Raw genomic sequence first — 53300 nt, forward strand, 5'->3', positions numbered from 1 at the left:
CTTTATTCGGCGCTGGCAGCCAGCAACGACGGCAAGAAGAAGATCATCACCGTCGAGGATCCGGTCGAGTTCCAGCTGCCGGCCGTCACCCAGATCCAGACCCATGCGGAAATCGGCCTCACCTTCGCCCGCGCGCTGCGCTCGATCCTGCGCCAGGACCCGGACGTGATCATGATCGGCGAAATCCGCGACCTGGAAACCGCCGAAATCGCCGTGCAGGCCGCGCTCACCGGCCACCTGGTGCTGTCCACGCTGCATACCAACGACGCGGTCAGTGCGTTCACGCGCCTGGTGGACATGGGCCTGGAACCCTTCCTCGTGGCCACGCCGCTCAAGGGCGTGCAGGCCCAGCGCCTGGTGCGCAAGCTGTGCACGCAGTGCGCCCGGCCCGCCGCCGCGCCCGTGCCCGAACTGGCGCAGCCGGCGCAGGCCTGGGCGCAGCGCCTGGCGCTCGACCCGCAGCCGCAGTGGCGCGAACCGGTCGGCTGCCCGCACTGCCAGGGCACCGGCTACCGCGGCCGCATCGGCATCTACGAATTCGTCGACGTGGACGAAACCCTGCAGAAGCTCATCTCCAGCGGCGCCGGCGTGCAGGACATGCGCGAACACGCCCGCGCGCGCGGCGCCCGCTTCCTGCGCGAGGACGGGCTGGTGAAGGCCTGGCAGGGCATCACCTCGGTGGACGAGGTCATGCGCGTGACCAGCACCTGATCCCATGCAGCGCTTCGACTACAAGGTATTGGCCGCCGACGGCAGCGTGCTGTCCGGGCAGCTGCGCGCCGGCAGCGAACGCGAGGCCGCGCGCCAGCTTGAACGCAAGGGCCTGGCCCCGCTGGAAATCGTCCGCCACGCCGGCACGCCGGGCGTGCAGCGGGCCGGCGGCCGCCTGCGCCGCGAGGAGCTGATCCTGGCCTTCCATCAGCTGGCGACGATGCTGCGCGCCGGCGTCACCCTCGGCGAGGCCGTCGAAGCGCAGGCCGGCGCCGGCGGGCACCCGCGCCTGGCCGCGGCCTTCGCCGGCATCGCCACCCAGCTGCGCCGCGGCGAAGCCTTCCACGATGCGCTGGCCGCCGCCGGCCTGCCGCTGCCCGACTACGTGCTGCAGCTGGCGCGCGCCGGCGAACTCACCGGCCGCGTCGGCGAAGCGCTGGCCGACGGCGTGCGCCAGATGGAATACGAACACGGCCTGGCCACAGAGATGCGCAACGCGCTGATCTATCCGGCCGTGCTGGTATTCGCGGGCGCCGCCGCGGTGGTGCTGATGTTCGCTTTCGTCGTGCCGCGTTTTTCGTCGCTGCTCGACAAGGCCGACCAGCTGCCGCTGCTGGCCTGGGCGGTGCTGTCGGGCGGCACCTTCGCCAATGAACACTGGCCCTGGCTGCTGGTGCTTGCGCTGGCCGCCGGTGCCGCGGCCTGGCGCCTGCAGTCGCAGCCGCGTTTGCGCGCGCGCGTCGTCGAGCGCGCGGCCAGCCTGCCGGTGCTCGGCCCCTGGCTGCAGGACGCCGAAACCGGGCGCTGGGCGAAGGTCATGGCCACGCTGCTGGGCAATCGCGTGCCGCTGGCGCAGGCGCTGGAGCTGGCGACCGACGGCACCTCGCTGCCCGATCGTCGCCGCCGCCTGGCCCAGGTCACCCGCGCCGTGCGCGGCGGCCAGTCGCTGGCCGACGCACTGGAAGACCAGGACGCGCTCAGCCCCACCGGCTACAACCTCGTGAGGGTGGGCGAACGCTCCGGCGAACTGCCGGCCATGCTGGCTTCATTGGCGCGGCTGTACGATGAGGCCGGTCGTACGCGCATGAAGCGCGTGCTCATCCTGGTCGAACCCATCGCGATCCTCGTCATCGGCGGCGTCATCGGCACCATCATCCTGGGCGTGATCCTGGCCATCACCAGCGCCAACGACCTCGCTTTCTGAATAAATAAAGAGTACGGATCCACCATGAAACAGCGCGCTTCCGGCTTCACCCTCCTCGAGATGATCGTCGTGCTCGTGATCATCGGCCTGATCATGGGCCTGGTCGGCCCGCGGCTGTTCAGCCAGGCGGACAAGGCCAAGGTGCAGACCGCGGAAACCCAGGTGCGCATGCTCAAGGGCGCGCTGGAAACCATGCGCCTGGACATCGGCCGTTTCCCGACCGAACAGGAAGGCCTGCAGGCCCTGGTGACCAAGCCGGCCGACGAGCGCGTCGCCCCGCGCTGGGAAGGCCCCTACCTCGACGACGGCGTGCCTGCCGATCCCTGGGGCAATCCCTACCGCTACGCGCCGGTGGCCAGCGACACCCAGCCGATCACGCTTTATTCCACCGGTGCCAACGGCGAAAACGGCGGCGAAGGCTACGACGCGGACGTGGGCTACCTGCCCAAGCCCTGACCATGCGCCGGCCCGCCCGGGGGTTCACGCTGCTCGAGTTGCTGGTCGTGCTGGTGCTGCTGGGCGCGCTGGCGGCGCTGGTGGCGCCGGCGACCGTGCGCGGCATCGACGCCTGGCGGCTGCGCGTGGCCGCGCAATCGCTGGAACAGCAGGTCGCTCGGCTGCCGCTGCAGGCGCGCGCGGCCGGCGTCACCCTCACCCTGGGTGGCGAACTGGCCTGGCCGGACGCGGTGCCCGCGATCGAACTCGAAGACGCCCGCGTGCAGTGGCTGGCGCCGCTGGTGGTGCGCAGCAATGGCTTTTGCGAAGCCGGCGCGCTGCGCCTGCTGCATGACGAAGCCCGGCGCGATTACGACGTGCTGTCGCCCGATTGCCGCCTGCGCCGTCGCGACGAGACCGAAGAAGCCGCGGACGGGGCGCCATGAGCCGGCGCGGCGCCGCGGGTTTCACCCTGCTCGAAGCCATCGTCGCGATGGTGGTGTTCGCGATGGGCGCGCTGGCGCTTTACCAGTGGCAGGCGACCAGCCTGTCGGCGCTGTCGCGGGTGGACGTGCAGGCGCGCCGGCTGGACGTGGCGCATGACGCGCTGGAGGCCCTGCGCAGCGTCAACCCGATGGCCGAGCCCGAGGGCGAACGCGCCCTGGGCGACTACACGCTGTACTGGCAGGCCAACCCGGTGGAGCCCCGTCGCACCGGGCTGAGCCAGGCCGGATACCCCAGCCTGTTCGACGTCGGCCTGTACACCGTCGATGCCTGGGTGGTCGCCGGCGGCACCGAGCTCACCCGCTTCCAGGTGCGCCAGGTCGGCTGGGAACAGGTGCGCATCGCGAGGGACGACGAGTGAATCGCCGGCGCGGTTTCACCCTGGTAGAGATGCTGGTCGTGCTGATGCTGGTCGGCCTGCTCGTGGCGCTGGTGTTCGACGCGCTGGCGGTGTTCCGGATGGCCAACGAACGCGTGGCGGACCGCTCCTTCACGGTGCGCCAGGCGACGCTGGTGCACCACTGGTTCAACGAAAGCGTGGCCGGGCTGCGGGTGGTGGTGCCGGCACCGGAGCCAGGACGGGCCGACGCGCCGGCCTTCGAAGGCACGGCCACCGGCTTTCGCGGCACCAGCCTGCTGCCGCTGCGCGGAGGCGCCGGCGTCGCGGCCGAGGTCGCCTGGCAGCTCGACGCCGGCGCCGGTGAACTCACCTATCGCCAGTCCGGCAGCCCGGACGTCACCTTTCCCGCGCCCGAAGGCATGTCGGGTTTCGTGTATTTCGACGGCGTTGATGAATGGCACGAACAGTGGCCGCCGCGGCTGGGCGTGGCAGCGACGCTGCCCGCCGAAATCGCCTGGGTGCGCGAAACCGCCGGTGGCCGCCGGCTGAGCCCGGTCGCGGTGATCGGTCCGCGCGACGCCATCTACCATCCCTTCGAGCCGGAGCGCGACTGATGCGCCGCGACAAGGGCTTCGTGCTGCTGCTGGTGCTGGCGACGCTGGTCGTGCTGTCGCTGCTGGCGGCCGCGATCGCCGCGAATGTCGAACGCGCGGTCGCCGACCAGGCGCGGGCCAACGCCGATTTCCAGGCCCGCCTCGAAACCGAGTCCACGCGTGCCACGCTGCTCTACCTCGCCACCAGCCGCCGCCACACCTTCGGTGGCCAGACCATCGACGACGCCGTCGTGCGTTCCGACGGATCCGTCGCCGACTGGCAGCCCGGCAGCGACGTGCCGTCCTACACGCCGCTGGGCAATGAAGTGCGCTTGGACGGCAGCGTCTACCAGGGGCTGGGCAACGCCCGGTTCGCGCTGCAGGACGAGCGCGGCAAGATCAGCATCAATTTTTCCGACCGGCGCATGCTCGAGCGCTGGCTCGAAGGCCGCGACGTGGAACCGCAGCAGCGGCAGGCGCTGCTGGCGACCCTGCTCGACTACCAGGACCCGGACGAGTTCACGCGCCTGGGCGGTGCCGAGGCGCCGGACTATCTTGAGGCAGGCTTGCCGCCGCCGCCCAACCGAACCCTGCTGACGCCGGTCGAACTGCGCCGGGTGATGGGCTGGGGGCCGGTGCTGGCGGGGGTTTCCGATGCCGAGCTGGTGGCGGCGTTCACGGTGTCGCGCACGGCGCTGGTGAACATCAACACGGCCGACGCCGGTGTGCTGGCATCGATGCCGGGCTGGAACGCCGACATCGCCGAACGCATCATCCAGTCGCGCGCTTCCGGACCCCTGCCCGACACCGTGACGCTGCGCCGGCTGGTCGCGGTGATGCCCGCGGATGCGGATTCGGTGATCCTCTACCCGGGCGACACCTTCACCCTGACGACGTGGTCCAGCCTCGGCGGCGCGGCCCTGCACGAGCAGTGGCAGCTGACCCCGATGGAAGAGGGTGGACGGCCTTGGCGTACACTCTACCGACTTTGGATGCCCCGACCCGAGCCTCTTGATGCAGACATGGCGAGACCGACTGGCGCGCCGGTTTTCGGCGACGCAGGTACTTCGGACCGTTGACCGGGCCGAGGTGCTCAGCGCTGGCGGCGCGGCCCAGGCCTGGGTCATCGCGCGCTCGCTGTGTGCCTATGCCCGCATCGATTGCGCCGCGGTGCCGCGCCGGGAACGGCCCTCGTTCCTGGCGCTGGCGATCCGCCGCTGGGCGCCGTTTCCCGATGCCGTGCACCACGTCAGCTGGTCGGGCGAACAGGCCATGGTCTGGGCCTGGCCGGCGTCGGCCCTGGTCGACCCGGCCGATGCCGAGGTGCGCCCGGACATCGTGCGCAGCACGCCCGAAAGCATCTATCTCGGCCAGCCCGCGCCCGCCGGCGCCGGCCTGCAGGCCTGCGTGGAAGGCTTCGAAGGCCGGGCCTGGCGCGAGGGCGTGCTGCATGCCTCGATGTGGTGGCCGGAACTGCCCGCCCTGCCGGAGTGGAACCGTTTCCTGCGCGGCGCCGGCCTGCCGGTCCAGGACGTCGTGCCGGCCCCGTACGCCGTGCCGCGCCAGGCCACGCCCTGGGTCAGCCATCGCGGCCCGGGCCTGGGCGAACTGGGCCGCCGCCACGGCCGGCGCCTGGCCGTGGCCGGCGTCGCCGCGGCGGCTTTCCTGGTCGCCTGGCAGCTGGGCGCGCTGCTGCCGCTGGCCTGGCGCGAATTCGCCCTGCAGCGTGAACTCGCCACGCTGGAACCCTCGCTCGGCCCGATCATCGCCGCCCGCGAGTCGGCCGAACAGGACCTGGCGCGCATCGAAAGCCTGCTGGCGCTGCGCCCCGCGCGCAGCCAGACCGACCTGATGGCCAATGTCGCCCAGGCCGCGCCGCCCGGCGCCCAGCGCATCACGCGCTGGCAGTACGACGCCGGCGACGGCCTGCAGGTGATGCTGGACCTGCAGCAGCCCGACCCGCAGGCCCTGGTCGCGGCCTACGAGGCCTCGCCCCTGCTCGAGTCGGTCACGGTCGAACCCGGCGACGGCCCCCAGCGCCTGCGGCTCCGGGCCCGCATCGCAGCGCCGGAGGCGATGCCGTGACGGAATCGACCGCGTCACGCCTGGCCGCGGAATGGCGCGGCAACCCGCGCCTGCGCCTGGGCGCCTGGCTGATCCTGGGCATCGTGCTCCTGTATGGCTACCTGGTGCTGGTGGACACGCGTGCCGCCTGGCGCGCCAGCCTGGCCCAGGAGGTCGAGCGCGTCGCCAAGGTGCGCTCGCTGGTCGGCCAGGAGATCTGGCTCGAGCGCGCCGAAACCGCAGCGGCCGCCCGCCGGGCCCTGGAGCAGGAAATCCCCGCCGCGCGCACCCCGGGCCTGGCCCAGGCAGCGGCGCAGGCGCGCCTGCGCGAACTCACGACGCCGCTGGGCACCGGCATCACGCTCGACGTCGCCGGCGCCAGCCCGATGCCCGGCCGCGACGGCTGGGTCCAGGTGCCGGCAACGGTGTCCGCGCCCACCGTGCCCCTGCAGCGCGCCCTGCAGTGGGTGCAGGCGGTCGAATCGCAGCCGCAGCTGATCGTGTTCGACAGCCTGATGCTGGACAACCGCGACCCCGCCCGCCTGTCGGCGACGCTGCGGGCCTTTTATCGAATCGAAGCGGAGCCCGACGCCGATGGCACTCCCTGACTGGCTCCGCCAATCGACCTGGCCGGCCGCGGGCGCGGCGCTGGCCGGGCTGGTCCTGGGTGCGCTGGTCGCCGACGGCGTGGCCGACAGCGGCGAGGGCGTGGCCGACGTCTGGACCGAACCCGGCGCCGGCCTGCTCGGCCGCGTGGACGAGGGCTCGGCGGCCACCGTGGCGGCCTCGCCGCTGTGGCGGGGCGCCGCGGCGGCCACGCCCGAAGCCCGGGCCGCGACGCAGTGGAAGCTGCTGGGCATCGTCGACGGCAACCCGCCGATGGCCCTGGTCTCCACCGCCGGTGCCAACAGCGTGGCCAGGCTCGGCCTGGGCGAGGCCCTGCCCGACGGCCGCCGCATCGCCGACTTCCAGGACGCCGCCGTCGTGGTCGCCGACGACAGCGGCTGCCGCACGACCTACAAGCTCTACCAGGGCGCTTCCGACCGTCCGGAGACATCATGCGATACTGCCGCGCCCGCTTCCGACCCAGCCGATTGACCATCATGCAGCGTTCCCTTCCCGCCACCTTCCTGCTTGTTTTCCTCGCCGGCTGCGCGACCCAGCCGCGCCTGCAGGTGCCGGGATCCCTGGACGTCGCCCAGGCCGGGACCGAGCGCACGGCCGAAGAGGTGGTGCTGTCGGGGAACGAGGCCGCGCCCGGCGGGCTTCGCCGCGTCGCGACCCCGGTGCTGCCGCCCGCGGGCAGCACCATGGCCGGCGGCAATGTGTCCGGCGCCTTGCCGCCGCTGGGCGGCGACGCCGTGTCGGCGAGCCTGGAAGGCCTGCCGCTGCCCTCGTTCATCAACGAGGTCTACGGCAACCTGCTGGGCCTGAACTTCCAGGTCGATCCCTCGCTGGCGCGCCGCAGCGACCTGGTGACGCTGCGCCTGCCGACGCCGCAGTCGCCGCGCGAACTCTATGAAGTGGCCGGCCAGGTGCTGCGCGCCTACGGCGTCGCGGTGCGCTGGGACGGCGCCGTGCTGCAGGTGCTGCCGGCCGACAATCCCAATGCGGTCGAGCCGCCGCTGATCCTCAGCGGTCGCGCGCTGCCGGACGTGCCGGTGTCGCACCGGCCGGTGTTCCAGCTGGTCGAGATGCGCTCGGTGCGCGGCAGCAGCGTGTCGCGCTGGCTGCGCACGGCCTTCCCGCAGCAGGAAGACCTGAAGGTCGAGGACGACATGCTGCGCAACGCCGTCGTGCTTTACGGCAAGCCGGCCGTCGTGCGCCAGGCCGTCGCGGCCATCCAGGTGCTCGACCAGCCCTTCATGCGCGGCCGCCAGAGCACGCGCCTGGAACCGTCCTTCGTCAGCGCGGACGAACTGGCCCGCCGCCTGGTCGACGTCCTGCTGGCCGAAGGTTACGCGGCGGCGACCCAGCTCGGCGAAGGCATCGGCACGCTGGTGCTGCCGGTGTCGAGCGCCAACATGGTGCTGGTGTTCACGCCCGACCCGGCCCTGCTCAACCACGTGGTGGCCTGGGCGCGCACGATCGACCAGCCCAATGCCAATTCCCAGGGCGACGGCCTGTACTACTACCAGGTGCGCAACACCGCGGCGACCGGCCTGTACAGCACGCTGCAGGGCATGCTGCGCGGCGGCGGCGCGGAAGCATCCGCAGACCCGACCGCGCCGGCCCCCGCGGCCGCGCCCGCGAGCGGTGTTGGCGCCGCGATGTCCTTCTCCGGCGGCCGCGTGGCCGTGGACGAACCGCGCAACGCCATCATCTTCCAGGGCGCTTCGTCCGACTGGATGCGCCTGTCCGGCCTGATCGAGAAGATGGACCGCGCGGCGCGCCAGGTGATGGTGGAAGTCACCATCGCCGAAGTCACGCTGGACGAGGGCGAGACCTTCGGCAGCGCCTGGTTCGCCAAGACCAATTCGGGACGGCCCAACGGCCGCCTGAACTTCGGCCAGCTGCCGGGCAACAGCACCGGCGGCGACGACGACACGGGCTCGCTTGCGTCCAGCGGCCTGACCTACCTGCTCGACATCGCCGGCGAAAACCGCCTCGCGCTCAATGCCTTCGCCGAGGACCAGCGCGTCAGCATCCTGTCGACGCCGCGCCTGCTGGTGATGAGCGGCGAGGAAGCCAGCATCGACGTCGGCACCGAGGTCCCGACGATCACCCTGCAGACCACGTCCGACCAGCAGACCGACGGCAACACCGCGCTGCTGCAGGGCATCCAGTACCGCAAGACCGGCATCCTGCTGACCATCAAGCCGACGGTCTATTCCGACGACCGGGTCGACCTGGAAGTCAGCCAGGAAGTCAGCGAGGCGCTGCCGGTCGGCGACGGCGCGGGCATTTCCTCCCCGTCGATCTTCAACCGCAAGGTCGAAACCAGCCTGAGCCTGCGCGACGGCAGCTCGGTGCTGCTGGGCGGCCTGATGTCGCAGCGCGACACCAACGGCGATTCGGGCGTGCCCTTCCTCAAGGACGTGCCGGTGCTGGGCTACCTGTTCAAGAACCAGACCCGTGCGCGCAACAAGACCGAGCTGGTGCTGATCATCCGCCCGTACATCGTCGAGGGCGACGAGAAAGCGCAGGCGGTGTCGGATGCCATCAGCGGCCTGCTGGAATACATCGACCTGCCGCCCGCCGATGCGACCGCGCTGCCCGTACTCGAGCCGCGCGACGACTGAACCTCGCGGGGCCACGAGGAAGCGAACCGGTGATGCGATCGTTCAAGCCCCTGTTCCTCGTCGTGCTCGGCCTGCTGGTCGCCTACGTGCTGCTGGTGCAGGTGCTGCGCTGGGTCGCCTTCGGTGACGAGGAACGCGCGGCGCTGGCGGTGATGGAAGTCGCGCCGGCCCCGCCGGCGGGCGAGTCCGGCTTCAAGTACCTGGCCTACCCCGACCAGGCGGTGCCCGAGGGCGAGCTGGACGCGGCGCTTGCGGCGGATATCGAGGCCTTCCAGCGCTGGCACGCCACCGCCGACGAGCGCTTCGCGGGCACGGGGGACGTCGCCGTGAAGCACCCCGTCTTGCCCAGTTCAACCCGCTACCCGACCCGCGCCGCCGTCGCGCCACACGATGCGGAATGTGGTTTGGGCGGCGATTGCATCGCAAAGCTGCGGGGCCACGAAGAAGAAGTGCGCGCCTGGCTCGACGCGGACGCGGAGCGCCTGGCCCTGGCCGAAAAAGCCCTGGCCGCCGAACATTTCCTCAACCCCTATCCGCTGGACGTCGCGACGCCGCTGGCGAACTTCCGCCTGCTGCGCCTGCCGCTCAACCACATCGCGCTGCAGGCCCTGGAGGGCGACGTCGCCGGTGCGCTGCCGCGTGCCTGCACGCTGCTGGCCGACAGCCGCCGGCACCTGCGCAACGACGCCATGCTGATCGAGAAGATCGTCACGGCGGCGCTGGCCGAAGGCGCGGGCAAGCTGGTTGCCGACCTGCGGGCACTCGATCCGGCCCTGCCGTTGCCCGGCGAGTGCACGGCCGCCCTGCGGCCAGTGCAGGTCGCCGATTACCAGGTCTGCGGCGCGCTGCGCACCGAGTACGCCATGGTGGCCGAACTCTCGCGCCAGACCCATGCCGCGATGGACGGCTGGCGCCTGCCGATGCGCTGGGTGCTTTACAGCGACAAGCTCCAGCGCGGGTGGATCGCCAGCCATTTCGCGCCGCTGTGCACCGCCGAGGGCCAGGCCGCGATCGCACGCGGCGAGATCCCCGCGCCGAAGGTGAAGGACTTCGACCGCGCTTCCGTGGACTTCTGGGCAGCCCCGATCAGCAACATCCTCGCCTCGGTGGCGTCACCTGCCTACGGCGACTACCAGCGGCGCCTGCTAAACCATGCCGACGCGCTGCGCGGGCACCTGGCGAGCATCGAGGCCACCCAGGCCGTGCCGGAGCCGCAGCCCGGGTCCTGAGCCCGGCGCCATACGCGACCAGCGCTGGCTCCACTATGCTGGCGGCCATGTCGCCCGCCTCGCCCCCGTCGCTGGACCAGCTGGCCACGCCCCTGGCTTGGCTGGGTGCGGGTGGCCACCTGCTTGGCTGCAACCCGGCCTTCGCCAGCTGGCTGGGCGTCAGCGCACGACGCCTGCACGGCCTGTCGCTGGCTGAACTCGATGCGGAAGGCGGCCGCCTCGCCGAACTGCTGCCGCGCTTGCCCGACACCGGCGGCGCGCTGCGCGTACGCCGCGCCCGCCTGGCCAGCCCGGGTGGCAGCGAACGTTTCGCCGACCTGTGGCTGGCGCGCGGCGAAGACGGCGGCCTGTGGCTTGAAGCCCATCCGGCCGACGAATTCCCCGGCGAAGATCCCGCCACAGCCCTGCCCGCCGCACTGTCGGCGGCACTCAAAGGCCTGGCCCACGAGATCCGCAATCCGCTGGCCGGCATGAAGGGCGCCGCGCAATTGCTGGCGCGCCGCGTCGATGGCGAAGAATCCACCGAGCTCGTGCAATTGATCAGCGCCGAGGTTGATCGCCTCGCCGCGCTTGTCGATCGCCTGATGAACCCGGCGCCGCCGCGCGAGTTCGAACCGACCAACATCCACGCCGTGCTCGAACGCGTGCGCCAGCTCGCCGAGGTCGAAGCCGGCTGGGCGGTGAAACTGGTGCGCGACTTCGACCCGTCCTTGCCCGAATTCCCCGGCGACGCCGACCGCCTGGTGCAGGCGCTGTGGAACCTGGTGCGCAACGCGCTCGAGTCCGGCGCGTCCAACGTCTGGCTGCGCACCCGCGCCGAACACCACGTGCTGATCGGCGACACCGGCCACCGCCTCGCGCTGCGCGTGGAAATCGCCGACGACGGCCGCGGCGTCCCCGACGACCTGGCCGAACGCATCTTCCTTCCGCTGGTCAGCGGCCGCGCCGAAGGCACCGGCCTGGGCCTGCCACTGGCGCAGCAGGTCGCGCGCGAACACGGCGGCTCGCTGGGTTACCGCTCGCGGCCGGGGCATACGGTGTTCACGCTGCTGCTGCCGGTGCCCGCGGTGGAGGCGGAAGTCGAGGACGAAGCCGGCTGAGTTCAGCCCTCGAAGCGGAACAGGTGGTGTTCCAGGTCGCGGACCCAGGTGACGTGCTGTTGGCGCACGACCAGCCACCAGGTCAGTGTCGGGCCAATGGGTTGGTTCGATGCAAACGCCCGCGGCGTGAGCAGGGCGACGCAGCCGCCGCGATCCGGGTCGCGGACCGATTCAAAGCGGATCGCACCGACATCGGCGGCGCGAGCGACCCGTGCGAGTGCCTGGGTGTCCCGGTAATCGTCGGGTGAAGTCCATCGGCGGGCGTCTTTCTGGAAGTAGCCTTCGCGCAGGTCGATCGCCGTGGTGTCGGCGGCGACCTGGAACGCGGTCTGCGCCATTGGCGCCAACTGCTCCAGGCGCGGCGAGTCGCGAAGGAAGCGCCAGCGCCAATAGCCGAGTTCGGCGCAGGCGGTTCTTAGGTGGTCGCCGCCGTAGAAGACCCCTGGTTCGCCCGGACCGCGGAAGCGCGAGCCGCCCGGCAGCGGCGGATAGCGGAAGGGCGTGGCAAGCAGGTAGTGCAGCGATGACGTGTCCGGCGGCAAGGGCGGCTTGCTCGATTCGAGCAGCAACTCAAGCACCTTTTGCTCTTGCGGCCCGTCCACGAGTTTCATCGTGGACGCGACATGCTGCGCTTCCACGACGCGCCAGGCCTGGCCGCGCCAGGGCCGGGCCTCAGACGCGAGCGCGATGGGCGTCCAGGTAGTCGGTGACATGCACGAGGCCGCGTGGGGAAAGAATCAGGTCACGTGGCCGGCCGTTGAGGCCCAGGTTTTCACCGTCCAGCCAGACACGGGCGGCTTCGGCGCTACCCACGATTGAGTCCAGCGAGCGGAAAAGGCGGACCAGCAGCAGGGCCAGTTCGCCCGCCTTTGCTTCCGGGTCGAGCCGGTACTGGCCCTGGTAAAGCCGGGTCACCGACGCCTGGCTCAGGCCGAGGATGCGACCCAGGGTGATTTTCGCCAGGCCGAGTTGGTCGGCGGCGCGCATGACGGCTTTGGCCAGTACTTCGGCTGGATCGGGGAGCCTGGAGTTGCTGACGGGCTGGCGCATGGCTGATCCTCCCTCAAGCAAGGTTACGCCTCCGAAATTGCACCTGCAATAGTCGGACGACTCGGTCTTGGATCCGTCTTTGCACTATGCTGGTGCAATCCTTCGACCCCCCTTTGCTGCCATGCCGACCCCCGCCCATCTCTGGGTCATCGACGACGACCGCACCGTGCGCTTCGTGCTGGTGCAGGCCCTGCGCGACGCCGGACACAAGGTATCGGCCTTCGAGGGCGCGCGCGAGGCCCTGGCGGCGCTAGCCGACGGCGAGCGGCCCGACCTGGTGTTCACCGACGTGCGCATGCCGGGGCTGGATGGCCTGTCCTTCCTCGACCAGCTCAAGGCGAAGCAGCCTGATCTGCCGGTGGTGGTGATGTCGGCCTACACCGACATCGCCAGCACCGCCGGCGCCTTCCGCGGCGGCGCCCACGAGTTCCTGTCCAAACCCTTCGACCTCGACGAGGCGGTGGCGCTGGTCGAACGCGCGCTGCCGGCGACGAATGCCGCGCCCATGGCCGAAGAACCCAGCGCCACCGGCGACGAACTGATCGGCGACACCCCCGCCATGCGCGAACTGTTCCGCGCCATCGGCCGGCTGGCGCAGGCGCCGCTGTCGGTGCTGATCACCGGCGAAACCGGCACCGGCAAGGAGCTGGTGGCGCGCGCGCTGCATCGCGAATCACCGCGCGCGCTTGGCCCCTACCTGGCGCTCAACACTGCGGCCATTCCGGCCGAACTGCTGGAAAGCGAGCTGTTCGGCCACGAGGCCGGCGCGTTCACCGGCGCCAGCAAGCGCCACGTCGGCCGCTTCGAACAGGCCCACGGCGGCACGCTGTTCCTCGATGAAATCGGCGACATGCCGGCCAACCTGCAGACGCGGCTGCTGCGCGTGCTCGCCGAAGGCGAGTTCTACCGCGTCGGCGGCCGCGAACTGATCAAGGTGGACGTGCGCGTCATCGCGGCCACCCACCAGGACCTGGAAGCGAAGGTGCGCGATGGCGGATTCCGGGCCGACCTGCTGCACCGCCTCGACGTCGTGCGCCTGCGCCTGCCGCCGCTGCGCGAGCGCAAGGCCGACGTGCCGGCGCTGGCCGCGCGTTTCCTGGCGCAAGCGGCCGAAGAGCTGGACGCGCCGGCGAAACGTTTCGATGCCGCGGCGCTGGAGCGCCTGCTCAAACACGACTGGCCCGGCAACGTGCGCGAACTGGAAAACCTGTGCTGGCGCCTGGCCGTGCTGGCGCCCGGCGACACCATCACGCCGCGCGATCTCGCCAAGGCGATGGCGCGCGACGAAGCCCCGGGGCCGCCGGCCTGGCAGCAGTCGCTGGCCTCTGAGGTGCGCATGCGCCTGGACCGCGGCGAATCCGGCCTGCACGCGCCGCTGCGCGAGGCCTTCGACCAGGTCCTGCTGGAAACCGCGCTCGAACACACCGGCGGCCACCGCCAGAACGCCGCCGAAGTGCTGGGCCTGGGCCGCAATACCGTCACACGCAAATTGGGCGCACGGCCGCGTCGCGGCGGTCGCCAGCGATCGTCTTGACCCGGTCTTAATCCGCCGCCCGTCACCCTTCCTGCCTTGTTCGTACGCAAAGGAGTCGCCATGAAAACGATGACCACCGTGCTTGCCGCCGCCCTGGCGCTTGCCCTGGCCGGCTGCGCCGCCGAACCGGAACCCGCGGCGCCGACGCCCGCACCGACCGCTGCGCAGGACACGCCGGCGGCCACCGACGACGCCTCCGCGGCGGCCGGCGGCATCGCCCTGGCCGCGCAGGCCCGCGTGGTCCTGGCCGAAGTCCAGGGCAGCGGCGTCACCGGCGAACTCACCTTCGACCCCGACGGCGACGCGCTGCGGCTGCACGGCGAAGTGCGCGGCCTCGCCCCCGGCAGCGTGCACGGCTTCCACGTGCATGAAACCGGCGACTGCAGCGCCCCGGACGCGACCAGCGCCGGCGGCCACTTCAATCCCGGCCAGATGCAGCACGGCGACCGCCAGTCCGAAGGCCCGCACCACGCCGGCGACATGCCGAACCTCACCGCCGGCGACGACGGCGTCGGTCGCGTGGACATCCGCCTGCAGGGCCTGCAGATCGACGGCGATGCCGATCGCGACGTGGTCGGCCGCGCGGTGATCGTGCACGCCCAGGCCGACGACTACGCCACCCAGCCCACCGGCAACGCCGGCGCCCGCATCGCCTGCGGCGTGGTCGAGCTGGTGCAGCCGGCGCCCGACTACCAGGGCCCGGCCTCGTGACCGACGGCGCCTGGCATATCCGCGCGGCGGGCGACGGCGACGTCGCCCGCCTGCGCGACTGGGCCGTCGCCATGGCCCTGGAAACCGAACACAAGGCGCTCGATCCCGGCACCGTCGAGGCCGGCATCCGCGCCGTTCTGGCGCAGCCGCGTCGCGGTGCCTATTTCGTGGCCGAAACCGGCGGCGAACCGGCCGGCACGCTGATGCTCACCTACGAGTGGAGCGACTGGCGCAACGGCGACTGGTGGTGGATCCAGAGCGTCTACGTGGATCCGGCCTTCCGCCGCCGCGGCTGCTACGCCGCGCTGTACAAACACGTGTACGAGCGTGCGAAGGCCACGCCGGACGTCTGCGGCCTGCGCCTGTACGTCGAGCGCGACAACCAGGTCGCGCAGAAAACCTACGAAGGCCTGGGCATGGCCGACGCCGGCTACCGGATGTACGAGGCGCCGACCCGCTGAGCCGGCGCTAGATTTTTTCCCGCCAGGCCTGGAACATCAGCACGCCCCACAGGTGCGTGTGCCATTTGCGTTCGCCGTCGAGGAAGGCTTTCCAGATGCGGCGGATTGGCGCCGGATCGAAGTGGCCTTCCTCGCGCAGCCGGGTTTCGTCGAGCTGGGCTTCGGCCCAGCCACGCAGGGGACCGTGCAGCCAGGCGCCCATCGGCGCGCCGAAGCCGGTCTTGGGGTGGTCGACCACGGTCTTGGGCAGGTAGCGCTGCAGCAGCTGCCGGGGCAGCCACTTGAGCTGGCCACGCCGCGAGCGCATCGCCATCGGCAGGGTCCAGGCGAAACTGGCCACGCGCCAGTCCAGGAACGGGGCCCGCACTTCCAGCGACGTGGCCATGCTGGCCCGGTCCACCTTGGCCAGGATGTCCTCGGGCAGGAAGCAGGCGATGTCCATCGCCATCAGCGCATCGGCGGCCGTGCCGACGCCGGGCATGGCCTCCGGATCGTCGTAGGCCGTCCTGAGCCGGCGGGCGCCGATCACCACCGCCTCGGGCGTGCGCCAGCGCGACGCGCGATGCCGGGCGAGTCCCTGAAGGTCGCCGGCGCGCAGCTCCGCCTTCAGCGCCGCCAGCCCGCCCAGCCGCGCCTCTTCGCCGGGCTCGGCGATGCGGTTGGCCAGCAGGGCCCGGGGCAGCCGCTGCAGCCAGGCGTCGTTGCGCAGCGTGCGGGCATAGCGCGAATAGCCGAAGAACAGCTCGTCGCCACCGTCGCCCGACAGCGCCACCGTCACGTGCTTGCGGGTCAGCGCGCACAGCAGTGCGGTCGGCACCTGCGAGGAGTCGGCGAAGGGTTCGTCGTAGATGTCCGGCAGCGCGGGCACCAGCGCCAGCGCCGCCTGGCCATCCACGTGCAGGGGCGTGTGGTCGGTGCCCAGGTGCGCCGCGACCCGCGCCGCCTGTTCGCTTTCATCGTGGCGCTTGCTGTCGAAGCCGATGGAAAAACTGCGCACCGGCTGCGCCGACTGCGCCTGCATCAGCGCCGTGACCAGCGAGGAATCGGTGCCGCCCGAGAGGAAGGCGCCCAGCTGCACGTCGGCTTCCATGCGCATCGCGGTGGCGTCGCGCAGCAGCACGTCCAGGGTGTCCAGGGCCTCCTGGTCGCCGCCGGCGAAGCCGTGCGAGATCGCCTCGCGCTGGGCAGCGAGCGCATCCCACCAGCGCCGTGGCGCCGCGTCCCCCTCCAGCGACGCCGGCCCGGCCCGCAGCGCTGCCGTGTCCAGGCAGACGAGGCTCCCCGCAGGCAGCTTGTGCACGCCGCGAAGGATCGACCAGGGCGCCGGGATGTAGTCCAGGCGCAGCAGCAGCGCCAGCGCATCCGGATCCACCTTCGCCTCCAGGGCCGGATGCGCGCGCAGTGCCCGCAGCTCGCTGCCGAACACCAGCGCGCCGTCGCCGGCGAAACCGTAATACAGCGGCTTCTTGCCCATGCGGTCGCGCGCCAGCCACAGGCGGCGCTGCTTGCGGTCCCAGGCCGCGATCGCGAGCATGCCGTTGCTTCGCTGCAGGGCCTGCTCGACGCCCCATTCGCTGATCGCCGCCAGCAGTACTTCGGTGTCGGAGTGGCCGCGGAAGCCGTGGCCGAGCGCGGCCAGCTCCTGGCGAAGTGCGCCGTGGTTGTAGATCTCGCCGTTGAACACCAGCGCCCAGCGGCCGTCGCGCGTGAGCATCGGCTGGTGGCCTTCGGGGCTCAGGTCGAGGATCGACAGCCGCCGGTGCGACAGCACCAGGCCCGCGGCCGGATCCGCCCAGGTGCCGGCGTCGTCGGGGCCGCGGTGGGCGATGGCTTCGCCCTGGCGCGCGCCGAGCGCATGCAGCGAGGCATCGTCGCGCGCGTCGGGGAACCAGGTGCCGGCGATGCCGCACATGGCTCAGCGATCCCCGCGCAGGTGATCGAAGGTGATAATGCAGGCCGATAGGCGAGGCGGCATGGCCGGAGGGGCGTTGATGGCGGAATACCTGTTGTTCGCGACCGAGCGCTACGCGCTGCCCATTCTGGGGCCGCTCGCGGAAACGCTGCAAGCCGCCGGGAACGGTGTACATACGCTGTTCATCCGGGGTGCCGCGGGCGCCGCGCTGCCGTCGCCGGCGCGGCCGGTCGGCGTGCGCGAAGCGGTGGCGCTGCGGCCGCGCGCGGTGTTCAGCGCCGCCAACGACGTGCCGGGTTTCATCGCCGGCGCGAAGGTGCAGCTCTTCCACGGATTCAACGTGCAGAAGCGAAGCGATGAGCGCGGGCACTTCCGGGTGCGCGGGCAGTTCGACCTCTATTGCACGCAGGGCCCGGCCACGACGGCGCCGTTCCAGACCCTGGCCGCGCAGGACGGGCATTTCGCCGTGGTCGAAACCGGCTGGCCCAAGCTCGACCCGCTGTTCCGCGCCTCCGACCCGCTTGCCGATGCGCTGCGCGCAGGGACCGGCGGCCGGCCGGTGGTGCTGTTCGCCTCCACCTTCACCGAGCGGCTAAGCGCGGCGCCGCGCCTGTTCGAAGCCATCGCGGCCGAGGTCGCCCGCGGCGACCGCTTCTGGCTGCTCACGCTGCATCCGAAATGCCCGGCGGAACTTTTCGACCGTTACCGGGGGCTGGCCGGCGCCAACGCGGCCTTCATCGAAACCGAACAGCTGGTCAGCGCCCAGCGCGCCGCCGACGTGCTGCTGGCCGACACCACGTCGGTGGTGTCGGAATTCGTGGTGCAGCGCAAGCCGGTGGTCACCTTCCGCAACCGCGCGCCGAAACCGCACATGATCGACTTCGACGATCCGGCCGCGCTGGGCGCGAACCTGGCACGGGCGTTCGCGCCCGACGACAGGCTGCGCGAGGCCATCGCCGCCTATGCCGACGCCATCCATCCCTGGCGCGATGGCCAGTCCAGCCAGCGGGTCGTCGCGGCCACCGAGGCGCTGCTGCGCGGCGAGTTGGGCACGCTCAGGCGCAAGCCGCTCGCCGGCGCATGGCGAAACCTGAAGCTGCGCCGCGAGCTGGGTTACTGGGGCCGCTGACGCGCGCGTCGCGGCGGCGGCTGCTTATTCCGTCAGCACCTGCCGCGGGTCGCGTCCGGCCGGGCAGTGGTCGTAGGTGACGGGAATGCCGTGCGCCTCGAGCAGGCCGGCGAACTGGCGCTGGCGCATCTGGAAACGCTCGAAGGCGCGGCCCAGACGCGTGGCGTCGGTGTCGGCCGGCGCGAAGCCGCCTTCGGCCCAGGCGTCCATGTCCAGCATCGCCATGCGCACGCCGCCCCTGGCGTAACGCGCCAGCGGTTCGGGCGGGGCGTCGAGCCACTGTTCGCACTCGGGGGCCAGCAGCGCCGCCTCCACCAGCGGCCACAGTGCGCCGACCCCGGCGTGGTCGAACTGCATCGCCATCATCGCGGCCAGGTCGTTGATGGTCAGCAGGCGCGCGTGCTCCACGGCGCCGCCGAAAGCCTTCTGCGCGAACAGCGCGGTGTCGGCCGAGGCCATGCCGGTGTCGAGCAGCACCTGTTCGAGCTGGTCGCCGACCGGCGCGACCTCGGTGACGGTTCCGCGCAGCACCAGCGGCAGCAGCTTCAGGGGGCCGCCGGCGAATTCCGGCGCCGGCGCCAGCCCCTGCGGCAGGCCTTCGCTGCCGGCGCCGAAGCCGATGATGCGGCCGCCGGCGGCCCCGGGCGCGCGGGCGGCGAGCCGACCCAGTTCGGCGTGCACGGGATAGCCGGGGCGCAGCAGTTCTGCGGGGTCGAACAGGCCGGCCACCATCGCCAGGTCGAGCGTCGCGGCGTCGGGCACCAGCCGGGCCAGGTCGCGGGCGACCAGGCCGGCGAGTTCACCGGCATCGTCCACGCCAAGCGCGAGCTGGCCGGGCTCGGCGCCGGGCGACAGTTCCAGCGCGAGGGCCGCCAGGACGCTCAATTCGGGCTTTGACATACGGGGGCGTGCGGTGTCGGGGTATGATCGCCATCATACCTTCCGACACATGGACGGCCGGTCCCGCGCCCGCCGCAGGCATGGATTTCCAAGACTACAAATCCTTCTGGAACGACAAGGCCAGCACGCCGCGCGGCGCGCTGGTGGCGGTGGACGGCAGCCACGACGAGCGCACGGTGCGGCTTACCGGCGCCTTTTCCGCCGCGCAGGCGCGCGCCGCGCTCGACCTGCAGGCCGGCGACCGGGTGTTCGAGCTGGGCTGCGGGGTCGGCCGCATCGGCCGCGAGCTCGCCGGCGAGGTGGCCCACTGGCACGGCCTGGACATCAGCGAAAACATGCTTGGCGTCGCCCGCGAACGGCTGGCCGGCACCGGCGACTGCGCGTTCAGCGCACTGCAGGGCCCGCGCCTGGACGCGCTGGCCGATGCGTCGATGGACAAGGGCTACTGCGTGGCCGTGTTCATCCACATGGACAAGGAAGACTTCGTGCTCTACCTGCGCGACGTCGCCCGCGTGCTGCGTCCCGGCGGGATGTTCTACTTCGACCACTGGAACCTCGCGCATCCGGTCGGCTGGCGGCGCTTCGCGCTGGAGTTCGAGCAGGCCGCGCGGCTGCCGCCCGGCCAGCGCAAGGACGTGGCCCGCAACCAGTTCGTGGTGCCGCAGGAAGTGGAAGCCTACGTGCGCGGCGTCGGGCTCGAGCCGGTGCTGGTGCTCGACGACTCGCCCTGCGTGCAGGTCGTGGCGCGCAAGCCCGACGGCGATGCCGTGGCCAGCGCGCGCGAGGCCGGGCGCCTGCGCAACGCCGCCCCGCGCATCAGCTACGGCGAGCAGTGGACCACCTATTTCGACGCCATCGTCGCCGACGAGGCCGAGGCCCGCGGGCCGTTTCGCCTGGTGGCGCTGCTGTCGCAGCGGCCCGCCGACGACGGCGTCGCCAACATGTTCCGCGCCTGGATCCATGGCGCCTGGCAGACGCGCCCCGACTGGGGCCCCGTGCCGGCCGGCCTCGATCCCGCCGCCAGTCCCCCCGAAAATGTTCGAGCCAAGGAGTGAACCGCATGTCGCGTTCCCGTCGTGTCGCCATCCTGGGCGGCGTCCGCATCCCCTTCGTCCGCAACAACACCGCCTACCACGACGTCGGCAACCTCGGCATGTCGATCAAGGCCCTGGGCGCACTGGTGGAAACGTTCGGCCTGCACGGTGAACAGCTCGGCGAAGTGGCGATGGGCGCCGTGCTCAAGCACAGCAGCGACTGGAACATCGCCCGCGAGGCCACGCTCAGCTCCGGCCTGTCGCCGTCGACGCCGGGCATCACGATGCAGCGCGCCTGCGGCACCTCGCTCGACACGGTGATCACGGTGGCGAACAAGATCGCGCTGGGCCAGATCGACGCCGGCATCGGCGGCGGCTCCGACACCACCTCGGACGTGCCGATCGCGGTGAACAAGCGGCTGCGCCGGCGCCTGCTCGACGCCAACATGGCGCGCAGCCTGGGCGCGCGCCTGAAGGCCTTCAAGGGCTTCCGCTTCAAGGAGCTCACGCCGGAATTCCCGGGCGTCGGCGAGCCGCGCACCGGCAAGTCGATGGGCGAGCACTGCGAGATGATGGCCAAGGAATGGGGCATCACCCGCGAAGCCCAGGACCAGCTGGCCTACGAATCGCACACCAAGGCCGCGATGGCCTACGAGCGCGGCTTCTTCAAGGACCTGGTGGTTCCGTTCCGCGGCGTCGAGCGCGACAACATCCTGCGCCCCGACACCACGGTCGAAAAACTGGCGACGCTCAAGCCCGCCTTCGACAAGACCTCGGGCCAGGGTACGCTGACCGCCGGCAATTCCACGCCGCTCACCGACGGCGCCTCCGCGGCGCTGCTGGCCAGCGAAGAGTGGGCCGCGGCGCATGGCCTCGACGTACAAGCCTATTTCGTCGATGCGCAGGTGGCCGCGGTCGATTTCGTGCACGGCGAAGGCCTGCTGATGGCGCCGTGCTGGGCCGTGGCGCAGCTGCTCAAGCGCAACAATCTTTCGCTGCAGGATTTCGACTTCTACGAGATCCACGAAGCCTTCGCCGCCCAGGTGCTCTGCACGCTAAAGGCCTGGGAAGACCCGGTCTTCTGCAAGGAAAAGCTGGGCCTGGACGCGCCGCTGGGCAGCATCGACCGCGAGAAGCTCAACGTCGTCGGCAGCTCGCTGGCCGTCGGCCATCCCTTCGCCGCCACCGGTGCGCGCATCGTCGCGACCGCCGCCAAGCTACTCAAGGAAAAGGGCAAGGGCCGCGCGCTGATTTCGGTGTGCACCGCCGGCGGCATGGGCGTCGCCGCCATCATCGAACGCTAAAGAATCTATAGGAGCGCCTTCAGGCGCGAATCTTTTGGCCTTGCCTTTGGCAAAGAAGGGATTCGCGCCTGAAGGCGCTCCTACACGGACGGTCGCATTACGGCGGCAGAAGCGGGATGCCGTGGGCGTTGCGCACTTCGGCCACCGCCGCATCGGCGATCTGTTCGCGCAGGCTGCGGCCGCCCAGGGCCAGCGGCGGTTCCTCGCGGCCCAGCCGCAGCGCGTTCGCGTAGGCGATCTGCGCGCGCCCGGCGTCGCCCTGGGCGGTGAAGACGTGGCCCAGGCTTTCCCAGGCGTCGGCGCCGGCGCCCTGGGCGAGCGCGCGGTGCAGGTAGTCCTCGGCCTTGCCCCACAGCTCCTGCGTGCGGCACAGGCTGCCCAGCGTGGTCAGCAGGCCGGGGCTGGACGGATGCGCGGCCAGCCAGGCTTCGGCGCGGGCCAGGCGCTTGCCTTCGCGGCCCGGCGGCAGGCGTCCGTAGATCGCGGCCAGGGTTTCGTCCCAGTTGGCTTCCAGCGCGTCGGCTATCGCATGGGCGCCGGCATCTTCCAGGCCCAGGGCGGCGGCACGCTGGGCGAAGGCGCTGGCCACCGGCGCGGCCAGGCGCAGACGCTGCGGCAGGGCGTGCCAGCGCTGCTGCAGTTCGTCGGCCTGCGGCGCCTGGTCGAGCGTGGCGGCGGTGATGCGCTCTTCCAGCGCGGCCAGGGCGTCGGCGTCGGCGACCTGGTCGCGGCGCAGCGCGTTGAGCGAAGCCTGCGCGTCCATCGCGCGGCCACCCGCGACCTGCGCTTCCGCGCGCAGCCAGGCACCGCGCGGCGGCAGCGGGCCAGGCAGGCCGGCCAGCACCTCCAGCGTTTCCTCCGGGCGGCCCTGCGCCATCAGGCGTTCGGCCTGTTCCAGCCCGGCGGCGCCGGCGTCGTGCGCCAGCAGGGCGGCGTGGTGCCGGGCCGCGGCCTCGGCGTCACCGCGCGCGTCGGCGGCGCGGCGTGCGCCGAGCAGGGCCGGCGTTCGCAGCGCGGGCTCGTTGGCAGCCTTGGCCAACAGCTGTTCCGCGCGCTGCCAGCGCCCCTGGTGCAGTGCCTCCAGGCCGCTGACCAGGCGGTTGCGCGCCAGCCGGTGCGCATGCCGCTTCCAGGCTTTGAACGGCAGCCGCAGCAGCCACCACAGGGCCCACAGCGCGAACCACAGCAGGCCCCAGGCCACGACGAGGTAGGCCAGCGTCGTCGTGTAGGTCAGGCCGCGGTAGCGCACGACGACGTCGCCGAGGTCCTGCGAGAACCAGTGCCAGCCCAGCGCGCCCAGCACCGCCAGCGCCAGCCACCACAGCAGGCTGCGATAGAGGTTCACGGCGTGGCGTCCCGGCCGCGGCGCAGGTCGCGCAGCTGCTGCAGGGCGGCGCCGGCCTCGGGCAGCGTCGGCGACAGGGGGCGTTCGCCAAGTGCACGCAGTCGTTCGCGACGGTCGCGCAGCGTGGCGTCGTCGGCGTAGAGGCGCTGCAGCCACTGGTCGACGCGGGCGAGGCTGGCGCGGAAAGCGGTTTCATCGCGGCGTTCGAGCGCGGTGCGTGCCAGGGCCAGTTCCAGCGCCAGCGTCGCTTCGCCGGTAGCGCGGTCGGCCGGGGAAATCAGGTCGTCGCGGCTGCTCGGCCGCACCTGCACGAGGGCGTCGAGGATGCGCTGCCAGCGCGAGTCACCCGCGTCCACGGACGGCGGCGCGCCCGGTGCGCGGCTCGCAAGCCGCGGCAGCGTGGCTTCCAGGGCGTCGAGCTCGCCGGCGGCTTCGTCGCGTGGGTCCGCCGGCAAGGCACGCAAGGCCGCGATTTCCTGGGCCAGGGTCTGGCGCAGGCTGATGAATTGGGGGTCGGTCATCGCCGCCAGCGCCTGCTGCGCCAGCACCAGCGAACGGATCGCGCCGTCGGTGTCGCCGGCCACCACCAGGCGCGCCTGCGCCAGGCCCAGCAGCAGTTCGACTTCGTCAAGGCGCAGCGCCTGGGTGCCTTCGGCGGCCTGCGACCGCACTTCCCGCAGGTTGTCCTCCAGGATCGCCGCGCGCTGGCCCAGGCCCAGCACTTCTTCACGCAGCAGGCCGGTGCGGCCCTGGGTGTCGCCCAGCCGCTGTTCGATCGTCTGCTGGTTGCGGCGCAGGGCGGCGGCGGCCTGTTCGGTCTGGAGCAGGCGGGCGTCGAGGGCTTCGGGGCTCAGGTCGGGCCCGGTGTCGACGGCCTGCGGCTGCTGCGACCACCACCACCAGCCACCGGCAAGCACCAGCGCCAGCAGGCCCAGGGCCAGCAGCCAGGCCAGCGGGCCGGCGCCGCGGCGACGGCGGGTATCGGAGGGATCGTCGAGCTCGGTGTCCACGGGGGCATCAGTCCTGGAATCGACGCCATGCTACCGGAAGCGACCCTGGCCAACATCGGCGGCGAGCGCTTCGACCAGGGTCGCCGGGCCGGCCCCGGGGGCGAGCACGATGGCCTGGAAACCCAGGCCGGCCAGGTGGGCGGCCAGGCGGGGACTGCTGGCCACCACGGGCCGCGTCCGCAGCAGCTGGCGACCCGCTTCGTCGAGCCGCCGCCACAATCCTTCGAAAGCTTCGAGGCTGCTCACCAGCAGGGCGCTCTGCGCAGGCAGCTTGCGAAGCATGCGCAGCCGGCCGGCCGTGGGGTGCAGCGACTCGCGCCGGTAGACGTTGGCGCGGTGCACCTGGGCGCCGCGCTGGGCCAGGGTCTCGGCGATCAGGCCGCGGCCCCCGGGAGCGGTGACCAGGCCCACGGTGTCCAGCGGCGCCTGCAGTTCGGGCAGGGCCAGCAGGGCTTCAGAGTCGGTGCCGGTGTCCGGGAAGCGCACGTTTTCGATGCCGGCGCGCCGCAGCGCCTTCGCGCTGGCCTCGCCCAGCGCCAGCCAGTGCTGGCCGGGCGCCGCGCAAAGCGGCATCTGCCGCCGCGCGAACTGCACCGCGGCCGGGCTGGTAACAATGACCACCGGGCAGGCCAGCGCCGCCTGCAGGGCCGGCCCGGCAGGCTGCGGGCGCAGCGCCAGCGTGGAGATCGAAAGCGTGCGCGCACCCAGCGCCGTGGCCGCGTGCCGCACCGGCGCGTGGCTGCCCGAGGGGCGCAGCGAGATGACGTACCATTCCGCCAGCGTTGGCGCGGACCGAGCCTTGTCCATGCCGCCAGCTTGGCACAGCCCCCGGGGAAACGGCAGCGCATGACCCTGCTTGATGAACTCAACGCCCACTACGACGCCATGCCGCCGGTGCGCGCCATGCAGGTCCGCGCGGTGCACTTCGACGGCCAGGTGCTGCGGCTGCAGGCGCCGCTGTCGCACAACGTCAACGACAAGGGCTGCGCCTTCGGCGGCAGTTTGGTCAGCCTGATGACCCTGGCCGGCTGGGGCCTGGTGACCCTGAAGCTGCGCGAGGCCGGCATCCGCGCCGAGGTCTACGTGGCCGACAGCCAGGTGCGCTACCTGGCGCCGCTGTATGCCGACCTCGAGGCCAGTGCCCGCCTGGCCGACGACGTCGACTGGAGCGCGGTGCTGCAGGCCTGGCAGGCGCGCGGCCGGGCCCGGGCCGGCATCACCGCCTCGGTGGCCGGCCCGGACGGCGCCGTGGTGGCCGACCTGCAGGGCCGGTTCGCGGCCCTGCGCCCGGCCTGAGACGCGGGGCCGCGGGTGTGCATAATGGCCCCATGACTACGACCTCTCGTTCTTCGCGGATCGGCCTGGTCCTGCTGCTGTCGGTGCTGCTGGCGGCCTGCGCCTCCGGCGGCCAGCGCAGCCCGCGCGACCAGATGCTCTACGACTACGTCAGCGCCGTGCGCTGGAGCGACTTCGACGCCGCGGTGAAGTTCCTGGACCCGGAGCTGCTGGCCCGCGAGCCGATGACCGACCTCGAGCGCGAGCGTTACCGCCAGTTCCAGGTGTCCGGCTACGAAGTGAAGTCGGCCAGCGAGCCGGCCGAAGGCGAATACCAGCAGGTAGTGGAGATCCGGGTGGTGAACCGCCACACCCAGGTCGAAAAGGTGCTGACCGACCGCCAGCGCTGGCGCTGGGACCCGGAAGCCAAGCGCTGGTGGCTGGCCAGCGGCCTGCCCGACCTCGACGCCGCCCGCTGAGCGGTTTGGCCGCCGCGGCCGGGGGCCGCATAATGCCGGCCCCCACGCCGAGCTGAAGCGACGTCCATGGATCGCCTGATCGAATTCTTCCAAGCCAACCTGCTGCTGTCGCTGGCCCTGCTGGGTCTGACGCTGGCCCTGGTGTTCACTGAAGTCGCCCGCCTGTTCCGGGGTTTCAAGGGCATCAGCCCCACGCAGCTGACCCACCTGATCAACCACGAAGACGCGCTGGTGCTGGACATCCGCGGCCAGGGCGACTTCGAGAAGGGCCACATCATCGGCTCCCGGCACCTGCTGCCGAGCCAGGTCGACCCCGAAGGCAAGCTGCTGGCCAAGGCGAAGGAAAAGCCCGTGGTCGTGGTCTGCGCCGCCGGCGTCACCGCCACCGGCGTGGCCTCGCGGCTGGTGAAGGCCGGCTTCAAGCAGGTGAGCGTGCTCGACGGCGGCATCGGCGCCTGGCAGCAGGCGAGCCTGCCGCTGGCCAAGGGCAAGGCCTGAAACCACAGCCCCCGCGGTTTCGCCCGGCCCCGGCCGGCGTGCGATAATCGCCGGTCTTTCAACGTCTTCACTACCGGAGTTTCCCCATGGCCGAGCAGAACAACGGCATCGCCCCCGCCGCCACGAGCGACCAGCAGGCGCAGTTCACGATCCAGCGCATCTACGTCAAGGACGTGTCCTTCGAAGTGCCGAACGCGCCGCAGGTGTTCAGCGAGCCGGGCCAGCCGCAGCTGGAACTCAACCTCAACCAGAAGGTCGCCCGCGTCGCCGACGGCGTCTTCGAAGTCGTGCTGCACGTCACCCTGACCTGCAAGCTGGCCGACAAGACCGTCTACCTGGCCGAAGTGCAGCAGGCCGGCCTGTTCGCCCTGGCCAACTTCGACGAGCGCACCCTGGACATGATGCTCGGCACCTACTGCCCGAACGTGCTGTTCCCGTACGTGCGCCAGAACCTGGGCGAGCTGGTGTCCAACGGTGGTTTCCCGCCGTTCTACCTGCAGCCGATCAACTTCGAGGCGCTGTACGCCGAAGGCCTGCGTCGCCGCGCCGAGCAGGGCCAGGGCGTCCCGGCCCCCGAGGCTGGCAACGCCTGAAGCCGGACGCGCCGATGACCTCGGCCAAGCCGTCGTTCGCCGTGCTCGGGAGTGGTTCCTGGGGCACGGCGCTTGCTTCGCTGATCGCCCGCAACGGGCATCCGACCACGATCTGGGGGCGTGACGCCGCCCAGGTCGGGGCGATCGCCCGCACGCACGAAAACCCGCGCTACCTGCCGGGCATCGCGCTGCCGGAATCGCTGCAGGCCAGCACCGACATCGCCGCCACCGTCGCCGCCGCCGATTTCGTGCTGGTGGTGACGCCCAGCCACGCCTTCACCGAAACCCTGCGCGCGCTGGCGCCGCACCGGCGCAAGCACGCCGGCGTGGCCTGGGCCACCAAGGGTTTCGAGCCTGGCTCCGGGCGTTTCCTGCACGAAGTGGCGGGCGAGGCCCTGGGTCCTGGCGTGCCGCTGGCGGTCGTCACCGGCCCGTCGTTCGCCAAGGAAGTGGCGCAGGGCCTGCCGACCGCGGTCACGGTGCACTCGGACAACGAGGACTTCGCCCAGGACGTCGCCGAATCGCTGCACGGCGCCGCGTTCCGCGCCTACACCGGCAACGACATGCTGGGCGCCGAACTCGGCGGTGCGATGAAGAACGTGCTCGCGGTCGCCACCGGCGTCGCCGACGGCATGTCGCTGGGCCTCAACGCCCGCGCCGGCCTGATCACCCGCGGGCTGAACGAGATGCTTCGCCTGAACGTCGCCATCGGCGGCAGGGCCGAAACGCTGATGGGCCTGGCCGGCCTCGGCGACCTGGTGCTTACCTGCACGGGCGATCTTTCGCGCAACCGCCGCCTGGGCCTGGCCCTGGGCCGCGGCCAGTCAATCGCCGATGCGGTGGCCGCCATCGGCCAGGTCGTCGAGTCGGTGCAGACCGCCGACGAAGTGATGCGCCTGGCCGAACGCCACGGCATCGAACTGCCGATCTCGGCGCTGGTTCGCGAAGTGCTGCACGGCCACATCACGCCGGTCGAAGGCCTGAAGATGCTGCTGGCCCGCGAACAGAAGCCGGAGTTTCCCGAAGGCCTGTTCTAGGCCAAGGGGCCCTGTAGGAGCGGCTTCAGCCGCGAAGTGGTTCTTTGCCAAAGGCAAAGTCAAAAGATTCGCGGCTGAAGCCGCTCCTACAGGGGTGCGTCGTTTAGAAGCTGGCGCGCACGCCCAGCTGGTAGGTTTCGGCGTCATCGTCGAAGGTGACGTCGCCGGTGATGCCCCAGGTCGGGGTCAGTTTCACCAGGCCGCCGACGGTGCCGCTGATGTCACCGTCGAAGTCGTCGCCATCCACGTAGTTCGCCTTCACCAGACCTTCCAGGCGATCGGTGAGGCCGCTGCGCAGGCCGACCGAGGTGCGGTAGCCCTCGCCGTCCGCGGCGCCGAGCGGCGTCCTGACCTCGGCGTCGAGGTAGGCGGCCTCGGCGAACAGCTGGCTGTTTTCACCCATCGGATGGGCGTAACCCAGGCCCAGTTCGCGGCCGTCGAGCTTGAGCGGCGAGTTCTCCACGTCCAGGCGCGTCACGCCGGCCAGGCCGTAGAAATTGGATTCGCCGAATTCGAACGAGCCGCGCACCGCGTGGCCTTCGGCATCACCGTCGGCGTTGACGTAGCTGCCTTCGACCCAGGTGTTGCTGGGCGCTTCCTGTGCCTGCACGGCAAACGGCAGGGCGGCGGCGAGGGAGAGGGCAATCGCGAGGTTCGAACGTTTCATGGGGGGATTCCTTTCTTTGGGGGGATGCCCGTGCTGCATGGGCAGGCACGAGTATTGAGGTCGCGCCCGAACTTGCGGTTAACAGCGGCGCGAACCTGAAGGAACCCGGGGCTGAACGTGTTCAGCTATCGCGACGCGCGGTGAACCAGGCAAACAAAAAGCCCGGCTTTCGCCGGGCGTCTTGTTTCCTGTAGGAGCGCCTTCAGGCGCGAATCTTTTGCCTCTGACTTTGCCTCCGGCAAACAAGTGCTTCGCGGCTGAAGCCGCTCCTACAGGCCTGCATCAGAAGCTCGCGCGCAGACCGACCAGGTAGGTCTCGCCGCCGTCGCCGATCTCGACTTCGCCGACCATGCCCCAGGTCTGGGTGAACTTGTACTGCGCGCCGACGGTGGCGGTGAAGTCGCCGTCGAAATCGTCGCCGTCGACGTAGTTCGCCTTCAGCAGTCCTTCGAAGTTGTCGGAGAACGAACCACGCACGCCGACCGACGCGCGGTAGCCGTCGACGTCGCCGAGGCCGTTGACGTCGGAGTTGAGGTACGCGATCTCGGCGATCAGGTCGGCGTTGTCCGACAGGCCATGGGCGTAACCCAGGCCGATGTCGAAGGAGTCGACGTCGACGTTGGTGTTGTCGATTTCGACGACGTTGTAGCCGCCGAAGCCGTAGAAGTCCGACTCACCGAACTCGAAGGAGCCGCGCACGCCGAAACCGTCGGCGTCGCCGTCGACGTTGATGTAGTCGGCTTCGACATAGGAGTAGCTCAGCTTGTCGTCGGCCTGGGCCGACAGCGGCAGCAGGGCGGCCAGGGACAGGGCAATCAGGGAACGCTTCATTGTTTTTCTTTCCAGTGTTGTGGGGGTACCCGCATGCGGGGTGAGCGGAGTATCCGGTTGCAAACACAACGGCAGATTAATAAAGCCCGTTTTTCGGGCTACCCCTGTCGTCAGTCATGGCCCTCGTTCGCCCCCTGTAGGAGCGCCTTCAGGCGCGAAGTTCCTCTTTGCCGCAGGCACAAGATTCGCGCCTGAATGCGCTCCTACAGGGGGGCGGCACCACGGTAGTCGAGCTGTCGCCAGGCTTCGAAAACGGCGACGGCGACCGCGTTGGACAGGTTGAGGCTGCGCTGGCCGGCACGCATCGGAAGCGTCAGCTGCTGGTCCGCGGGAACGCGCGCAAGCACGTCCGCGGGCAGTCCGCGGGTTTCCGGCCCGAACAGGAAGGCATCGCCTTCGCGGTAAGCGACGCGGTCGAAGCGCCGCGTCGCGCGTGCGCTGAAGGCGAACACGCGCGCATCGCCGATCGCGGCGAGGCAGTCGTCGAGCGAGGCGTGTTTATGCATCCGCGCCCACTCGTGGTAATCGAGGCCGGCGCGGCGAAGCCGGGCATCGTCGAGTTCGAAGCCCAGCGGTTCGACCAGGTGCAGCTGGGCGCCGGTGTTTGCGCAGAGCCGGATCACGTTGCCCGTGTTGGGCGGGATCTCGGGCTGGTAGAGGATGACGTGCAGCATCGCGGCATTATCGCCGCGCCGGTGCCAGGCCGGGGAGGATCAGGAGGCGCAGTTGAGGCGGCGCGTCAGCACGCCGAGGTCGCCGGGCATGCGCACCAGGCCAAGCGGGCCGGCCTGGTGCCCGGCCGGGTCACAGCCCAGTCCGGCGCTCACCACCCGGTCCACCACCTCGCCCAGCCGGGGCGGGGGCAGGCTCATCGCCAACAGGCCGACGGCCAGCAAGGGAAGGGCGTACAGGCCGCGTCGAAGGTGTCTGTCGATGTTCATGGGGCAGGTCCCGAGGCTGACTTCACCAGAGAAAAAGCAGAAACCATGCCAAGGATGAAAGCCTTCGGGATCAGTGGTTTACCGACTGTGTTTGGCGTCCGCGCCTAGCCGCGGACACGGCAGGCGGACAGCGGCTCGGACGCCAGGGCCTGCCAGCGGGCCTCGTCGGTCGGCAGGGCCGGCCGCGGGAAGTCGATGCGGGCCTGGATCGGGCCGTCGCCATCGTCCGTCAGCAGGTTGCTCAGGCCCTGGAACCAGAGCAGGCGCCGGCTTTCGCGGCCGTAGGCGACATCGATATGCGGCGCCAGCAGGCCCCACAGCCCGCCCAGCCGGAGCCGGAAAATCTCGGCCGGCTCGCCCGCGACCTGGCCGCTGCCGCGCCGGCGCAGGGTGAAGGCATAGCTGTCGAGCCGCGAGGGCACGGCGAACTCCAGCGGCACCGCGTCCCCGGCCAGCAAGGGCTGCCACTGCCGCCGGATGAATTCGTCGAAGCCCGCGTCCGCGACCAGGCCCATCTCGCCCTCCAGCGTCGCGCTGCGCTCTTCGCTGCCGGCCGAGGGCTGCACCCAGAGCTCGGCGGCGCGGCTGTCGCGGCGCAGGCCTTCCTGGTAGCCCAGGCGTGCGTCCTGGAAATGGAAGGCCGGCGCCAGCGCCGAATCGGCGTAGTCCACCCGCTTGCGTGCGAAAGCAGTGCCGTCGGCGCAGCGATAGACGACCAGCCGCTGGCGAAGCTGCTGGTCCTGGTGCCGCAGCAGGTGCTGTTCGGTGTAGAGCAGTTCGCCGGTGTCCGGGTCGCTGGCCCGCGCCTCCTGGAAACCCAGCGCCGCCAGCGCCGGCAGTGGCGCCAGCGCGAGGCAGGCGAGCAGCAGGCCGCGGCAGCTCACCATGGCAGCGGTGCGCCGTCGCGGTCGACGAATTCGCCGGCGCCGAGGTCCTGGCGGCGATCAAGCATTTCCAGCAGGTCGTGCACCGACTCGCTGGCCGTCACCGGCGCGCTGTCGCCGCCCATGTCGGTGCGCACCCAGCCGGGACTGGCCGCGAGCACGCCGATACCGAGCGGATTGAGCGCGTGCGCCAGCTGCAGCGTCGCCATGTTCAGCGCGGCCTTGCTGATGGCGTAGCTGGGCGTGCCGAAGCGGCTGGTCAGGGCCATCGCACCGAGGCGGGAGGAAACGTTGAACACGCGCGGCCGGACGCCCCGGGCAAGCAGGGGGGCGAGCGCCTGCGCCAGCATCAGCGGCGCGACCGTGTTCACGCGCAGCGTGTGTTCCAGCACGGCGGCGTCGATGTGGCCGAAACTTTCGCCCGCCGGAAGCACGCCGGCGTTGTTCACCAGCAGGTCGATGGCCTCGTGGCCGGCGGCCACTTCGGCGACGAAGGCGGTGCGCGAGCGTTCGTCAGCGGCGTCCAGCGGCACCACCTGCAGGTTGCCGGGATGGGCGCCGGCCAGCCCGGTCAGCGCGTCGGCGTGGCCCGGCTGGCGGCAGCCCGCGACCACGCGGTCACCGCGCGCCAGCAGCTGGCGCGTGAATTCCAGGCCGAGGCCGCGGTTGGCCCCGGTGACGACGACGGTTCGCGCTCGTTTCACATCCATGGCTCCCACTATGGCCTCCGGCCTAGTGTATGGCCCGTCAAGGCAGGCTAGGATTCCTGACCCCCGGGCCCGCCGCACCGCCGCCCGAACCCTTCTCCACAGGAACCCACGCATGATCCAGACCCGTCAACCGCGCCTGCGCGCGCTCGTGCTCGCCCTTGGCTTCGCCGTGGCCGCGCTTTCGCCGGTGCATGCCAGCGAACCGGCCACCGTCGCCGAAGCCGCCGTGAAGGCCGACATCCCCTTCGAGCAGTTCACCCTGCCCAACGGCCTGCGCGTGGTGGTGCACACCGACCGCAAGGCGCCGGTAGTGGCGGTGAACATCTGGTACCACGTGGGCTCGAAGAACGAGCTGCCGGGCCGCACCGGTTTCGCGCACCTTTTCGAACACCTGATGTTCCAGTCCAGCGAAAACCACGACGGCGAGTTTTTCACGCCCTTCGAACTGGTCGGCGCGACCAACCAGAACGGCACCACCAATTCCGACCGCACCAACTATTTCCAGAACGTGCCGACCACGGCCTTGGACATGGCCCTGTGGATGGAATCGGACCGCATGGGCCACTTCCTCGGCGCGGTCAGCCAGGACGTGCTCGACGAGCAGCGCGGCGTGGTGCAGAACGAAAAGCGCCAGGGCGAAAACCAGCCCTATGGCCAGGTCTTCGAGCGCCTGCTCAAGGCCAGCTATCCCGAGGGCCATCCCTACCGCTGGCCGGTGATCGGCTCGATGAGCGACCTCAACGCCGCCTCGCTCGAGGACGTGCAGCGCTTCTTCAAGTCCTGGTACGGCCCGAACAACGCCGTACTGGTGCTCGCAGGCGACATCGACCTGGCGACGGCGAAGGAAAAGGCCACGCGCTACTTCGGTGACATCCCGGCAGGCCCGACGCTGGCGCAGCCGGCGGTGGACCCGGCGCCGCGCACGAGCTCCACGCGCGACGAGTTCACCGACCGCGTGCCGCAGGCGCGCGTCTACCGCACCTGGAACATCGCCGAGTTCGGCAATGCCGACGTCGAACGCCTGCAGCTGCTGTCACAGGTGCTCGGTGGCTCGCGCGCCTCGCGCCTGGACAAGCGCCTGGTGCACGGCGACAAGATCGCCGACCGGGTTTCGACCTCCGCCTGGGGTTCGCAGCTGGGCGGCATGTTCTTCGTGCAGGCCGACGTGAAGCAGGGCGTGGACCCGGCCGTGGTCGAGAAGGCCATCGAGGAAGAGATGGCGCGTCTGCTCGCCGACGGCCCGACCCCCAGCGAGCTCGAACAGGCCCGCACCCAGTTCAAGGCCGGCTTCATCCGCGGCATCGAACGCATCGGCGGCTTCGGCGGCAAGGCCGACGCCCTGGCCGAATGCGCCGTGTACATGCAGGACCCCGGCTGCTTCCGCGAAGGCATGGCCACCATCGAATCGGCCACCGCCGACGACCTGCGCGCCGCCGGCAAGCGCTGGCTGTCGCGCGGCGACCACACCATCGTGGTGACGCCGGGCGAGCGCGTGGCGACGGTCGAGGAAGAAAGCGCCTCGCACCCGGACATGGCCGCCGTGCCCGCCGCCGATCCGAAGTACAGCACCGTCGAAACCGACGTCGACCGCAGCCAGGGCCCGCCGGTGACCACCGAATTCCCGGACCTGGTGTTCCCGGAACTGCAGCGCGCGACCCTGTCCAACGGCATCGCGCTCGTCCTGGCCGAACGCCCGGGCCTGCCCATCGTGCAGATGAGCCTGCAGCTGCCCGGCGGTTACGTGGCCGACGCCGGCCGCAAGCTCGGCACCGCCAGCTTCACGATGGGCATGCTCGATGAAGGCGCGGGCAGGTTCGACGCGCTGGGCTTCGGCAACGAGGCCGAACGCCTGGGCGCGAACATCAGCGCCAGCGCCGTGCTTGACGGCGGCAGCGCCTACCTGTCGGCGCTGAAGGAAAACCTGGATCCGTCGGTCAAGCTTTTCGCGACGATGCTGCGCACCCCGCGCTTCGACCAGAACGAAATCGAACGCGTGCGCCAGGGCTGGATCTCCACCATCAGGCAGGAAAAGGCGCGGCCGAACTCCTCCGCGCAGCGCCTGCTGCCGCCGCTGCTGTACGGGGAAGGCCATCCCTACGCGATCCCGTTCTCGGGTACCGGTGACGAAGCGTCCATCGCGTCGCTGACCCGCGACGACCTGCTGGCCTACCACCGCGATTTCGTCCGCCCCGAGGGCGCGACGCTGATCGTGGTCGGCGACACCACGCTCGACGAAATCGTGCCGGTGCTCGAAAAGCACCTGGGCAACTGGCGTGGCCAGGGCGAAGCCCCGGCGATGCCGGAGATCGGCCGCGTGGACCTGCCGGCGAAGCCGCGCGTGTTCCTGGTCGACCAGCCGGGCGCCATCCAGGCCAACATCTTCGTGGGCCAGCTGGCGCCGTCGACGATGGACGCGAAGGCGACCGAGTTCGAGATCGCCAACGCGGTGCTGGGCGGCGAGTTCAGCTCGCGGCTCAACATGAACCTGCGCGAGGACAAGCACTGGGCCTACGGCAGCTACAGCTTCGTGCAGACGGCCCGCGGCCAGCGTCCGTGGCTGGCCTATGCCGCGGTGCAGATCGACAAGACCGCCGAGTCGATGGCCGAACTGCAGCGCGAGATCAGCCAGTACGCCAGCGGCGCGGCGCCGGCGAAGCCGGAGGAAGTGGCCAAGATCCAGGCCAGCGAAATCCGCAGCCTGCCCGGTTCGTATGAAACCGCCGGCGCGGTGCTCGGCGCGATCGGCGGCATCGTGCGCTTCGAGCGTCCGGACGACTACGTGGTGCAGCGCCAGCAGAAGATCGAGGCGCTGACCCCGGACGTGGTCAATGCCGCCGCGAAGACGATCCAGCCCGGTTCGCTGACCTGGGTGGTTGTCGGCGACCTGTCGAAGATCGAGGACGGCATCCGCGCCCTCGACCTGGGCCAGGTGCAGGTGATCGACGCCGACGGAAAGCCGGTCGGCGAATAAGCGGCGCGATACATTGCCGGTTCAGCACGGGCGGGGCGACAATCCCGCCCGTGCCTTTTCGGCCCGCGCTACAAAAACCAGGGAGTACCGCATGCGCCATCTCGTGATTTCCGCCGTCCTCGTCGCCGCGCTCGGTGGCTGCACCTGGGTGAAGATGGCGCCGGGCGGCGCCGCGGTGAAGGTGGCCGCGGCCGGCCAGGACCTGTCTTCGTGCGAGAAGCGCGGCGAGGTGTCGGTGTCGGTGCGTGACCGCCTGGGCCCCTACGAGCGCAACGACATCAAGGTGCGCGACGAGCTCGAAACCCTGGCCCGCAACGAGGCCCCGGGGCTTTCCGCCGACACCGTGCAGCCCAAGGGCGAGCCGGACGACGGCGAGCAGCGCTTCGTGGCCTACCGCTGCCGCGGCGCGCTGCCGGCTGACAGCAGCCGCCAGGACCGCCCGGCGGCCGGCGACGGCGCGGCCGAAACCTATCCCATCGAAGACTGAGACAGGCCTCACGTCTTCACATCCGGCCACGCGTTCAGGTTGAGTGGTCGGGGGGAAACGGGTAACTTTGACGGGTTTCCCCAACGCTGGGCATGCCCGCTTATGCTGTTCAAGAACGTCTCCATCGCCGGCCTGGCGCACATCGATGCCCCGCATCGCCTGAGCTCGGCGGACATCAATGCCCAGCTGCAGCCCACCATGGACCGGCTCGGCATCAAGACCGACGTCCTGCAGGACATCGCCGGCATCTTCGCCCGTCGCCTGTGGGACGACGAGGTCCAGGCCTCCGATGCCGCGACCCTGGCCGCCGAAAAGGCCCTGGCGGATGCCGGCATCGACCGCGCGCGCGTCGGCCTGCTGGTCAACACCTCGGTCAGCCGCGACTACCTCGAGCCGTCCACGGCCTCGATCGTCTCGGGCAACCTGGGCCTGGGCGAGAACTGCCAGAACTTCGACGTCGCCAATGCCTGCCTGGCCTTCATCAACGGCATGGACATCGCCAGCCGCATGATCGAGCGCGGCGAAATCGAATACGCCCTGGTCGTCGACGGCGAAACCGCCAACCTCGCCTACAAGAAGACGCTCGAGCGCCTGAGCGGCCCGGACGTGACGGAAGAACAGTTCCGCAACGAGCTGGCCACGCTCACCCTGGGCTGCGGCGCCGCCGCGATGGTGCTCTCGCGCAGCGAACTGACGCCGGACGCGCCGAAGTACAAGGGCGGCGTCACCAAGGCGGCGACGCAGTGGAACACCCTGTGCCGCGGCAACCTCGACCGCATGGTCACCGACACCCGCATGCTGCTGATCGAAGGCCTGAAGCTGGCCACCGCCACCTTCGGCGCCGCCCGCCAGGCGCTGGGCTGGGTCGTCGAGGAGCTCGACGAGTTCGTCATCCACCAGGTGTCGCAGGTGCACACGCAGGCCTTCATCAAGGCCTTCGGCATCGACCCGAAGAAGGTGCTGACCATCTTTGCCGAGCACGGCAACATCGGCCCGGCCTCGGTGCCGATCGTGCTGAGCAAGCTCAAGGAAATGGGCCGCCTGAAGAAGGGCGACCGCGTTGCCCTGCTGGGCATCGGCTCGGGCCTGAACTGCTCGATGGCCGAGGTCGAGTGGTAAACCGCTTCACTCCCTCTCCCGCTTGCGGGAGAGGGTAAGAAGGGGGTCAGGTTCACTTCTGGCGGCAAGTCATCCGGTATCCCGGAACGTGCCACCCGAAGTGAACCTGACCCCTTTCTTGGTTTCTCAGGCCGCCTGCTTGCGCGCCGTCTCCGGCACCACCGCCAGCTCACCAAACAGGTCCTTCGGATCCCGCAGCGCCGGGATCAGCCCGGCTTCGCGGCCCAGGCCCATTTCCTTCGCGCAGTCGCGGACCAGGCGCAGCGCCGAATAATCCTCCAGCGCGAAGCCGACCGAATCGAACAGCGTGACTTCGGCGGTGTTGCGGCGACCTGCGGCCTGCATCGCCAGCACGCGCCACAGTTCGGTGACCGGGGAATCGGCGGGCATCTGCTGCACTTCGCCTTCGATGCGCGACTGCGGTTCGAATTCCACGAACACCGAGGCATTGGCCACGACCTCCGTGGCCAGCTCGGTCTTGCCCGGGCAGTCGCCGCCGACGGCGTTGAGATGCATGCCCGGCTCGATCATTTCCGGGGTCAGGATGTCGGCGTTGGCCTTGTCGGCAGTGACGGTGGTGACGATGTCGGCGCCGCGCACTGCCTGGGCGACGCTGGCGCTGCGCACGACGCGCAGGGCGGGCGCGGCAGCGGCGAGGTTGCGCACCAGCTTGTCGGTCGCCGCCGGGTCGACGTCGAACAGGCGCACCTCTTCGATGCCCAGCAGGTGGTGGAAGGCCAGCGCCTGGAACTCACTCTGGGCGCCATTGCCGATCAGGGCCATCGACTTCGAATCCTTGCGCGCGAGCAGCTTCGCGGCCATCACCGAAGTGGCGGCGGTGCGCAGCGCGGTGGTCAGCGTGAGCTCGCTGATCAGCGTCGGCATGCCGGTATCGACATCGGCCAGCACGCCGAACGCGACCACGGTGGACAGGCCGAGCTTGGTATTGCCCGGGTGCCCGTTCACGTACTTGAAGCTGTATTCCTTCGCGTCCGCGACGGGCATCAGCTCGATCACGCCGCCGGGGGAGTGGGCGGCCGAGCGCGGGCTCTTGTCGAAGTCCTCCCAGCGCCGGAAGTCGGCCTCCAGGTAGTCCACCAGACGCCCGAGCAGGGCCGGCAGGCCGTGGGTCGCGACGATGTGGGTCAGGTCCTGGGTGGTGAGCTGGATCATGGCCATGGGTGGTCTCCTGGAAGGCGTGGATTCGATGGCATCCATTTTCCGCAGCCGCGCGGCAGCACGAAACGGCAAAAGTGCTATGGTTTCGTCAGATTCCTGCCAAATAAGCAGCCAAACCTGACGGAATGACACCATGGACGATCTCGACCGCCGCCTGATCGCCAAACTGCGCCACGACGCCCGCGCCCCGGTGGCCGACCTGGCCAAGGCCCTGGGCGTGGCCCGGGGCACGGTCACCAACCGCATGACGCGGATGGAACGCGAGGGCGTCATCACCGGCTACACCGTGCGCCTGCGGCCCGACTCCGCGCCCGACGACATCTGCGCCTGGACTTCGCTGGCTGTCGAAGGCAACCAGCACCACGTCATCCGCGCCCTGCTGGGCGAACCCGGCGTCGCGGCGCTGCACGACACCAACGGCCGCTGGGACCTGCTGGCGGAACTGCGCGTGGGCAGCCTCGCGGAACTCTCGACCGTGCTCGAACGCATCCGCGGCATCGAGGGCATCAGCGCCAGTGAAACGAGCGTGCACTTGCAGACTCTCCGAGGATCCTCCGCATGAAGGCTGGCCTCTTGCCAACTGGCTGCCAGGTCCATGACAGGACGTCCGGGAATGTCCAGTGCGCGCGGTCCCTCAACGACGAAGAATGTTTGTTGCTTGATGACTACCTCGCAAGGCAGCCAGACGCCTGGTTGCGCGTATTCAAGAAGGTCGACAGCAGCTGGGACTTTGACCTGGGTTTTCTGGCCCGCTTGCCTTCGCTCAGGCATTTGGACATTGATGCCGATGCAGGTGATCTCAACGACCTGTCCCCCCTTGGGCTTGTCACGGACAGGCTCCGCAGCCTGTCCCTGGACACGGTCAGCGCCTTCAGCGACAAGAAACTCGACAGAGTCAAGGACAACGTGCAGGTCCTGGGCAGGTTCGGGCAGCTCGAGAAACTGCAAGTCTGTGGACAGATCCGCGACCTTGGCTTCCTTTCTTCCGTCAAACGAATCCGTACCCTGTCGTTGTGGCGCACCAAGCTCAAGTCCCTGGAAGGAATCCAGGCCGCTGCGAATCTGGAAACGCTGACGATCAACTGGAACGGATCCTTGTCCCTTGAACCCATCGGCCAGCTACAGGCGCTGAAGGCAATGGAATTCTCGGACTCGAGGAATCTTCGCGGCATCGAGCATGCCGGAACGATCGCGTCCCTCCAAAGAGCATGGTTCCTATCGTGCGGGAAGGAGTTCAGGGTGTTCGACCCGACGCATCTTGCCAACCTGCGCGTTGCGGTCATGCATTCGTCCACTGGACCAGGGAACATCGAGACGCTCTCCAGAGCCCCGAATCTCAGGTGCCTGGTACTCAGTAATACGCCCGAAAAGCTGACCTACGCTGATTTCGAACCTCTGTTCAATCACTCGACGCTCCGTGAGGTCAGGGCGGACAACGTCGAGAGCGGCGTGCTGGATGCACTCTCCAGGGACCAGGGGTGGAAGGTAAGTCCCTATCCGAATTTCCCAGCGGACGAATACCTGGCGAACTGAGCGGCATGCGGGTGCGAACTCCCCCGCCTGGTCAGGGCGGCTTCACGGGACGCAGGTGGCGGGCGAAGAAGTCGCCGGCCACCTGCGCCACCCGGCCGAGCGTGCCTGGCTCTTCGAACAGATGCGTGGCGCCGGGCACCACCTGGAGTTCGACATCTCCGGGAATGGCCGCGGCCGCGCGCCGGTTGAGCTCCAGTACCTCATCATCGTGCCCGCCGACGATGAGCATCGTTGGCGTGCGTACGCGGGACAGCCACTGCGGACCAACCAGGTCGGGGCGTCCGCCCCGCGAGACGACCGCGGCGATGCCCGAAGGATCCGCCGCCGCCGCGAGCAAAGCGGCCGCGGCCCCGGTGCTGGCGCCGAACAGTCCGAGCCTGAGCGGCGCCAACGCCGGCTGCGTCGCGGCCCAGTCCAGAGCCTCGCGCAGCCGCGCGGAGAGCAGCACGATGTCGAAGCGAGCCGCAGGCCGTTGGTTCTCCCGCGGCGTGAGCAGGTCGAACAGCAAGGTGCCGAAGCCGCGTTGGTTGAGGGACTGGGCCACGGCCTGGTTACGCGGGCTGAGGCGACTGCTGCCGCTGCCGTGCGCAAAGACCACCAGGCCGCTGGCGCGGGCTGGCAGCGTCAGGTCGGCGTCGTGCCAGTGCGACCCCAAGGGAATGCGCAGCGTGCGGGCTGGCGTGGTTGGACCTTCGCCCGGCGTTTCCCGGTCGCGATCTGCCAGGGCAGCAACAACGTCCTGGTCATCGACCTGGCTGAAGTCACGGTAGTACATGCCCACCGCACCGAAGGGGGCGGCGTTGCGAGGCAGATCGTTTCGTCCGCCAGGGGCCGGGCCAGCGCCAGGGCTTCACGTGAGGCCACGGGGAGGGCGCAGACCAGCCGCGCCGGCTCCTGGCGTCGGACAGCCCGCAGTGCCGAGGCCATCGTGGCGCCCGTCGCCGCGCCATCGTCCACCACCACCACGGTACGTCCGGCCATGCGGATGGGCGGCGCATGCCCCCGGTAGCGGGCACGGCGGGCTTTCATTTCGGCCAGCAGGCGTGCTGCCTCGGACTGCACGTAGTCGTCATCGACCCCGAGCCAGCCAGCGCTTTCGTTGAGCACGATGGTGCCGTGTTCGTCTACCGCGCCGATCGCGAATTCAGGGTTGCCTGGCGCGCCGATCTTCTTGACCAGGATGATGTCGAGATCCGCTCCAAGCTCGTCAGCGAGTGCGCGCGCCATCGGCACCGCGCCCCGGGGGATGCCGAGCACCAGCGGCCGCTCGCCGCGAAGCCCGGCCAATGCCCGGGCCAGCCTGCCGGCGGCTTCGGCGCGATCCTGGAACGGAAGCTCGATCATTGCCATGTCTCCCAGCCCGATACCCGGTGCCCGCAGGTCGAACCTAAACCTCCGGCCGGGCCCCGCATTGACCTGCGTCAATCGTGGTCATCGCGGCTTCGCCCGGCCTTCACGACCCCGGGCCCGCGCCTTGCGCCGGGCCGCTCAAGCCCCCATGTAGGGACTCTAGCCCTGCAGGCAACGCCATGATCCCCCTGTCGATCCTCGACCTTGCCCCCGTCACCGTTGGCAGCTCGCCGGCGCAGACCTTCGCCAACGCGCTCGACCTTGCGCGTGCCGGCGAACGGGCCGGTTACCGGCGCTACTGGCTGGCCGAGCACCACAACATGCCGGGCATCGCCAGCGCGGCGACGGCGGTGCTGATCGGGCACGTGGCCGGCGGCACGCAGAGCATCCGCGTCGGCGCGGGCGGCATCATGCTGCCCAACCATTCGCCGCTGCAGGCCGCCGAGGCCTTCGGCACATTGGGGACGCTGTTCCCGGGCCGCATCGACCTGGGCCTGGGCCGTGCGCCCGGCACCGACCAGGCGGCGGCGAAGGCGCTGCGGCGTTATTACGACAACGCCGAAGAGTTCCCGCGCGACGTCGTCGAGCTGCTGCGCTACTTCGAGCCCGTGCAGCCCGGCCAGGCCGTGCAGTCCGTGCCGGGGCCGGGCGTGGACATCGAGGCCTGGATCCTGGGCTCCAGTCTCTTTGGCGCGCGCCTCGCGGCAGCGCTGGGCCTTCCGTATGCCTTCGCCTCGCACTTCGCGCCCGATGCGCTCGACCAGGCGCTGGCGGTTTACCACCGCGAGTTCCGGCCCTCGTCGCGCCTGCAGAAACCGCACGTCATGTTGGCGCTCAACGTCGTCGCCGCCGACACCGACGACGAGGCGGCGCGGATGTTCACGACCCAGCAGCAGGCCTTCGTGAACCTGCGCCGTGGCCGGCCCGGCCTGGTGCCGCCACCGCTGGAGAGCGGCGCGGCCATCGACGAGTACTGCTCGCCGGCGGAAAAGCACATGATCGAAAGCACCCTGGCCTGCCGGGCGATCGGCTCGCCGGCCACCGTGCGCGCCCGCATGCAGGACTTCGTCGAGCGCCACCGGCCGGACGAGCTCATCCTCACCGCCAACATCTTCGACCACGCCGCGCGCGTGCGTTCGTTCGAACTCACCATGGACGCCTGGACCCGATGAGTACGCCAAAACTGTTCGAGTCCCTGGCGGTCGGCGGACTGGAGCTGGCCAACCGCATCGTCATCGCGCCGATGTGCCAGTATTCGGCGGTGGACGGCTGCATGACCGACTGGCATCTGATCCACCTGGGCCAGCTGGCGCTTTCCGGCGCAGGTCTGCTGACCATCGAAGCCACGGCGGTGGTGCCCGAAGGGCGAATCTCGTATGCCGATGTCGGGCTGTGGGACGACGCCACGGAAGCCGCGATGGCGAAGGTGCTCGAAGGCGTGCGCCGCTGGTCGAAGATGCCCATCGCCATCCAGCTCGCGCATGCCGGGCGCAAGGCCTCCACCGACTTGCCCTGGCACGGTGGCGCGCAAATCGCGCCGGATCAGGACAAGGGCTGGCAGACGGTCGCTCCTTCGGCTGAGCCGTTCCGCGACGGCGACAGCGTGCCGCAGGCGATGACCCACGACGACATGCGCGAGGTGCGCGATGCCTTCGCCGCCGCCGCGCGCCGCTCGGCGCGACTGGGCATCGACGCCGTGCAGATCCACGCCGCGCACGGCTACCTGCTGCACCAGTTCCTGTCGCCGCTGTCGAACCGGCGCGACGACGAATACGGCGGTTCGCTGGAGAACCGCATGCGCTTCCCGCTGGAAGTCTTCGACGCGGTGCGCGCGGCATTCCCGGCCGGGCGCCCGGTCAGCGTGCGTGTGTCCGGGACCGATTGGGTGCCGGGCGGCTGGGCTATCGACGACACCGTCGCTTTCGCGGTGGAACTCGAGAAGCGCGGCTGCAGCGTGATCCACGTTTCAAGCGGCGGCCTGCACCCGTCGCAGCAGATCCCGGTCGGGCCGGGTTACCAGGTGCCGCTGGCCCGCGCCGTGAAACAGGCCGTGGACATTCCGGTCGTGGCTGTGGGCCTGATCACCGATTTCGAGCACGCCGAGGCCATCGTCGCCACGGGCGATGCCGACCTGGTCGCGCTGGCCCGCGGCATGCTCTACGACCCGCGCTGGCCCTGGCATGCTGCGGCCCACCTGGGCGCCACCGTGAGCGCACCGCCGCAGTACCTGCGCTCCCAGCCGCGCCAGCTCAAGGACCTGCTGGTCGGGTAGCAGGAACGGGGTCAGGTTCACTTATCGGCTGACGTTTGTCCGGCTGACTCAGGATCCTCACCGATAAGTGAACCTGACCCCGTTCTTGTGGTGTCGCTTTCGATGCGGCCGTCGGCCAGCATGATGGTGCGGTCGCACTGCTCCGACAGCCGCGGGTCGTGGGTCACCAGCAGTACGGCGCAGCCGAACTCGTGGTTGAACTTGCGGAACAGTTCGAACACTTCGGCGGCCGACTTGCTGTCGAGGTTGCCCGTTGGTTCGTCGGCGAGCAGCAGGGCCGGGCGCGTCACCAGCGCACGGGCCACGGCGACGCGCTGCTGCTGGCCGCCCGAGAGCTGGTCGGGGCGGCGGTGTTCCAGCCCGGCCAGGCCCACGTCGGCCAGCAGTCCGCGACCGCGTTCCAGCTGGTCGGCCGTGGGTTTGCCAGTCGCAACGATCAGCGGCATCAGCACGTTCTCCAGTGCGGTGAAGGCCTGGATGAGGTGGTGAAACTGGAACACGAAGCCGATCGAGTTGCGGCGCAGCGCCGTGCGCCCGTCGTCGTCCATGCCCGTGGTCGGCTCTCCCAGCAGGAACAGTTCGCCGCCGGTCGGGCGGTCGAGCAGGCCGACCAGGTTGAGCAGCGTGCTCTTGCCCGAACCCGACGCGCCCACCAGCGCGGCGAAGTCGCTGCGCTGCAGGCGCAGGTCGAGGCCGTGCAGCACTTCGACCTCGGTGGGTTTGCCGACGTTGTAGCTCTTGCGAAGGCCCTGCAGCCGCAGCACTTCCTGGCCGGCGTCATGCTCAGACATGGCGGATCGCCTCCACCGGGTCCAGCCGGGACGCGCGCCGCGCCGGCACGGCCGCGGCGACGATGCCGGTCACCGTGGCCAGCAGCGCGGCGAAGACCGGCAGCCACGGGTCCACGGGAATGAAAAACAGCTTCGGTCCGAAGGTATTGAACGCGCCGACCAGTCCATAGCCGGCCAGCGCACCAACCACCGATCCGGCCAGCCCGAACAGCCCGCCCTGGACCAGGAACACCCGCAGCATCTGCGCCCGCGTGGTGCCCATCGCGCGCAGGATGCCGATCTCGCGCGTGCGCTGGACCACACTCACCGACAGCACGCTGGCGATGCCCAGCGCCACGCTGAGCGCCACGAACACGCTGATCATCTGCGTGGACAAACTCTGCGAGCGCAGCGCGTTCATCAGCTGGGCATTGGTTTCCATCCAGCTTTCGGCCTTCACGCCGGTGAGCCGCGCGATGCGGCCGGCCACGGCTTCGGCGGCGAAGATGTCGTCCACGGTCACGTCGATCACCGTGGCCGCGCCGGGCAGGTCCAGCAGCGACTGCGCCTGCTTCATGTCCATATAGACGTAGCGGGCGTCGAGTTCGCGCACGCCCAGCTCGAAGATGCCGGCCACGTTGACCACGGTGTCCCGGCCCTGGCCGCCGTCCAGGCGCAGCTTGTCGCCGACGCCCAGGCCCAGGTCGGTGGCCAGCTGGCTGCCGATGACGGTATCGCCGGCGCCGATCCGGAACCGGCCGGCGACGATGTCCTCGCTGATCGGGATGATGCGCTGGTAGCGCTCGGCGTCGATGCCGACCAGCGCCACCGACTCGATCGCCTCGCCCCGGCGCGCGAAGGCCGGGCCGGAAATCACCGGCGATGCCGCCGTGACCGGCCCCAGCGCGTCGAGCACCCCCAGCACCTGCTGCCAGTTGTTGATCGAGCGCAGGCGCTGGGCGCGGCGCGTTTCAAGCACCAGCTGGGCGCTGCCTGCCGGCGCCGGCAGCACGATGTTCTTTTCCTCCGTGGGCACGATGCGGATGTGCGCCTGCGTGCCGAGCGTTCGTTCGATGATGTTTTCCTGCAGGCCGGTTATCAGCGCGGTCAGGAACACGATGACCGCCACGCCGACGGCGATGCCGACCAGGATGAGCGTGCTCTGCGACTTGCCCTCGCGCAGGAAGCGGGTGGCGATGGTCCATTCGGCCCACATCGGCGTCAGTCGAGCCTGGCCGGCAGTTCTTTGCGGGTGGCCGGGTCGTTGGCGTCGGCCGGGATGCCGGCCGCGCTCACGCGCACACGACTGCCGTCTTCGATGTCGGCGCCGGCGTCGGCCAGCACCTGGTCGCCGTCGCGCAGGCCGGCGGTGATTTCGGTCAGCGCCATGCCGCGCAGGCCCAGTCCGACCGTTTGCCGGCTGGCGCGGCCGTCGGCCACGCGCCAGACCTGCGCGCTGCTGCCGTCGATCGCGGCCAGGGCATCGTTGGGAACCACCAAGGCACTGTCGCGCCGGCCGGTCTCCACGTTCACCGACACCGTCATGTCCTGGCGCAGGAAGTCGGGCACCGGCGACACCGACAGGCGGATGTCCACCGAACCGCGCTGGGCGTCGACGCTGGGCGCGATGAAAGTGACCGTCGCCGGGAAGGGGCGGTCGGGGAAGGCGTCGGCGACGCACATCGCCGGCTGGCCCAGGGCCAGCACCTGCAGGTTCTTCTCGTCCACCGGCACCAGCAGCTCGGTGTCGCCGGCGCGGGCAATCTCGAACAGCACGCGGCCGGGCTGCACCAGGTCGCCGGGCTCGGCGTTGCGGGTAAGCACGGTGCCGGCGACTTCAGCGCGGATCGTGGTCTTGGCCAGCTGGGCGCGCGCGGTTTCAAGGCGGGCCATGGCAGCGGCTTCGGCGGTGCCGCCTCCGGCCTGTTCGTTGGCCCGCAGGCGGGCCTGCTCGGCGGCGCTGCGGGCGGCGGTTTCGGCCTGCAGGGCCTGTTCCAGGGCTTCGCGGGCGATCAGCTGGCGTTCGAACAGGTCGCGGCGGCGCGCGGCTTCGCGGCTGGCCTGCTGCAGGCGGGCTTCGGCCTCGCGCAGGGCGGCCTCGGCCTGGGGGCGGGTGGAGCGGCGCAGCTGGGCCAGCGCGGCTTCCGCCTCGGCCGCCGCGGCCTCCAGGTCGTCGGCGCGCAGCACGGCCAGCACGTCGCCGGGCTGCACGGCATCGCCTTCCCGTACGCGCCGCTCCAGCACCACGCCGGTCACCGGGCTTCCGACCTGCGCGCGCGAGACGGCCACGACGCGCCCGGTCGCGACCACCGTCTGCACCAGCGGCCGCGCCGTCACCGGGTAGGCCTCGAGCTCGGGGCCGCGCAGCTTGCCCAGAAGCAGCCAGCCGGCCGCGCAGGCGATCACGATCACCGGGACGGCGAGGCGCGGGCGGAAGGTCATGCACAGGCTCCGGGGCAGGGCGTACCTGACCACAATACCCAAGCAGCCGTGATGGCGGTGGGGACAGGTGCAATTTCCGCCTGATGTATTGGCCCGGCCTGGCCAAACGACAGGCGGAAATTGCACCTGTCCCCGTTACTGGCAGCGGTCCACCCGGTAGTCGATGGGTTTGTAGCGGAAGTTGTTCGACTGGCCGGCCGAGCAGGCGGTCATCGCGACCACCAGCGGCATCAGCGCGCGCAGGCGGATGTGGTCGCCGGGCTTGCTCAGCGGCGGCTTCACCGTGACCGCGCCCGTGTCAGCGTCGAAGTGCACGTGCATGAACACGTTGAAGGCGATCGGGATGCGGTCGGTGCCGATGCCGTGCGGCGCCAGCGCGGCGGCCAGGTTGCCTTCGCAGCCCGGGCGGTTCTCGGTTTCGCCGTAGATGATCCGGAAGGTGTCCTTCGAGCACGGCGTCAGCGTGAAGTCGTGCCGGCCGCAGCTGTCCTCGACGATCTCGAACATGGGCCGGCTGCGGTTCGAATACAGCAGGTCGCCCGTGCTCAGCCAGAGTCTGGCGGCGTAGTCGATCGAGCGTCCGGACGAGAGGTATTCGTCCAGGTCGTCGGCGTTGAAGGCCACCAGGTCGCTGACCTGCTGGCCCTCGGGATCGATGATCACCAGCTCGTCGCCGGCGGCCAGGGTCTCGGCGCGGGCCGAGCAGGGCGGAATGCGTTGGTTTGGCGTCATCGCGGCTTGCTCGCGTGGAAGGGGCAGCGCCAGCCCGGTTCGACGGCGCGGCCGCTGTACTGGCGCGTTTCCGGCGCGGTGCCGAAGTCGGCCAGGTTGGGGTTGATCGAGCCCTGCAGGGCCATGTCGCGTTCGCGGGTGGCGGCCTGCATCTTGGCGTAACGGCCGTCCGCACGCAGCCGGTCGAACTGGCGGTGGGAGTTGAACACCAGCGCCGGGAAGGGCAGGCGCCGGGCGATGCGGGAGGCGCCGGCGTGCAGGCCGATCACGAAAAACGGATGCCCGCCCAGGCTCAGGCTGAACCGGGGGTCGTCCGGATCCTGCGACACCTCGCTGGCCCAGCGCGAACCCCGCCGCACGTCCAGCAGGTGCAGGCGCTGCAGCTGCGACCACAGCAGCGCTTCGAAGCGCGCCTCGTCGGTCTCGCCGGGGCCGTCGAACACCGCGACCAGCGAGTGCACCGTGGTGTCATCGGGGTCGTCGTGTTCGCGGCGCCTTGCGAAACGCACGATGCGGTCGAGCAGCGGGCCGTCGTTGGTGCGAGATCCCAGCGGCCCGAAGGCGTGCACTTCCAGCGCGTCGCGCGCCAGCGCGGCCTTGGCGCCGACGCAGGGGAAGTCGGCGGCCTCGACGTGCTCGCGAAACCGCGAGACGCGGGACTCGGCCGCGGTGTCGGCGTCGGCCGGCGGGTGCCGGAAGCTTCCGGGGGGCGTGCGCATGGCGGCAGGGCCTCGGTTCGGGTTCAAACACACCGTAGCGGGGCGCCCATGTCCGGGGTTTAAACCTGCAAAACGCAGCCAGCACCCTGCATTCTGCAGCGCCGGCGGCCCGCGGGCGCCGGCCCTCGCGTAGAATCCCGGCCATGGAAAACCAGACCCAAAGCGCCGAACAGGCGCGCCTGCTGGCCAAGGGCCCGTTCCCGGACTACCCCTTCGCGCCCAAGTCCTTCGTGCACCCCAACGGCCTGACCCAGAGCTATCTCGACGAGGGCCAGGGCGAGGTGGTGCTGATGCTGCACGGCAACCCGTCGTGGTCCTACTACTGGCGCAAGCTGGTGCTGGGCCTGCGCGACCGCTACCGCTGCATCGTGCCCGATCACATGGGCATGGGCCTGTCGGACAAGCCGGGCGATGCTGCCTACACCTACACGCTGCGCAGCCGCATCCAGGACCTGGACCGCCTGCTCGAGCACGCCGGCGTCACCGGCGACGTCACCCTGGCCGTGCACGACTGGGGCGGCATGATCGGCTTCGGCTGGGCGCTCAAGCACAGCGAGCGCATCAGGCGCCTGGTAATCCTCAACACCGCCGCCTTCCCGCTGCCGCCGGCCAAGCCGCTGCCCTGGCAGCTCAACCTGGGCCGCAACTGGCGCGTGGGCGAATGGCTGATCCGCGGCGCCAACGCCTTCGCGGGCGGCGCCGCCAGCCAGGGCGTGGAAAAGCCGCTGGCTCCGGACGTCAAGCGCGCGCTGCTGGCGCCTTACGACAACTGGCAGTCGCGCATCTCTACGGTGCGTTTCGTGCAGGACATCCCGCTGCAGCCCGGCGACCGCGCCTGGGACCTGGTCGAAGACGCCGGCAAGCGCCTGCCAACCTACGCCAACCGCCCGGCCTTCATCGGCTGGGGCCTGCGCGATTTCGTGTTCGACCAGCACTTCCTGAAGGGCTTCACCCAGGCGCTGCCCCAGGCCGAGGTGCACGCCTTCGAAGACGCCGGCCACTACGTGCTTGAAGACAAGGCCGACATCCTCGTCCCCGCCATCCGCCAGTTCCTCGACCGCCACTGAAAATGGGGTCAGAGAACATTAACGATTGAAACGGGGAATTGAAGCGCTAATGTTCTCTGACCCCATTGTTTGCAACATCGCCGGGGCCTTGCCGAGGTTGGCGGCGCAGGCGCCGGATCGGGTGGCGATGCGTTGCCCGGGGCGGCGTGGGGCGGATGGGCTGGCGCGTTACGACGTCGTGCTCAGCTACGGCGAACTCGACCGGCGATCGGATGCCATCGCGGCGGGCCTGTCGAAGCAGGGCATCGCGCGCGGCAGCCGGGTGGTGGTGATGGTGCGGCCGTCGCCGGAGTTCTTCCTGCTGATGTTCGCGCTGTTCAAGGCCGGCGCGGTGCCGGTGCTGGTGGACCCGGGCATCAACAAGCGGGCGCTGCGCCAGTGCCTGGGTGAAGCTGAGCCGCAGGCCTTCATCGGCATTCCGCTGGCGGTGCTGGCGCGCAGGCTGCTGCGCTGGGCGCCGGGCGCAAGCACGGTAGTGACGGTGGGGCGGCGCTGGTTCTGGGGCGGGCCCACGCTGGCGGCGATCGAAGCCGCAGGCGCCGGGGCCGGGCCGCAGCTGGCCGGCACTGCGCCTGACGACGTTGCCGCCATCCTGTTCACCTCCGGCTCGACCGGCGTGCCCAAGGGCGTGGTGTATCGCCACCGCCACTTCGTCGCCCAGGTCGACATGCTGCGCGACGCCTTCGGCATCACGCCCGGCGGCGTCGACCTGCCGACCTTCCCGCCGTTCGCGCTGTTCGACCCGGCCCTGGGCATGGCCTCGGTGATCCCGGACATGGACCCGACCCGGCCGGCGAAAGCCGACCCGCGCAAGCTGCACGCGGCGATCGAAAAGTTCGGCATCGACCAGCTGTTCGGCTCGCCGGCGCTGATGCGCGTGCTGGCGGAGCACGGCCAGCCGCTGCCAACGCTGCGTCGCGTCACCTCCGCCGGTGCGCCGGTGCCTGCCGACGTCGTCGCCAAGATGCGCGAACTGCTGCCCGCCGATGCCCGCTTCTGGACGCCCTACGGCGCCACCGAATGCCTGCCCGTCGCCGTCATCGAAGGCCGCGAGCTGCAGGCCACCCGAGAAGCCACCGAGCAGGGCGCCGGCACCTGCGTCGGCCTGCCGGTGCCGCCGAACCAGGTGCGCATAATCGCCATCACCGACGAGGCGATCCCCGACTGGTCGCAGGTGCAGGAACTGGGTGCGGAGATGATCGGCGAGATCACCGTCGCCGGCCCCACCGCCACCGACGAATATTTCCGCCGCCCCGAAGCCACCGCCCTGGCCAAGATCCGCGAAAGCCTGCCCGACGGCAGCGAGCGCATCGTGCACCGCATGGGCGACCTGGGCCGCTTCGACGCCGAAGGCCGCCTCTGGTTCTGCGGCCGCAAGTCGCACCGCGTCCGCACGCCGGAAGGCAACCTCTACACCGAGCAGGTCGAGCCGGTGTTCAACACGCATCCCGAGGTCGCGCGCACCGCCCTGGTCGGCGTCGGCGAAGCCGGCCTGCAGCAGGCCGTGCTGTGCGTGGAAATGGCCCCGCACCTGCCGCAGTACGAACACGAACGCGTGCTCGACGAACTGCGCCACCTGGCCAACGGATTCGTGCACACCGCGCGCATCCAACATTTCCTGATCCACGACGGCTTCCCCGTGGACATCCGCCACAACGCCAAGATCGGCCGCGAAACCCTGGCCGCCTGGGCCGCGAAGGAAATGAAGTGGCGCCGATGAAACTACTGGTGACCGGCGGCGCCGGCTTCCTCGGCCAGGCCCTGTGCCGCGCGCTGCAGGCCGAAGGGCATGAGGTCACCAGCTTCCAGCGCAGCCATTCGCCCGCGCTCGAAGCCATGGGCGTGCGCCAGGTGCGCGGCGACCTGGCCGACGCGGCCGCCGTGCAGGCGGCGCTCGACGGCCAGCAGGGCGTTTTCCACAATGCCGCCAAGGCCGGCGCCTGGGGCAGCGAGGCGAGTTATTTCGCCGCCAACGTCACCGGCACCCGCAACGTGCTGGCGGCGATGCGTGTGCACGGCATCGGCCGGCTCGTGTACACGTCCACGCCCAGCGTCACCCACAGCGGCCGCACCGCCGTCGAAGGCGGAAATGAAGCCGGCACGCCCTATGGCGAAAAGTTCAAAGCGCCGTACCCGGCCACCAAGCTGATCGCGGAACGCGAGGTGCTTGCCGCCAACGACGCCACCCTGGCGACCGTCGCGCTGCGCCCCCGCCTGATCTGGGGCCCCGGCGACACCCAGCTGCTGCCGCGGCTGGTCGAGCGCGCGAAAGCCGGGCGCCTGCGTTTCATCGGCGGTGGCCACAACCGCATGGACACCACCTACATCGACAACGCCGCGCAGGCGCATGTGCTGGCCTTCAACGCGCTCGCCCCGGGCGCGGCCTGCGCCGGCAAGGCGTACTTCATTTCCAACGGCGAACCACGCGAAGTGCGACGCATCGTCAACGACCTGCTCGCGGCCGCCGGCCAGCCGCCGGTCGACAAGAGCCTGCCCTATGGCCTGGCCTATGCCGCCGGCGCAGTGCTCGAACGGGCCTGGCCCTTGCTGGGTTTGAAAGGCGAGCCGCCGATGACGCGGTTCCTCGCCGAGCAGCTGTCGACGCCGCATTGGTACGACATCTCCGCCGCCGCGCGCGACTTCGGCTATGTGCCCCGCGTGTCGACGGACGAGGGCCTGCGGCGCCTGGCCCGGTGGTGGAACGCGCAGGCTTAACGGGTCGCTCAGCTTGTTGGCGCAGAGTCAGGTAGGCGGGGCTAGCTTCGTCCCTGCCCGATCTCACCGGGTCCAACAACAACAAGGAGAGCAAACATGCTCCATTACGCGCTGATCTTCCTCATCATCGCCATCATCGCCGCCGTGCTGGGCTTTAGTGGCATCGCCGGTGCCGCGTCGTCGATCGCCTGGATCCTGTTCGTCGTTTTCCTGATCCTGGCCATCGTGTCCTTCCTCAAGAAGAAGACGTGACCCGGGAGGCTGGCGCCGCGTCCGGGCGCCAGCCCGCTAGAATGCCGGCATGACGGACCATGCCGCTTCCCCCCTCGACGCCCTCAAGCCCCTGGCCGGCCGCGCGCTGGAACAGGCCTTGAACCGGCTCGTTGAACTGGACCCCGACACCGCCGAAGCCCTGCGTGGCCTCGGCGGTCGTCGTATCGGCCTGGCGCTCGAAGCGCCGCCCATCGCCCTGGAGCTTGCCGTCGCCGACGGCCGGCTGGTGGTGGGGCCACCGAAGGATGAGCCCGATCTCGGCGTTCGCGCCACGATCTCCGGCGTGCTTTCGCAGCTGCCTTTCCTGCGCCCGCCCGGCGCCCCGCCGGTCGGCAAGGTGCGCATCAACGGCGACGCCGAACTGGCCCGGCAGCTGCAGAAGCTCGCCCAGCGTTTCGACCCCGACTGGGACAAGCCCTTCGCCCAGGCCCTGGGCCCCGTGTTCGGGCCGCAGGCCGCGCGTGTCCTGCGCGAAGCCCTGGCCGGCGGCCTGAAGTTCGCAAAAGGCTTCTCCCGCGACGCCGTCGACTACCTCACCGAAGAACGCCGCGACCTCGTCGGCAAGGCCGAACTGGCTGCCTTCCACGACGACGTCGACGAACTGCGCGACCAGGTTGAACGCCTGGCCGCGCGCCTGGCCCGCCTCGCGCCGGAGGCAGGCAAATGAGCCCGCTGCGCAGCGCACGTGGCAGCCTGCGCGCCCTGGGCATCGTGCGCGTGCTGCTGCGCCATCGCCTGGATTCGCTGCTCGAAGACACCGCGGTCGGCGGCTGGCTCTGGCTGCTGAAGCCGATCACCCGTCGCGCCAGCGCCACCGACCTGCCGCGCGGCCAGCGCCTGCGCCTGGCCCTGCAGGAACTGGGCCCGATCTTCGTCAAGTTCGGCCAGGTGCTGTCCACCCGCCGCGACCTGCTGCCGCCGGACATGGCCGAAGAGCTGTCGCTGCTGCAGGACCGCGTCGCGCCCTTCCCGGCCGAACTGGCGCGCGAGCGCATCGAAGCCGGCCTGGGCAAGCCGATCGACACCCTGTACGCCGAATTCGAAAACACCCCGCTGGCCTCGGCTTCGATCGCCCAGGTGCACGCCGCGCGCCTGCACGACGGCCGCGAGGTGGTGGTGAAGGTGCTGCGCCCCGGCATCCGCCAGCGCATCCGCGACGACATCGCCCTGCTGCGCACCCTGGCGGCGCTGGCCGACCGGCACCATCCCGCGGCCGAGAAAATCCGGCCGCAGGAAGTGGTCAGCGAAATCGAATCCACGCTCTACGCCGAACTCGACCTGCAGCGCGAAGGCGCCAACGCCAGCCTGATGCGCCGCACCTGGGCCGGCAGCGACGAGCTGTACGTGCCCGAGGTGTTCTGGAGCCACAGCAGCGAAAGCGTGCTCACGATGGAGCGCGTGCGCGGTATCCCCTCCGACGACGTCGAGTCGCTGGACGCCGCCGGCATCGACCGCAAGGCGCTGGCGGCGCGCGGCGTGCGCGTGTTCTACACGCAGGTGTTCCGCGACAACTTCTTCCACGCCGATGCCCACGCCGGCAACATCTGGGTCGACCTTGATCCGGCGCGCAAGGACAACCCGCGCTACATCGCCATCGACTTCGGCATCGTCGGCCAGCTGACGCGCCGCGACCAGTACTACCTGGCCGAAAACTTCATGGCGATCTTCCAGCGCGACTACCGCCGCATCGCCGAACTGCACGTCGAAGCCGGCTGGATGCCGGCGACGGTGCGCATCGACGAACTCGAAGCGGCCACGCGTGCGGTCTGCGAGCCCTACTTCACCCGACCGCTGAGCGAGATATCGCTGGGCGAGGTGCTGGTGAAGCTGTTCAAGACTGCCCAGCGCTACGAACTCACGCTGCAGCCGCAGCTGATCCTGCTGCAGAAGACCCTGCTCAACATCGAGGGCGTGGGCCGGCTGCTGGATCCGAAGCTCGACATC

Annotated in this window: 58 protein-coding genes (2 of these 58 running past the window's edge); 37 read left to right on the plus strand and 21 right to left on the minus strand. The window is 70.3% G+C overall.

The genetic code is table 11. From position 1 onward, the window contains the following. The 13 genes in view from ACE3TE_RS05080 to ACE3TE_RS05140 are tightly spaced (at most 47 nt apart) and all read left to right on the plus strand, a layout consistent with a single transcriptional unit that may run on beyond the window. On the plus strand, positions 1–711 hold the final stretch of the coding sequence (locus tag ACE3TE_RS05080; protein WP_374602785.1) for a GspE/PulE family protein. The gene continues 984 nt to the left of window position 1, outside the view; only the last 711 of its 1695 coding nucleotides appear in the window; its start codon lies off the left edge, out of view; its stop codon occupies positions 709–711. Between the two features lie 4 nt (positions 712–715). Continuing rightward, positions 716–1915 (plus strand): type II secretion system F family protein, encoded by a 1200-nt coding sequence (locus tag ACE3TE_RS05085; protein ID WP_374602787.1) that lies wholly within the window; start codon positions 716–718, stop codon positions 1913–1915. A gap of 24 nt (positions 1916–1939) precedes the next feature. Next, the gene (gene gspG, locus ACE3TE_RS05090) at positions 1940–2371 is read left to right on the plus strand and encodes a type II secretion system major pseudopilin GspG (protein WP_374602788.1); all 432 of its coding nucleotides are present in this window, start codon (positions 1940–1942) and stop codon (positions 2369–2371) included. A gap of 2 nt (positions 2372–2373) precedes the next feature. Beyond that, positions 2374–2796, plus strand: a complete 423-nt coding sequence (locus tag ACE3TE_RS05095) for a prepilin-type N-terminal cleavage/methylation domain-containing protein (protein ID WP_374602790.1) — start codon at positions 2374–2376, stop codon at positions 2794–2796. Next, the gene (locus tag ACE3TE_RS05100) at positions 2793–3215 is read left to right on the plus strand and encodes a prepilin-type N-terminal cleavage/methylation domain-containing protein (protein WP_374602792.1); all 423 of its coding nucleotides are present in this window, start codon (positions 2793–2795) and stop codon (positions 3213–3215) included. Before ACE3TE_RS05095 ends, ACE3TE_RS05100 begins: the two co-directional genes overlap by 4 nt. Further along, positions 3212–3808 carry a prepilin-type N-terminal cleavage/methylation domain-containing protein gene (locus ACE3TE_RS05105; protein ID WP_374602794.1) on the plus strand — a complete coding sequence of 199 codons (597 nt, stop codon included), beginning with the start codon at positions 3212–3214 and terminating at the stop codon, positions 3806–3808. The genes ACE3TE_RS05100 and ACE3TE_RS05105 overlap by 4 nt, the downstream gene beginning before the upstream one ends. Continuing rightward, the gene (locus ACE3TE_RS05110; protein ID WP_374602796.1) at positions 3808–4866 is read left to right on the plus strand and encodes a general secretion pathway protein GspK; all 1059 of its coding nucleotides are present in this window, start codon (positions 3808–3810) and stop codon (positions 4864–4866) included. The genes ACE3TE_RS05105 and ACE3TE_RS05110 overlap by 1 nt, the downstream gene beginning before the upstream one ends. Next, the gene (locus ACE3TE_RS05115; RefSeq protein WP_374602798.1) at positions 4802–5872 is read left to right on the plus strand and encodes a hypothetical protein; all 1071 of its coding nucleotides are present in this window, start codon (positions 4802–4804) and stop codon (positions 5870–5872) included. Before ACE3TE_RS05110 ends, ACE3TE_RS05115 begins: the two co-directional genes overlap by 65 nt. Next, on the plus strand, positions 5869–6459 hold the full coding sequence (locus ACE3TE_RS05120; protein WP_374602800.1) for a hypothetical protein: 591 nt from the start codon (positions 5869–5871) through the stop codon (positions 6457–6459). Before ACE3TE_RS05115 ends, ACE3TE_RS05120 begins: the two co-directional genes overlap by 4 nt. Next, positions 6446–6949, plus strand: a complete 504-nt coding sequence (locus tag ACE3TE_RS05125) for a hypothetical protein (protein WP_374602801.1) — start codon at positions 6446–6448, stop codon at positions 6947–6949. The genes ACE3TE_RS05120 and ACE3TE_RS05125 overlap by 14 nt, the downstream gene beginning before the upstream one ends. Positions 6950–6954: 5 nt before the next feature. Further along, on the plus strand, positions 6955–9093 hold the full coding sequence (locus ACE3TE_RS05130) for a secretin N-terminal domain-containing protein (RefSeq protein WP_374602803.1): 2139 nt from the start codon (positions 6955–6957) through the stop codon (positions 9091–9093). A 32-nt stretch (positions 9094–9125) separates the two neighbouring features. Further along, positions 9126–10322, plus strand: a complete 1197-nt coding sequence (locus tag ACE3TE_RS05135) for a hypothetical protein (protein WP_374602805.1) — start codon at positions 9126–9128, stop codon at positions 10320–10322. A 47-nt stretch (positions 10323–10369) separates the two neighbouring features. Further along, positions 10370–11422 carry a nitrogen regulation protein NR(II) gene (locus ACE3TE_RS05140; protein WP_374602807.1) on the plus strand — a complete coding sequence of 351 codons (1053 nt, stop codon included), beginning with the start codon at positions 10370–10372 and terminating at the stop codon, positions 11420–11422. A gap of 2 nt (positions 11423–11424) precedes the next feature. Here the strand turns inward: ACE3TE_RS05140 and ACE3TE_RS05145 are convergent, their stop codons facing one another. Further along, on the minus strand, positions 11425–12135 hold the full coding sequence (locus tag ACE3TE_RS05145) for an RES family NAD+ phosphorylase (protein WP_374602809.1): 711 nt from the start codon (positions 12133–12135) through the stop codon (positions 11425–11427). Then, positions 12095–12472, minus strand: coding sequence for an antitoxin Xre/MbcA/ParS toxin-binding domain-containing protein (locus tag ACE3TE_RS05150; protein ID WP_374602810.1), 378 nt, complete (start codon positions 12470–12472; stop codon positions 12095–12097). Before ACE3TE_RS05150 ends, ACE3TE_RS05145 begins: the two co-directional genes overlap by 41 nt. A gap of 121 nt (positions 12473–12593) precedes the next feature. Between ACE3TE_RS05150 and ntrC the strand changes: the two genes are divergently transcribed. Genes ntrC through ACE3TE_RS05165 form a run of 3 tightly spaced genes read left to right on the plus strand, consistent with a single transcriptional unit; the run spans position 12594 to position 15178 of the window. Beyond that, positions 12594–14006 carry a nitrogen regulation protein NR(I) gene (gene ntrC, locus ACE3TE_RS05155; protein WP_374602812.1) on the plus strand — a complete coding sequence of 471 codons (1413 nt, stop codon included), beginning with the start codon at positions 12594–12596 and terminating at the stop codon, positions 14004–14006. Between the two features lie 60 nt (positions 14007–14066). Further along, entirely contained in the window at positions 14067–14717 is a 651-nt protein-coding gene (locus ACE3TE_RS05160) for a superoxide dismutase family protein (RefSeq protein WP_374602814.1), read from the plus strand. Then, complete coding sequence (locus ACE3TE_RS05165) at positions 14714–15178, plus strand: N-acetyltransferase family protein (protein ID WP_374602816.1); 465 nt, start codon at positions 14714–14716, stop codon at positions 15176–15178. The genes ACE3TE_RS05160 and ACE3TE_RS05165 overlap by 4 nt, the downstream gene beginning before the upstream one ends. A gap of 7 nt (positions 15179–15185) precedes the next feature. Here the strand turns inward: ACE3TE_RS05165 and asnB are convergent, their stop codons facing one another. Continuing rightward, the gene (gene asnB, locus ACE3TE_RS05170) at positions 15186–17090 is read right to left on the minus strand and encodes an asparagine synthase (glutamine-hydrolyzing) (RefSeq protein WP_374602818.1); all 1905 of its coding nucleotides are present in this window, start codon (positions 17088–17090) and stop codon (positions 15186–15188) included. A gap of 76 nt (positions 17091–17166) precedes the next feature. Between asnB and ACE3TE_RS05175 the strand changes: the two genes are divergently transcribed. Beyond that, the gene (locus ACE3TE_RS05175; protein WP_374602910.1) at positions 17167–18219 is read left to right on the plus strand and encodes a CDP-glycerol glycerophosphotransferase family protein; all 1053 of its coding nucleotides are present in this window, start codon (positions 17167–17169) and stop codon (positions 18217–18219) included. 24 nt (positions 18220–18243) lie between these two features. Here ACE3TE_RS05175 and ACE3TE_RS05180 read toward each other — a convergent pair whose 3' ends face one another. Further along, positions 18244–19104 (minus strand): hypothetical protein, encoded by an 861-nt coding sequence (locus ACE3TE_RS05180; protein WP_374602820.1) that lies wholly within the window; start codon positions 19102–19104, stop codon positions 18244–18246. A gap of 95 nt (positions 19105–19199) precedes the next feature. On the opposite strand from ACE3TE_RS05180, the gene ACE3TE_RS05185 reads away from it, so the two are divergent. Together ACE3TE_RS05185 and ACE3TE_RS05190 are read left to right on the plus strand one after the other, a co-directional pair. Continuing rightward, positions 19200–20174, plus strand: coding sequence for a class I SAM-dependent methyltransferase (locus ACE3TE_RS05185; protein WP_374602822.1), 975 nt, complete (start codon positions 19200–19202; stop codon positions 20172–20174). A 5-nt stretch (positions 20175–20179) separates the two neighbouring features. Next, positions 20180–21457 (plus strand): acetyl-CoA C-acetyltransferase, encoded by a 1278-nt coding sequence (locus tag ACE3TE_RS05190; protein WP_374602824.1) that lies wholly within the window; start codon positions 20180–20182, stop codon positions 21455–21457. A 97-nt stretch (positions 21458–21554) separates the two neighbouring features. Here the strand turns inward: ACE3TE_RS05190 and ACE3TE_RS05195 are convergent, their stop codons facing one another. The 3 genes from ACE3TE_RS05195 to ACE3TE_RS05205 are packed head-to-tail and all read right to left on the minus strand — an operon-like array spanning position 21555 to position 24619. Continuing rightward, positions 21555–22802, minus strand: coding sequence for a heme biosynthesis protein HemY (locus ACE3TE_RS05195; RefSeq protein WP_374602826.1), 1248 nt, complete (start codon positions 22800–22802; stop codon positions 21555–21557). Next, positions 22799–23812 carry a uroporphyrinogen-III C-methyltransferase gene (locus ACE3TE_RS05200; protein ID WP_374602828.1) on the minus strand — a complete coding sequence of 338 codons (1014 nt, stop codon included), beginning with the start codon at positions 23810–23812 and terminating at the stop codon, positions 22799–22801. The genes ACE3TE_RS05195 and ACE3TE_RS05200 overlap by 4 nt, the downstream gene beginning before the upstream one ends. A 30-nt stretch (positions 23813–23842) precedes the next feature. Next, the gene (locus tag ACE3TE_RS05205) at positions 23843–24619 is read right to left on the minus strand and encodes a uroporphyrinogen-III synthase (RefSeq protein ID WP_374602829.1); all 777 of its coding nucleotides are present in this window, start codon (positions 24617–24619) and stop codon (positions 23843–23845) included. 39 nt (positions 24620–24658) lie between these two features. Between ACE3TE_RS05205 and ACE3TE_RS05210 the strand changes: the two genes are divergently transcribed. The 5 genes from ACE3TE_RS05210 to ACE3TE_RS05230 all read left to right on the plus strand — a co-directional run bounded on the left by ACE3TE_RS05210 (position 24659) and on the right by ACE3TE_RS05230 (position 27694). Continuing rightward, positions 24659–25108: a YiiD C-terminal domain-containing protein gene (locus ACE3TE_RS05210; RefSeq protein ID WP_374602831.1), complete on the plus strand. Its 450-nt coding sequence runs from the start codon at positions 24659–24661 to the stop codon at positions 25106–25108. A gap of 32 nt (positions 25109–25140) precedes the next feature. Next, entirely contained in the window at positions 25141–25566 is a 426-nt protein-coding gene (locus ACE3TE_RS05215; RefSeq protein WP_374602832.1) for a hypothetical protein, read from the plus strand. 66 nt (positions 25567–25632) lie between these two features. Next, positions 25633–26064, plus strand: a complete 432-nt coding sequence (locus ACE3TE_RS05220) for a rhodanese-like domain-containing protein (protein WP_374602834.1) — start codon at positions 25633–25635, stop codon at positions 26062–26064. Between the two features lie 86 nt (positions 26065–26150). Then, positions 26151–26657 carry a protein-export chaperone SecB gene (gene secB / locus ACE3TE_RS05225; RefSeq protein WP_374602836.1) on the plus strand — a complete coding sequence of 169 codons (507 nt, stop codon included), beginning with the start codon at positions 26151–26153 and terminating at the stop codon, positions 26655–26657. 14 nt (positions 26658–26671) lie between these two features. Continuing rightward, positions 26672–27694, plus strand: coding sequence for an NAD(P)H-dependent glycerol-3-phosphate dehydrogenase (locus ACE3TE_RS05230; RefSeq protein WP_374602838.1), 1023 nt, complete (start codon positions 26672–26674; stop codon positions 27692–27694). Between the two features lie 103 nt (positions 27695–27797). Here ACE3TE_RS05230 and ACE3TE_RS05235 read toward each other — a convergent pair whose 3' ends face one another. The 6 genes from ACE3TE_RS05235 to ACE3TE_RS05260 form a co-directional block, all read right to left on the minus strand. Beyond that, a complete protein-coding gene (locus tag ACE3TE_RS05235) occupies positions 27798–28361 on the minus strand; it encodes a hypothetical protein (RefSeq protein ID WP_374602840.1) in 564 nt (187 codons plus the stop codon). A gap of 282 nt (positions 28362–28643) precedes the next feature. Continuing rightward, positions 28644–29192 (minus strand): diffusible signal factor-reguated Ax21 faimly protein, encoded by a 549-nt coding sequence (locus ACE3TE_RS05240; protein ID WP_374602841.1) that lies wholly within the window; start codon positions 29190–29192, stop codon positions 28644–28646. Between the two features lie 203 nt (positions 29193–29395). After that, positions 29396–29866, minus strand: coding sequence for a tRNA (uridine(34)/cytosine(34)/5-carboxymethylaminomethyluridine(34)-2'-O)-methyltransferase TrmL (gene trmL / locus ACE3TE_RS05245; protein WP_374602843.1), 471 nt, complete (start codon positions 29864–29866; stop codon positions 29396–29398). A gap of 39 nt (positions 29867–29905) precedes the next feature. Beyond that, positions 29906–30133 carry a hypothetical protein gene (locus ACE3TE_RS05250; RefSeq protein WP_374602845.1) on the minus strand — a complete coding sequence of 76 codons (228 nt, stop codon included), beginning with the start codon at positions 30131–30133 and terminating at the stop codon, positions 29906–29908. A gap of 104 nt (positions 30134–30237) precedes the next feature. Then, positions 30238–31020, minus strand: a complete 783-nt coding sequence (locus ACE3TE_RS05255) for a hypothetical protein (protein ID WP_374602847.1) — start codon at positions 31018–31020, stop codon at positions 30238–30240. Then, entirely contained in the window at positions 31014–31727 is a 714-nt protein-coding gene (locus ACE3TE_RS05260; RefSeq protein ID WP_374602849.1) for an SDR family oxidoreductase, read from the minus strand. Before ACE3TE_RS05260 ends, ACE3TE_RS05255 begins: the two co-directional genes overlap by 7 nt. 112 nt (positions 31728–31839) lie before the next feature. On the opposite strand from ACE3TE_RS05260, the gene ACE3TE_RS05265 reads away from it, so the two are divergent. The 3 genes from ACE3TE_RS05265 (at position 31840) to ACE3TE_RS05275 (ending at position 36304) form a co-directional block, all read left to right on the plus strand. Next, positions 31840–34698 (plus strand): M16 family metallopeptidase, encoded by a 2859-nt coding sequence (locus tag ACE3TE_RS05265; protein ID WP_374602851.1) that lies wholly within the window; start codon positions 31840–31842, stop codon positions 34696–34698. Positions 34699–34789: 91 nt separating this feature from the next. Then, positions 34790–35185 carry a DUF4156 domain-containing protein gene (locus ACE3TE_RS05270; protein ID WP_374602853.1) on the plus strand — a complete coding sequence of 132 codons (396 nt, stop codon included), beginning with the start codon at positions 34790–34792 and terminating at the stop codon, positions 35183–35185. Positions 35186–35287: 102 nt separating this feature from the next. After that, on the plus strand, positions 35288–36304 hold the full coding sequence (locus tag ACE3TE_RS05275) for a 3-oxoacyl-ACP synthase III (RefSeq protein WP_374602854.1): 1017 nt from the start codon (positions 35288–35290) through the stop codon (positions 36302–36304). 126 nt (positions 36305–36430) lie between these two features. Here ACE3TE_RS05275 and ACE3TE_RS05280 read toward each other — a convergent pair whose 3' ends face one another. Beyond that, the gene (locus ACE3TE_RS05280) at positions 36431–37483 is read right to left on the minus strand and encodes an ornithine cyclodeaminase (RefSeq protein ID WP_374602856.1); all 1053 of its coding nucleotides are present in this window, start codon (positions 37481–37483) and stop codon (positions 36431–36433) included. A 133-nt stretch (positions 37484–37616) separates the two neighbouring features. On the opposite strand from ACE3TE_RS05280, the gene ACE3TE_RS05285 reads away from it, so the two are divergent. Together ACE3TE_RS05285 and ACE3TE_RS05290 are read left to right on the plus strand one after the other, a co-directional pair. Continuing rightward, positions 37617–38045 (plus strand): Lrp/AsnC family transcriptional regulator, encoded by a 429-nt coding sequence (locus ACE3TE_RS05285; RefSeq protein ID WP_374602858.1) that lies wholly within the window; start codon positions 37617–37619, stop codon positions 38043–38045. Further along, positions 38042–39016 carry a hypothetical protein gene (locus ACE3TE_RS05290; protein WP_374602860.1) on the plus strand — a complete coding sequence of 325 codons (975 nt, stop codon included), beginning with the start codon at positions 38042–38044 and terminating at the stop codon, positions 39014–39016. Before ACE3TE_RS05285 ends, ACE3TE_RS05290 begins: the two co-directional genes overlap by 4 nt. Before the next feature lie 31 nt (positions 39017–39047). Here ACE3TE_RS05290 and ACE3TE_RS05295 read toward each other — a convergent pair whose 3' ends face one another. Next, complete coding sequence (locus tag ACE3TE_RS05295; RefSeq protein ID WP_374602862.1) at positions 39048–39671, minus strand: dienelactone hydrolase family protein; 624 nt, start codon at positions 39669–39671, stop codon at positions 39048–39050. Beyond that, a complete protein-coding gene (locus ACE3TE_RS05300; RefSeq protein WP_374602864.1) occupies positions 39641–40360 on the minus strand; it encodes a phosphoribosyltransferase in 720 nt (239 codons plus the stop codon). Before ACE3TE_RS05300 ends, ACE3TE_RS05295 begins: the two co-directional genes overlap by 31 nt. A gap of 185 nt (positions 40361–40545) precedes the next feature. Between ACE3TE_RS05300 and ACE3TE_RS05305 the strand changes: the two genes are divergently transcribed. Beyond that, positions 40546–41538 (plus strand): LLM class flavin-dependent oxidoreductase, encoded by a 993-nt coding sequence (locus ACE3TE_RS05305; RefSeq protein WP_374602866.1) that lies wholly within the window; start codon positions 40546–40548, stop codon positions 41536–41538. Continuing rightward, the gene (locus tag ACE3TE_RS05310) at positions 41535–42638 is read left to right on the plus strand and encodes an NADH:flavin oxidoreductase/NADH oxidase (RefSeq protein WP_374602868.1); all 1104 of its coding nucleotides are present in this window, start codon (positions 41535–41537) and stop codon (positions 42636–42638) included. Before ACE3TE_RS05305 ends, ACE3TE_RS05310 begins: the two co-directional genes overlap by 4 nt. A gap of 17 nt (positions 42639–42655) precedes the next feature. On the opposite strand, the gene ACE3TE_RS05315 is transcribed toward ACE3TE_RS05310, so the two are convergent. From ACE3TE_RS05315 to gntA, 5 genes are all read right to left on the minus strand, one after another. Further along, positions 42656–43429: an ABC transporter ATP-binding protein gene (locus ACE3TE_RS05315; protein WP_374602870.1), complete on the minus strand. Its 774-nt coding sequence runs from the start codon at positions 43427–43429 to the stop codon at positions 42656–42658. Beyond that, positions 43422–44624: an ABC transporter permease gene (locus ACE3TE_RS05320; protein ID WP_374602872.1), complete on the minus strand. Its 1203-nt coding sequence runs from the start codon at positions 44622–44624 to the stop codon at positions 43422–43424. Before ACE3TE_RS05320 ends, ACE3TE_RS05315 begins: the two co-directional genes overlap by 8 nt. A gap of 5 nt (positions 44625–44629) precedes the next feature. After that, positions 44630–45850, minus strand: a complete 1221-nt coding sequence (locus ACE3TE_RS05325) for an efflux RND transporter periplasmic adaptor subunit (RefSeq protein WP_374602874.1) — start codon at positions 45848–45850, stop codon at positions 44630–44632. Between the two features lie 135 nt (positions 45851–45985). Continuing rightward, complete coding sequence (locus ACE3TE_RS05330; protein ID WP_374602876.1) at positions 45986–46582, minus strand: DUF1989 domain-containing protein; 597 nt, start codon at positions 46580–46582, stop codon at positions 45986–45988. Beyond that, the gene (gene gntA / locus ACE3TE_RS05335) at positions 46579–47301 is read right to left on the minus strand and encodes a guanitoxin biosynthesis heme-dependent pre-guanitoxin N-hydroxylase GntA (RefSeq protein ID WP_374602878.1); all 723 of its coding nucleotides are present in this window, start codon (positions 47299–47301) and stop codon (positions 46579–46581) included. The genes ACE3TE_RS05330 and gntA overlap by 4 nt, the downstream gene beginning before the upstream one ends. 143 nt (positions 47302–47444) lie before the next feature. Between gntA and ACE3TE_RS05340 the strand changes: the two genes are divergently transcribed. The 6 genes from ACE3TE_RS05340 to ubiB all read left to right on the plus strand — a co-directional run. Continuing rightward, positions 47445–48368, plus strand: a complete 924-nt coding sequence (locus ACE3TE_RS05340; RefSeq protein ID WP_374602880.1) for an alpha/beta fold hydrolase — start codon at positions 47445–47447, stop codon at positions 48366–48368. A 49-nt stretch (positions 48369–48417) separates the two neighbouring features. Beyond that, positions 48418–50088, plus strand: coding sequence for an olefin beta-lactone synthetase (oleC, locus tag ACE3TE_RS05345; RefSeq protein ID WP_374602882.1), 1671 nt, complete (start codon positions 48418–48420; stop codon positions 50086–50088). Further along, positions 50085–51083: a 2-alkyl-3-oxoalkanoate reductase gene (oleD, locus tag ACE3TE_RS05350; protein ID WP_374602884.1), complete on the plus strand. Its 999-nt coding sequence runs from the start codon at positions 50085–50087 to the stop codon at positions 51081–51083. Before oleC ends, oleD begins: the two co-directional genes overlap by 4 nt. A gap of 96 nt (positions 51084–51179) precedes the next feature. Continuing rightward, the gene (locus ACE3TE_RS05355) at positions 51180–51335 is read left to right on the plus strand and encodes a DUF1328 domain-containing protein (protein WP_374602886.1); all 156 of its coding nucleotides are present in this window, start codon (positions 51180–51182) and stop codon (positions 51333–51335) included. 49 nt (positions 51336–51384) lie between these two features. After that, positions 51385–52023, plus strand: a complete 639-nt coding sequence (locus tag ACE3TE_RS05360) for an SCP2 domain-containing protein (protein ID WP_374602888.1) — start codon at positions 51385–51387, stop codon at positions 52021–52023. Next, on the plus strand, positions 52020–53300 hold the 5' portion of the coding sequence (gene ubiB, locus ACE3TE_RS05365; RefSeq protein WP_374602890.1) for a ubiquinone biosynthesis regulatory protein kinase UbiB. The gene runs 390 nt beyond the window's last position; 1281 of the gene's 1671 nt are visible here — the first part of the coding sequence; it begins with the start codon at positions 52020–52022; the stop codon falls past the right edge of the window. The genes ACE3TE_RS05360 and ubiB overlap by 4 nt, the downstream gene beginning before the upstream one ends.

It is taken from the genome of Arenimonas sp. (assembly GCF_041919775.1).
Lineage (GTDB): Bacteria > Pseudomonadota > Gammaproteobacteria > Xanthomonadales > Xanthomonadaceae > Arenimonas.

Excerpts from the sequence above, each read along its gene's own strand:
- secB (WP_374602836.1), top strand. The coding sequence starts at position 26,151 with ATGGCCGAGCAGAACAACGGCATCGCCCCCGCCGCCACGAGCGACCAG.
- gntA (WP_374602878.1), bottom strand. The coding sequence starts at position 47,301 with ATGCGCACGCCCCCCGGAAGCTTCCGGCACCCGCCGGCCGACGCCGAC.
- ACE3TE_RS05300 (WP_374602864.1), bottom strand. The coding sequence starts at position 40,360 with ATGATCGAGCTTCCGTTCCAGGATCGCGCCGAAGCCGCCGGCAGGCTG.
- ACE3TE_RS05275 (WP_374602854.1), top strand. The coding sequence starts at position 35,288 with ATGCTGTTCAAGAACGTCTCCATCGCCGGCCTGGCGCACATCGATGCC.
- ACE3TE_RS05085 (WP_374602787.1), top strand. The coding sequence starts at position 716 with ATGCAGCGCTTCGACTACAAGGTATTGGCCGCCGACGGCAGCGTGCTG.
- ACE3TE_RS05205 (WP_374602829.1), bottom strand. The coding sequence starts at position 24,619 with ATGGACAAGGCTCGGTCCGCGCCAACGCTGGCGGAATGGTACGTCATC.
- ACE3TE_RS05145 (WP_374602809.1), bottom strand. The coding sequence starts at position 12,135 with ATGTCACCGACTACCTGGACGCCCATCGCGCTCGCGTCTGAGGCCCGG.
- ACE3TE_RS05280 (WP_374602856.1), bottom strand. The coding sequence starts at position 37,483 with ATGGCCATGATCCAGCTCACCACCCAGGACCTGACCCACATCGTCGCG.
- asnB (WP_374602818.1), bottom strand. The coding sequence starts at position 17,090 with ATGTGCGGCATCGCCGGCACCTGGTTCCCCGACGCGCGCGACGATGCC.
- ACE3TE_RS05110 (WP_374602796.1), top strand. The coding sequence starts at position 3,808 with ATGCGCCGCGACAAGGGCTTCGTGCTGCTGCTGGTGCTGGCGACGCTG.
- oleD (WP_374602884.1), top strand. The coding sequence starts at position 50,085 with ATGAAACTACTGGTGACCGGCGGCGCCGGCTTCCTCGGCCAGGCCCTG.
- oleC (WP_374602882.1), top strand. The coding sequence starts at position 48,418 with ATGTTCTCTGACCCCATTGTTTGCAACATCGCCGGGGCCTTGCCGAGG.
- ACE3TE_RS05230 (WP_374602838.1), top strand. The coding sequence starts at position 26,672 with ATGACCTCGGCCAAGCCGTCGTTCGCCGTGCTCGGGAGTGGTTCCTGG.
- ACE3TE_RS05210 (WP_374602831.1), top strand. The coding sequence starts at position 24,659 with ATGACCCTGCTTGATGAACTCAACGCCCACTACGACGCCATGCCGCCG.
- ACE3TE_RS05185 (WP_374602822.1), top strand. The coding sequence starts at position 19,200 with ATGGATTTCCAAGACTACAAATCCTTCTGGAACGACAAGGCCAGCACG.
- ACE3TE_RS05305 (WP_374602866.1), top strand. The coding sequence starts at position 40,546 with ATGATCCCCCTGTCGATCCTCGACCTTGCCCCCGTCACCGTTGGCAGC.
- ACE3TE_RS05135 (WP_374602805.1), top strand. The coding sequence starts at position 9,126 with ATGCGATCGTTCAAGCCCCTGTTCCTCGTCGTGCTCGGCCTGCTGGTC.
- ACE3TE_RS05260 (WP_374602849.1), bottom strand. The coding sequence starts at position 31,727 with ATGGATGTGAAACGAGCGCGAACCGTCGTCGTCACCGGGGCCAACCGC.
- ntrC (WP_374602812.1), top strand. The coding sequence starts at position 12,594 with ATGCCGACCCCCGCCCATCTCTGGGTCATCGACGACGACCGCACCGTG.
- ACE3TE_RS05285 (WP_374602858.1), top strand. The coding sequence starts at position 37,617 with ATGGACGATCTCGACCGCCGCCTGATCGCCAAACTGCGCCACGACGCC.
- ACE3TE_RS05220 (WP_374602834.1), top strand. The coding sequence starts at position 25,633 with ATGGATCGCCTGATCGAATTCTTCCAAGCCAACCTGCTGCTGTCGCTG.
- ACE3TE_RS05330 (WP_374602876.1), bottom strand. The coding sequence starts at position 46,582 with ATGACGCCAAACCAACGCATTCCGCCCTGCTCGGCCCGCGCCGAGACC.
- ACE3TE_RS05265 (WP_374602851.1), top strand. The coding sequence starts at position 31,840 with ATGATCCAGACCCGTCAACCGCGCCTGCGCGCGCTCGTGCTCGCCCTT.
- ACE3TE_RS05235 (WP_374602840.1), bottom strand. The coding sequence starts at position 28,361 with ATGAAACGTTCGAACCTCGCGATTGCCCTCTCCCTCGCCGCCGCCCTG.
- ACE3TE_RS05250 (WP_374602845.1), bottom strand. The coding sequence starts at position 30,133 with ATGAACATCGACAGACACCTTCGACGCGGCCTGTACGCCCTTCCCTTG.
- ACE3TE_RS05360 (WP_374602888.1), top strand. The coding sequence starts at position 51,385 with ATGACGGACCATGCCGCTTCCCCCCTCGACGCCCTCAAGCCCCTGGCC.
- ACE3TE_RS05240 (WP_374602841.1), bottom strand. The coding sequence starts at position 29,192 with ATGAAGCGTTCCCTGATTGCCCTGTCCCTGGCCGCCCTGCTGCCGCTG.
- ACE3TE_RS05130 (WP_374602803.1), top strand. The coding sequence starts at position 6,955 with ATGCAGCGTTCCCTTCCCGCCACCTTCCTGCTTGTTTTCCTCGCCGGC.
- ACE3TE_RS05315 (WP_374602870.1), bottom strand. The coding sequence starts at position 43,429 with ATGTCTGAGCATGACGCCGGCCAGGAAGTGCTGCGGCTGCAGGGCCTT.
- ACE3TE_RS05325 (WP_374602874.1), bottom strand. The coding sequence starts at position 45,850 with ATGACCTTCCGCCCGCGCCTCGCCGTCCCGGTGATCGTGATCGCCTGC.
- trmL (WP_374602843.1), bottom strand. The coding sequence starts at position 29,866 with ATGCTGCACGTCATCCTCTACCAGCCCGAGATCCCGCCCAACACGGGC.
- ACE3TE_RS05150 (WP_374602810.1), bottom strand. The coding sequence starts at position 12,472 with ATGCGCCAGCCCGTCAGCAACTCCAGGCTCCCCGATCCAGCCGAAGTA.
- ACE3TE_RS05215 (WP_374602832.1), top strand. The coding sequence starts at position 25,141 with ATGACTACGACCTCTCGTTCTTCGCGGATCGGCCTGGTCCTGCTGCTG.
- ACE3TE_RS05270 (WP_374602853.1), top strand. The coding sequence starts at position 34,790 with ATGCGCCATCTCGTGATTTCCGCCGTCCTCGTCGCCGCGCTCGGTGGC.
- ACE3TE_RS05140 (WP_374602807.1), top strand. The coding sequence starts at position 10,370 with ATGTCGCCCGCCTCGCCCCCGTCGCTGGACCAGCTGGCCACGCCCCTG.
- ACE3TE_RS05095 (WP_374602790.1), top strand. The coding sequence starts at position 2,374 with ATGCGCCGGCCCGCCCGGGGGTTCACGCTGCTCGAGTTGCTGGTCGTG.
- ACE3TE_RS05190 (WP_374602824.1), top strand. The coding sequence starts at position 20,180 with ATGTCGCGTTCCCGTCGTGTCGCCATCCTGGGCGGCGTCCGCATCCCC.
- ACE3TE_RS05310 (WP_374602868.1), top strand. The coding sequence starts at position 41,535 with ATGAGTACGCCAAAACTGTTCGAGTCCCTGGCGGTCGGCGGACTGGAG.
- ACE3TE_RS05320 (WP_374602872.1), bottom strand. The coding sequence starts at position 44,624 with ATGTGGGCCGAATGGACCATCGCCACCCGCTTCCTGCGCGAGGGCAAG.
- gspG (WP_374602788.1), top strand. The coding sequence starts at position 1,940 with ATGAAACAGCGCGCTTCCGGCTTCACCCTCCTCGAGATGATCGTCGTG.
- ACE3TE_RS05115 (WP_374602798.1), top strand. The coding sequence starts at position 4,802 with ATGCAGACATGGCGAGACCGACTGGCGCGCCGGTTTTCGGCGACGCAG.
- ACE3TE_RS05340 (WP_374602880.1), top strand. The coding sequence starts at position 47,445 with ATGGAAAACCAGACCCAAAGCGCCGAACAGGCGCGCCTGCTGGCCAAG.
- ACE3TE_RS05100 (WP_374602792.1), top strand. The coding sequence starts at position 2,793 with ATGAGCCGGCGCGGCGCCGCGGGTTTCACCCTGCTCGAAGCCATCGTC.
- ACE3TE_RS05290 (WP_374602860.1), top strand. The coding sequence starts at position 38,042 with ATGAAGGCTGGCCTCTTGCCAACTGGCTGCCAGGTCCATGACAGGACG.
- ACE3TE_RS05160 (WP_374602814.1), top strand. The coding sequence starts at position 14,067 with ATGAAAACGATGACCACCGTGCTTGCCGCCGCCCTGGCGCTTGCCCTG.
- ACE3TE_RS05355 (WP_374602886.1), top strand. The coding sequence starts at position 51,180 with ATGCTCCATTACGCGCTGATCTTCCTCATCATCGCCATCATCGCCGCC.
- ACE3TE_RS05255 (WP_374602847.1), bottom strand. The coding sequence starts at position 31,020 with ATGGTGAGCTGCCGCGGCCTGCTGCTCGCCTGCCTCGCGCTGGCGCCA.
- ACE3TE_RS05125 (WP_374602801.1), top strand. The coding sequence starts at position 6,446 with ATGGCACTCCCTGACTGGCTCCGCCAATCGACCTGGCCGGCCGCGGGC.